This is a genomic window from Halomonas campaniensis (assembly GCF_002211105.1).
In the GTDB taxonomy this organism is placed as follows: Bacteria; Pseudomonadota; Gammaproteobacteria; order Pseudomonadales; family Halomonadaceae; genus Vreelandella; species Vreelandella campaniensis_A.
Window position 1 is genome coordinate 197,014 of the sequence record NZ_JPUA01000003.1, and the last position, 57,342, is coordinate 254,355.

Below are 57,342 nucleotides of genomic sequence, written 5' to 3' on the forward strand. Positions count from 1 at the left end.
GCGCTAATGATGCCCATGGTGACCGTCTGGCCGACGCCAAAAGGGTTGCCAATGGCGAGCGCTACATCGCCTACGGCAACGTCAGCGGAGTCTGTTAGTTCAATAACCGGTAAGTCGTCCAGGTTGATTTTCAGCACGGCCAAATCACTTTCAGGATCCGTGCCGATCACCTCTGCAATGGTTTCGCGTCCGTCACGCAGGGCGACCTGAATTTCGTCAGCGCCATTGATGACGTGGTGATTGGTCAGTACGTAGCCGTCTTCGCTGACGATAACGCCAGAGCCTAGACTGGAGAGCATGCGTTGATGGGTCGTGGCGTCATCGCCCTGATTATCGAAAAATTGCTGAAAAAAGGGGTCAGACATCAGCGGGTGCTGATCGCGCTCAACAATGCGCGAAGAGTAAATGTTAACCACCGCAGGGGCTGCTTGCTCCACCGCCCTGGCGTAACTTACCGGCCCCTCGTTTCGGGATAGCGGTGCTGCCTCATGGATTTCGGGGGCAGGGCGATCCGAGCGCGGCTCTACGACTGCGGGCACGTTTGAAACGACCGGGGCAGGAGCCTGCTGAGGGGGTTGTGGCGATGAGTCACGAAACGGGTTAGGCAACTGCTCGGGGAGTGCAAATAGGATCACTACAGCGAGCAGCACGCCAGTGATAATAGGCCATAAGTAAGGCAGCACGTAGCGTCGCATGCAATCAATTCCTTAACGGGTCGGTCTCACTGTTCGCGATAAAAAGCAGCGAGTTTTACAATGGTTTTATGGTAACACTTTCTTAGCAAGTACCTCACGGGTGCAGTTCAATCAATCAAGGGTGCAATATGATTCATCGTGACCAATTAGTGGCAGCCTGTGACCATCAGTTGCGTGCGGCAGAGTTTAAAGATTTTACCATTAATGGTTTACAGGTCGCGGGTGGCGAGCAGGTTAAGCGCGTCATGACAGGCGTTACTGCCTGTCAGGCGCTACTGGATGAAGCCGTTGCCTGGCAGGCTGATATGGTGCTGGTGCATCACGGCTACTTTTGGAAAAACGAACCCGTGGCGATTACCGGCATGAAGCAGAGGCGGATTAAAACCCTGCTGGATAATGGAATCAGCCTGCTAGCCTATCATCTGCCCCTGGATGCTCATGCAGAGATGGGCAATAACGCTGAACTGGCCAGGCGTCTTGGGTGGAAAGTAGAGGGGTGTCTTGATGGCGAGTTGGGGGAGGGGCTGCTGTGGTCCGGGCGTTTGCCTCAGCCGCATTCGATCAATGAGTTGGGGGCGCAAATAGCGCAAACCTTGCAGCGTGAACCTTTGGTGGTTGAAGCCCCGCAAGTGGGAGCTATTGAGCGTATCGCCTGGTGCACCGGTGGTGCGCAGGACATGATCACCGCCGCCTTTGACGCTGGTGCGCAGGTCTTCGTTTCAGGTGAAATATCCGAAAGGACGACCCACTTGGCGCGAGAAATGGGGATTCACTATATCGCCGCAGGGCATCATGCCACCGAGCGCTATGGGGTTCAGGCGCTGGGCGAGTGGCTAAGTGATGAGTACGGCGTTGAGCACCGCTTTGTGGATATTGATAACCCGGCATGACGCTGTCAGCACCCTAAAAGGCGGTTAGCGTATGCCGGGGACACTCGTGTGTCGTTTAGTAGCGTGGGGGCTGGGGTGTTGCCGCTTCCTTGCCCTTCAAGCCAAAGTCTTCTGACAGCGTGCCGCCCTTGCCATCCGCGTAGTCGCGGGGCATGGCAGGCGTGCTGGCCTCTTTTGGGGGCTGCTGCTCTCGCGTTGGATCGATACCCGACAGATCAAGGCTAGGCTGAATGGCCGCGTCGCGAATATCCCACTCCGCGGCGTCCTCTTTGAGCTGAAGCTCTAGTTGGTTGGCTTCATCGCGGATATTGCTTAGGCGTTGATAAATACCCGTTAAATGACTGCCAACGCTGTTCTTCATCTCGGCAATCTGGTGTTCGCGTTCGAGCAGCTTTTGGCGCATGGAAGCAGCCTCTCGCTGGCCTTTGCTTAAGAGGCGAAAAGCAACCGCCCCAACGATCAGGCCGACGATAAAACCGATGATGGCAAATGTTAATGGTGAGCTCGCGTCCACAGTGTTCTCCCTGGCGCCTTGAATATAACAGTTAGGCTGCTTTAGCTAGCAGCTTAAGAATCGAACAGGCTGCCATTATAGGCGTCACTCAGCCGGTTGGGTCAATCCACTCATGCGCTTAGATGTCTCTACAGGTATAATCACACCCTTCTTGAGGCTGCCAGTGGTTGAGCTGGCTGCTGCCTTACATGCTGTAGGAGGCGAGTGCATGTCATCATTATCTGCGGGTAGGGCAACGGCAAAAACGCGCCCTGCATCGCCTATAGAGCGCTATCGGGCTGACTTGGAGCGCGATGATTTTCAGTACGATGCAGCCCAGGAGTTGGCGGTCAAGCATCTTCAGCGGCTTTACGATGAACTTGTTGCGGCACCCACTACCGCCCCCAAAGCCCTGGTCGCTCATAAAGGTCTAAAAGCTAAAATGGCGGGGTTGATGGGCAAGAAGGTCTCGTCGTCTGACGAGCCTGTCTTGCCTAGTGTCAAGGGCCTCTACTTTTGGGGCGGGGTAGGGCGTGGTAAGACCTACTTAGTGGATACCTTCTATGAAGCCTTGCCCTTTCCAGACAAAATGCGCACCCATTTTCATCGTTTTATGCAGCGCGTTCATAATGAGCTGACCCACTACAAAGGTGAAAAGAATCCACTCAGCCTCATCGCGGGTAAATTTGCCACTGAGGCGCGGGTTATCTGCTTTGATGAGTTTTTTGTCAAAGATATTACCGATGCGATGATTCTTGCCAATTTGCTGGAGGCGCTGTTCGAGCGTGGGGTAGTGTTAGTGGCGACCTCCAATATTGTGCCTAATGATTTGTATAAAGACGGCCTTCAGCGGGCGCGCTTTTTACCAGCCATTGAGCTGGTGAAACGCCACTGTGAGGTGGTTAACGTTGACTCAGGGGTCGACTATCGGCTCCGGGCATTAGAGCGGGCGGCGATCTTTTATTCACCGCTGGATGAGACGGCTGAAGGTGAGCTGTCGCGTAGCTTTCGGGAAATCGCCGGGCACGATGGAGAGTTCGGCGCGTCGCTAGAGGTAAATCATCGCGTACTTAAAACGCGTCGGCTGCATGATGATGTCGCTTGGTTTGAGTTTCTTGAGCTTTGTGATGGGCCGCGTAGTCAAAATGACTATATTGAGCTGGCCCGTGAGTTCCATACGGTGCTGGTTTCCAATGTAAAGCGTATGGGGGCCAGGCAGGATGACCAGGCGCGCCGCTTTATTAATATGGTGGACGAGTTTTATGACCGCGGCGTCAAGCTACTAATGTCCGCAGAAGCGCCGATCGAAGAGCTGTATAGCGATGGCAAGCTAACGTTTGAGTTTCAACGGACTCTCTCTCGCCTCCAGGAGATGCAGTCCAAGGAGTACCTGGCGCTGGCGCACAAGCCTTAAGGGGTGTCGGCTCAGTAAAAAGTCACGAAACGGCTTAACTTGTCAGTAGTCTTGCTGTAGAATGCCGCCTCGCTGCATGTTGCTGGTGTAAGCCAGCAACCAAAAAGAATAGGGATGGTGCTTCGCCGTGCAACGGTGTAAGTCACCCAATACATTTAATCTGGTGATTTCATCCATGAAGACGTTCAGTGCTAAGCCGCAGTCCGTCCAGCGCGACTGGTATGTAGTCGACGCTACGGACAAAACGCTCGGTCGTCTGGCAACCGAGATTGCTCGCCGCTTACGTGGCAAGCATAAGCCCGAATTTACCCCTCACGTTGATACCGGCGACTACATCGTCGTAATCAACGCAGAGAAAGTCCACGTAACCGGTAATAAGGCGAAGGCTAAAACCTACTACCGCCACACTGGTTACCCGGGCGGTCTGCGCTCTATGACATTCGACAAAATGCTTGATCATGCGCCCGAGCGTATCATTGAGTCTGCCGTTAAAGGCATGTTGCCGAAAGGTCCCTTGGGCCGTGCCATGTACACCAAGTTGAAAGTGTACGCTGGCGACGAGCATCCGCATGCTGCCCAACAGCCGCTTGAACTGAACCTCTGAGGAAATCTTCGCCATGACACAGCAGTATTACGGTACCGGGCGCCGCAAGACTTCCACCGCTCGCGTGTTTATGAAGCCGGGCTCTGGCAAAATTACAGTCAACAACCAAGACCTCGACCTCTATTTTGGTCGTGTTACCGGTCGTATGGTTGTTCGTCAGCCGCTTGAGTTGACTGAAACGTTGAACCAGTTTGACATCTTTGTGACTGTCGCTGGCGGCGGCGGCTCTTCTCAAGCTGGCGCTATTCGTCACGGCATTACCCGTGCCCTGATGAACTACAACGAAGATCTGCGTCCTTCGCTACGTGCCGCTGGCTACGTAACGCGTGATGCGCGTCAAGTTGAACGTAAGAAAGTCGGCCTGCGCAAAGCACGTCGTCGTCCGCAGTTCTCCAAGCGTTAATTTCTACGCTATGCGGCAAAACGCCCAGGTCATTGACCTGGGCGTTTTTTATTGGAATATCAAAAAATTATATTGCTTGTACCACTATGGTCACGAGCGGTTGTTCTTGTGCACAGCGCTTTGTTTTTTTACCATAGAGCGTAATTAATATTCGTCGTCGCAAGACGCCTTTGCGGCGGAACGGGTAAGCTGATGGGAGAAACCTGAAATGGCAGATAACGGCGTAAACAAAGGCCGACGCCGTTTCCTCGTAGGCGCCACCTCCGTTGTGGGTGCGGTAGGTGCTGTCGGGGTAGCGGTACCCTTTGTGGCTTCTTGGCAGCCTAGTGCCAGGGCAAGAGCGGCGGGTGCTCCCGTTCAAGCAGATATATCCAAGCTTGAGCCTGGGCAACGTATGACCGTTGAGTGGCGTGGTCGACCAATATGGATTATAAATCGCACGCCGGAAATGATCGAACGTACTGAATCGCTGACCGGTGAGCAGTTAGCCGATCCGGATTCGGAAGTGCCACAGCAGCCAGCCTATATTGATGGAGGGCTACGCTCTATCAAGCCTGAAATTGGGGTGTTGATCGGTATTTGCACCCATTTGGGCTGTTCGCCGCTATTCCGGCCTGAGCCCGACGCAGAGGGCGTAGGTGTGGATAACTGGCCGGGTGGTTTCTTCTGCCCCTGCCACGGCTCTCGCTTTGATTTGGCAGGTCGGGTATTTAACAACGTTCCCGCGCCGACCAATCTTGAGGTTCCACCCTACCGCTTTGAGAGTGACGAGATCATTATCGTCGGCGAAGATGAGGAGGCTGCCTAATGGGTAATCCGAATAAAGCCAAGGCGGAAAAGGGCCTCATGCGTTGGGTAGATGATCGCTTCCCTGCTACTCAGATGTGGCAAGAGCACCTCTCCAAATATTACGCGCCGAAAAACTTTAACTTCTGGTACTTTTTTGGCTCATTAGCGCTGTTGGCGCTGGTTAACCAAATCTTGACCGGGGTTTGGCTGACTATGAGCTTTAACCCCTCCGCTGAAGGTGCGTTCGATTCCGTCGAATACATCATGCGTGATGTGGAGTGGGGGTGGTTGATTCGCTATATGCACACCACGGGCGCTTCTGCCTTCTTCCTCGTTGTCTATCTGCATATGTTCCGTGGCCTTTTGTACGGTTCTTACAAAGCCCCGCGCGAGCTAGTGTGGGTTTTTGGCATGACCATTTACCTGGTGCTCATGGCGGAGGCCTTTATGGGCTATCTGTTGCCGTGGGGGCAAATGTCCTACTGGGGCGCCCAGGTTATTATCTCGCTGTTCTCGGCTATTCCTGGTATCGGCCCTGATCTGGCGCAGTGGGTGCGGGGTGACTACCTGATTTCAGGTATTACCCTGAACCGCTTCTTCGCGCTGCACGTGGTCGCATTGCCGATCGTTATTCTGGCGCTCGTCGTGCTGCACATCATTGCCTTGCATGAAGTGGGTTCTAACAACCCTGACGGCATTGATATCAAACAGAAGAAAGATGAGGCCGGTGTACCGCTGGATGGGATTCCCTTCCACCCCTATTACACGGTGAAGGACCTGGTTGGTGTGGCAGTGTTCCTGTTCGTTTTCTGCGTGGTGGTGTTCTACTTCCCAGAAGGCGGTGGCTACTTTATTGAGCGGCCTAATTTTGATCAGGCGAACCCGCTGCAGACGCCTGACCACATTGCCCCCGTTTGGTATATGACACCGTTCTACGCCATTCTCCGCGCTATCACCTTCTCGATATTTGGTTTAGACGCCAAGTTCCTGGGGGTAATATTTATGGGCGCGGCGATTGCCATCCTGTTTGTTCTGCCCTGGCTGGATCGGAGCCCCGTGCGCTCTATGCGTTACAAAGGCTGGATGTCGAAAACCATGTTGACGCTGTTTGCGATCAGCTTTGTCATTCTGGGTGTTTTGGGTGTGTTGCCATCGACAGAGGGCAGGACGCTGCTGGCCCAGGCGTGCACCGTGATCTATTTCGCCTTCTTTGTCTTGATGCCGTTCTACACCAAGCTGGAGAAGACTAAACCCGTTCCGGAAAGGGTGACTGGCTAATGAAAAAGTATCTATTTGGACTCCTTTTCGCTTTAGTGCCAGTAACCGCGATGGCTGCAGGGGGCGCAAGTGTGCCTCATTCAATGGATCCTGATCTGCACGATCAGGCCTCGTTGCAAAATGGCATGAAGCTCTATGTTAACTACTGCATGGGCTGCCACTCGCTTCAATATCAGCGTTTTTCGCGTGCGGCAGAAGATTTGGGAATGCCTCAGGATCTGGTTGAAGAGAATCTGATTTTCTCCCCAGAGCTGGCCTATAACGATCAGATGCATAACGCCATGAATAGCGGTGATGCGGAGGGTTGGTTTGGTGCGCCGCCGCCCGACCTATCGCTCAAGACCCGTGTGCGGGGAACTGATTGGATTTATTCCTATTTGCTCGGGTTCTACAAAGACCCTAGCCGTCCCACGGGCGTTAACAACACGGTGTTTGACCTAGTGGCAATGCCGAACGTGTTGGAACCTCTGCAGGGCGTGCAGGAGCTGGTATGTGCCGAAACAGACCACCCGGTAGAAGGTCAGGAGCCGGATGCGTTATCGGGCAAGTACCAGTCTTGTGACGTGCTGCAAGTGACCGAGCCAGGCGAGCTCGAACCTGCTGAGTTTGAGGAAGCGATGTATGACCTTACTAACTTCCTGGCTTATGTAGGTGAGCCCTCCAAGCTTCAGGCCCAGGCGCTGGCGCCTAAAGTACTGATCTTTATTTTTATTTTTGGTGTGATTGCTTACCTGCTCAAGCGTGAGTACTGGCGAGACATCCACTAATTAGCAGTAGCTGATGGTCAGTAGGGCGCACGGCGTAAGCCGTGCGCCTTTTGCTTGTCAGCATGGCAATAAAGCAAAGCAAGCTAGCTTCCCCTAAGGTAGCGCTGGCGTGTTATTATCCAAGATTGTTTTGATGTGAGGATGCTTTCATGGGTGTTGTGGCCAAGCGGTCGTCGATGATCTTTTACTCTGGTAGTGATGATCATTTCAGTCATCGTGTGCGCATTGTGTTGGCGGAAAAGGGGGTTGCCGTCGATATCGTCGATGTGCTCGATGAAAAACCACCGGAAGAGCTAGCAGACCTCAACCCGTACAACAGTGTGCCGACGCTGTTAGATCGTGACCTGGTGCTGTATGAATCAAAGGTTATGATGGAGTACTTGGATGAGCGTTTCCCGCACCCTCCGTTGTTGCCTGTTTATCCTGTAGCGCGCGCGCAAAGCCGCCTATGGATGCACCGCATTGAGCGTGAGTGGTGCCCAATGGTCGATTTAATCCGCAGCGGTGGAAAGAAAGAGGCGGATAGAGCGCGTAAAGAGCTGCGTGAAAGCCTGATTGGCATATCGCCGATTTTTGAAGATATGCCTTATTTCATGAGCGAAGAGTTTACGCTGGTGGATTGCTGCTTGGCACCTGTCTTGTGGCGTTTGCCGGATCTCAACATCGAGTTGCCTGAAAAGCAGGTTAAGCCGCTGCTATCCTACATGTCGCGAGTATTCGAGCGTGAAGCGTTTAAGGCATCTTTGAGTGAGCGTGAAAAAGAGATGCGCGCTTGAATCCATTTGGCTCCTGTGTGCTTGGTAAGGGCAGGGAGCCTTTCTTGTAAGGAGGAGGGAGTCTAGATGAAATCGAGTCGCCCCTATCTCGCCCGAGCGCTCTATGAGTGGTTGTTGGATAATGAGCTAACGCCTTATCTGGTGGTTGATGCTACCTTGCCTGGCGTGGAGGTGCCCCGTCAGTTTGTTCAAAACGGTCAGATCGTTTTGAACGTGGCACCGACCGCCGTGCGTGATCTTTTTATGGAGAATCAGGCGATAGGCTTTAATGCGCGCTTTGGCGGGCAACCTATGCAGGTGATGATACCGACCGAGGCGTTAATCGCTATCTATGCTCGGGAGAATGGCGCTGGAATGGTCTTTGGCCATGAGCCTGAGCTGGGCGAAGGTGCCGAGTCCTTTGGCGATATTGAGGAGGAGAAGCCCTCTGCCAAGCCGGAGTTGTCGGTAACTGAGCCGGTTGCTGAAAAGCCTGGCAGCGATTCTAACGCTTCAAGCGAAGACGCTGATAAAGAGGCGCAAGCAAAGAGCAAGGCGAAGAAAAAGCCGACCCTGCGGGTTGTTAAATAGCCCAGGGTGCGCCCACAAAAAAGCCTCGCTTAATAAGCGAGGCTTTTTTGTGGCTACCAGACGTCGCTGGTGTGGTTAGTCGAGGTAATCAAATACCTTTACGATCCGCTGAACGCCGCCCACTGAGGAGGCTGCGTTGACAATGCGGTCAGCCTCTTCACGGCTAACACGGCCCATCAGATAAACGCTGGCATTTTCAGTGGTGACCTTTATTTTTGAAGAGTCGATGCGGTCATTGGTGGCCAGGTGACTGACAACGTTGGTGGTGAGCCACGTGTCGGCCAGACGTTGGCTTGCGGGTAGGTTGGCGGCAATGGTTAACTCGTTATGAACCCGCTCAACGCCGCGTAGGTTGCTGGTCACGTCTTCCGCCATATCGCGCAGTTCTTCGCTAGGCACTTGACCCACCAGTAGTACAACGCCGTTATAGCTATGGGCGCGTATGCGTGCGTCTGCCAGGCGTGCATCCGCGCGCTCCAGGGCACGTCCTACTTCACGCTCGATGGTTGTGTCGACGGCTTCCACATCGTCACTACGCTGGGCATAGTTAGACTGATTGGAGGCTGAGTTATTGGCGCAGCCAGTCATGAAGAGCGCTGCACATAGTACAGCTACCAGTAGGCCGCGGGAGGAAGGACGTTGGGTCATCGGTATGACTCCTTGATGCAAGCAGTTAAGGACATCGTGGTTGTTGTGACGCAGTAAAAGACGACTAAGCACTGCCAAATAGCTGTTCATCGATAAGGTCGCACAAACAGTGAATCACCAGCAGATGAACCTCCTGAATACGCGCCGTCGATGTTGCCGGGACGCGAATCTCGCAGTCATCCTGGCCTAAAAGCGATGCCATATCGCCACCGTCGCGGCCGGTGAGGGCGACCACTGTCATGTCGCGATCATGGGCAGCTTGAATGGCTTGGACGATATTGCCCGAATTACCGCTGGTGGAGATGGCTAACAGTACATCACCTGGCTGCCCTAAGGCGCGAATTTGCTTTGAAAATACCTCATTATAGCTATAGTCGTTAGCAATTGAGGTCAGCGTAGAGGTGTCGGTAGTGAGCGCCAGTGCGGGTAGGCTAGGTCGTTCACGTTCAAAGCGATTGAGTAATTCCGAAGAGAAGTGCTGGCTATCGCCGGCGCTGCCACCGTTACCGCAGCTGAGGATTTTCCCTTCGCTCACAAGGCACTGCACCATCATTTGGCTGGCTACTTCAATAAATGGCGGAAGTACTTCGCTGGCGTATGTTTTGGTGTCGATGCTGGCGTTGAAGTGGCCGAGTATCCGAGATTGAAAGTCCATCAGGGCTTCCTGGTTAAATTTGAGTGTTAAAGACCGTTTTAAAAAAGCTTCAAAAACAGTTAAAAGGCATCGAAGGCGGCTTTCACCCAATCAAATTCGAGGTTGGGCGGCTTGCCCGTTATCGCCAGGATATCAAAGCGGCAGGGCGATGAAAGCCCGACGCGGGCGATATAGAGCCGTGCCGCACGTACGAGGCGCTGCTGCTTCTGGTAAGTGACGGTTTCCAGCGGGTGTCCGTAGCGCGTTGTAGTGCGATGTTTAACTTCAACAAACACGAGAATATCGCCGTCTCGCATTACCAAGTCAAGCTCGCCCCCTTTCACGTAGTGGTTCTGTGTAACGAGGGTGAGTCCCTGTTGGCTCAGCCATTGAGCGGCGATTTGCTCAATGGCTGCGCCGCGGGCACGGGCGGTGTGGGCGTTAGTCGTCACTTTCGTCCAGGTTAGGAATTAAAATAGGTGATGGAACGCCATTCTGGAATTTCGCCCATGGCAGTTCACGGTAAATGCGTCCATCGTCACGCAGATAGAGCGTGCCGGTGCTTCCATTGAGACCGTTGAGCTCGTCAAGATTGGTAAAACGAAGGGCCAGTTCATAAGCATCCACGCCCATGGCCATTAGGCGAAACATGGAAGCGTCCGATTCGTCGCGCAAGCTCCGATAGGTCGCTGCAAAGGGGAGGGCTTCTTCGCCGCCGACGGCCGCATCAGGGATCTGCCAGGGAATATCCACAAACATGACATCGTTCAGATCTTGATCCAGGCGCGTCTGCAGACGCCCTTCGTGTAAGTGTGAGGTGGCATAGATCGGCAGGTTGGGAGCGTAGTAGTAATCCATGGTGGGTGGCACCTGACGTGCATACTCAGGTAGGGCGAGCAAAAAGAGTGCGTCAATGTTACTAAGACGAGCGCGATCACCGCTGACATTGAGGGCGGTTTGCACGGCGTTGGAGACCGAACTCTCTGGGTTGTAGCGCACGGCATTAGTGATTTCGCCGCCCTGGCTGTGCCACTCATTCCAGAAGGCTTCGCCTACCCGTCGGCCCCAGCCGTTATCCGGCACCATCATGGACACTTGGCGGTGACCATCCTGCCAGGCGCGGCGGGCAACCTGACGTGCTTCATCTTCGGCCGACAGGCCATACTGGAAGAGGCGCTGGGCCTGGTTGTTGTCGCCGCTGCCATAGTTGAGTGCCAGTGTCGGCAGCGGCACGCTGTCGCGTTGCTCTAGCTGGGTGACCTGATCTTTATCTAGTGGGCCGATGATTAACTGCGCGTTCATCTGCTGTGCGCGGTCATAAAGCTCATCCATTGAGTAGCGCGAGGCGTCCAGGAAGCTCAGCTCGACGTTGCCCCCTTTGACGTTATGGTGTTGACGCATGGCAGAGGCGATGGTGCTGGCGACGCTGCTGAGTGGGCCTGATTCCGGCAAAGCAACAACGATACGGCGTATTGCCTGCCCTTCAAGCTCAGGCAAGGCAACGCTAACGGCGCCGCTGGGTTGATCGAGCGCCTCGCGAGCCCAGCGCTGACGCTCTTCGAGCCTCTCCTGCTGACTGGCCTGCATCGGAAGTTCGTCGTCAAGCACTTGGGTGGCGCGAAGCACAGCGCGCGGCTCGTTCAAAGCACGGGCGAGCTCGGAAAACAGCAATGCCCAGCGTACCCGATCGGGCTCTGATAGCAGGCTTTCATCGATCCCGTCGGCGGTTTCAAAGGCCCTGTCGCGCTCACCTTGGCGGGCCAGAATATTCGCCGCTTCCAGGCGTGTCTTGGCGGCTTGTTCTGGTGCTTGCTGTTCCGCTTGGCTGAGTAGCTGCCCAGGATCTTCATCGGGCGCACGATCTACCACGCTAGGCGACTGCATCGCACAGCCAGCAACGAGAAGTGCCATGAGGGTAGCGGCGATTAAGCCACGTAATGACTGTTTCATGTATCCTTCCTTAGGTTTCCATTTGCGCTGTCGCTGCTTGTCAGCGATTGACCAAGCCACTGCACAAGCATAGCGCACCAGCAGGGCAAGCCATCAACGAATTGAGAGTCAACAATGACAGACGATAATCCGGGCACATTGTACGTGGTTGCCACGCCAATTGGGAATTTGGATGACTTAACCGCGCGTGCCGCTCGGGTGCTGGGCCAAGTGACACGTATTGCTGCTGAAGATACCCGCCATAGTGGCCGCCTGTTGGCGCACTTGGGGCTCAACAAGCCGATGCTCTCTTTGCATGAACACAACGAAGCGCGCCGGGTAGATACTTTGGATAGCTATCTCGCTGCAGGTGAAGATATTGCCCTGATCAGTGACGCCGGAACACCGTTGATTAGCGATCCCGGCTTTGTGCTGGTACGTGAGTTGCGGGCACGCAATCGCCATATTGTGCCAATTCCCGGCCCCTGTGCCCTGATTACTGCGCTGTCAGGGGCGGGCCTGCCGACAGACCGCTTTGTATTTGCCGGTTTTCTGCCTGCCAAGCCAGGCGCAAGGCGCCAAGCATTGGAGGATTGGAAAAAACGTGAAGAGACGCTGGTGTTTTATGAGTCTCCCCACCGTATCGTGCACACCCTTGAAGCGTTGCAGGAGCAAATGGCGGGGCGTGATGTGGTGCTGGCACGTGAGCTAACCAAGACCTTCGAGACGTTTTTGCACGGTACGCCTGCATCGTTACTGGAGCAATTGACAGCCGACCCTAATCAAGCCCGCGGCGAATTCGTGGTGATTGTTGCCGGCGCACCGCCGGTTGAGCAGAGTGAGCATCAGGATATATCGGCGGACGCCTTGCTGGAGGCGCTGCTGGCCGAGGGGGTTGGTGTAAAGCAGAGTGCTGCGATTGCGGCGAGAATGCTCGGTGGTCGTAAGCAAGTTTGGTACGCGCGTTTGCAAGCAATTAAAGGTGAGCATTGAGGCTAGCCGAGGGCGCTGGTATGCTTGCCGCCGGAGTTGGCCAGACAGTCGCCGCTAATACCCCTCAAAAGGTGTTGGGGGAGGAAAGTCCGGGCTCCGTAGGGCAGAGTGCCAGGTAACGCCTGGGCGGCGTGAGCCGACGGAAAGTGCAGCAGAGAGTAGACCGCCTAAGCCCCTGAAATAAACCTCTGGGGCCGGTAAGGGTGAAAGGGTGCGGTAAGAGCGCACCGCGCGCCTGGCAACAGTGCGTGGCATGGTAAACCCCACTCGGAGCAAGACCAAATAGGGATCCAATGGCGTGGCCCGCGCTGGATCCGGGTAGGTTGCTTGAGCGCTGTGGTAACGCAGCGCCTAGAGGAATGGCTGTCCACGACAGAACCCGGCTTATCGGCCGACTCCCCCATTCCACTTTAGGGCGTGCCTGCACGCTCTTTATTACGTTGTCTCTAACATCTTGTGTGAGAAAAAAATGTCTTCTCCTGACGCTGAACAGGTTGCTTCCCGCTTTCGCCATACCAGCGTACTACTGGAGGGGGCTGTCGATGCCCTTGTTCACGATACGCAGGGTGTCTATGTAGACGGGACTTTCGGGAGAGGCGGTCACTCACGGTTGATTCTTGATCGTCTGGATACTCATGGCCGGTTGCTTGCTATGGATCGTGATCCCCAGGCAATTGCTGCGGCCGCAGAAGTAGACGATCAGCGCTTCCAGATTACCCAGCGTGAATTTGCTCAGCTTGGTGAGTTTGCTCGTGAGCAAGGCCTGTACGGCAAACTGTCAGGGGTACTGCTTGATGTTGGCGTTTCATCGCCTCAGTTGGATGATCCGGAGCGCGGCTTTAGCTTTATGCGCGACGGCCCACTGGATATGCGCATGGATCCTAGCCAAGGCCAGAGCGCTGCGGAGTTCCTGGCCAGAGCCAGTGAAACAGACATTGCCTACGTATTTAAAACCTATGGCGAAGAGCGCTACGCGAAGCGATTGGCCCGTGCCGTAGTGACGCGCCGGGTTGAAAAGCCGTTTACCCATACGGTGGATTTGGCCGAGGTGCTAAAAGTGGCTCACCCCGCCTGGGAAAAGGGGCGTCACCCCGCTACCAAGGCATTTCAGGGGCTGCGTATTTTCATCAACGGCGAGCTGGAACAGTTAGATAGTGCTTTAGACGCGGCACTGGAGGCTCTGGCGCCCGGTGGTCACTTAGTGGTTATCAGCTTTCACTCGCTGGAGGATCGTCGTGTGAAACGCTTTATTCGTCACCATGTTCGGGGCGATACCGACCTGCCACGTGGGGTGCCGATTCGCGACGATCAATTGAACCGGCGTCTAGAGGCGCTAGGTAAAGGCGTGCGGCCAAGCGATGAGGAGGTGGATGCCAATCCTCGCGCTCGCAGTGCCGTCATGCGGGCTGCACGCAAACGGATGTAAATGTCATCATGAGCATGGATCGGATTGAGCAGTGGGCAACCACGCTACGCGCCGAATGGCCTTTCAGGCTGCGTCTACGCGCCTGGCCGGTGGCTATTTCGCTACTGTTTCTACTCTGCATGGCCTCTGGGTTGGGCGTGGTGGTCACTACCCATATGACGCGGGTTCAATTTGCGCAGCTGCAACAGCTGGAGCAGGAGGAGAACCAACTGCAAACGGAGTGGGGGCAATTGCTGCTTGAGGAGGGCGCCTGGTCGACACCTGCCCGTATTGAACAAATTGCCACCGAGCGCCTGGGGATGCGGATCCCCGACGTCCATGATGTTGAGGTGATTCGGCCATGAGAAGCGAACGCCGAGGCGGTACCTCGCGTCAGGCTCCCATTGCGCCCCCGCTTGGCGGCGGGCGCTTCTTGTTTATTCTCCTTGCGATAGGCTTGGCTTCAGTCATCCTGATTGGCCGTATTACGCTGTTGCAGGTAATCGACCGCCCCTTTCTGCAGAGCCAGGGCGACGCGCGTACTCTCCGTCACGAAACCATCCCTGCCCACCGCGGTATGATTACAGACCGCAATGGCGAACCGTTGGCGATTTCTACGCCGGTGGTGACCCTCTGGGCCAATCCGCAAGAACTTCCCAACGATGCGATACAGCGGGTGATGCTGGCCCAAGCGCTGGGCATGTCACTGAGTGATTTTGAGGCGCGGGTGGCGCGCTTTAGCGAGCATGAGTTCATGTATTTGCGTCGCCAGATGACCCCTGCGGCGGCCCAGCAGATTCTTAATCTGCGTACGCCTGGCGTGTATCCGCAGCGCGAATATAAGCGTTATTACCCCGCTGGTGAGGTGGCCGCCCAACTGCTGGGGGTGACGAACGTTGATGATGTCGGTCAGGAGGGCTTAGAGCTCTCCTATCAACCTTACCTGGCGGGCCGGCCTGGCCAGCGGCGAGTGATTAAAGACCGCCGCGGGCGTCTGGTTCGTGAGCTGGGCGTTATCAACGAAGCCCAGCCGGGGGGCGAGCTGACCTTGGCGATTGATCAGCGTATTCAATATATGGCCTACCGTGAACTGCGTGCAGCGGTGGCCGAGAATGAGGCTGATGGCGGCGTGCTGGTGATGATGGATGCCCGCACGGGAGAGGTATTGGCTATGGCCAACTTGCCCTCTTACAATCCTAATAATCGAGCGGGGCTTGATCCGCGTGGGCTGCGTAACCAGGCGTTGGTCGATGTATTTGAACCCGGCTCGGTGATGAAGCCGCTGGCCATGGCCGCCGTGTTAGAGAGTGGTGTGGTGGATCGCGACGCGGTGGTGGATACCTCGCCCGGCTGGATGCGGTTGGATCAGTTCACCATTCGCGATTTCCGTAATTATGGCGAGCTGGATTTGCCCGGCATTCTGGAGAAGTCATCGAATGTGGGTATGTCTCGCTTGGCGCTGCAATTAAGCGATACGGCGATTTGGGAAAAGTATAATCAGTTAGGGCTGGGGCAGGCGCCTGGAACCGGTTTTCCTGGTGAGTCCACTGGCAGCCTACCGGCGCCGGTTCGCTGGTCACGCAGCGAACGGGCGACACTCTCTTACGGTTACGGTCTCTCTGTGTCAGCGGTGCAGCTGGCGAGTGCTTACACGGCATTAGCCAATGACGGCGTGCGCCTGCCGCCATCGCTGCTGCGTCTTTCTGAGCCGCCCCAAGGCACACCGGTGATAGAACCGACGGTTGCTAATGACCTGCTGAATATTCTCGAAACCTCGGTAGCTGCCTATACCGGCGGCAGACGAGCGCGTGTAGAGGGTTATCGCGTGGGAGGTAAAACGGGCACGGTGCGCAAAATAGGCCAGCAAGGCTATACCACTGATGCTTACCGCAGCGTTTTTGCTGGAATTGCGCCCATCTCTGATCCGCGTATCGTCACTGTGGTAATGATCGATCACCCCAAAGCAGGCGAGTTCTACGGCGGCGCTGTCGCGGCGCCGGTTTTTTCCAGTGTGACAGGGAATGCTTTACGCTTGTTGGATGTTCCCCCGGATCACGAGGCGGAGTAGCTTTTTAAGGAGATGGCATGACGCTGAGCCCAGACGATGTTTTAGCGGCACTCAAACAAGTATGGCCTAAGTCGCCACTGCCCGCAGGTCTGCCGAAGCTGCCGGATCAGGTGCATATTGAGATGAACTCTCGCAAACTGGCGGAGGGGGATATTTTTGTGGCCGTGCCTGGCAGCCAGCGTGATGGCCGCGATTTTATCGAACAAGCGCTGGAAGCTGGCGCTGCGCTGGTTTTAGCCCAAGGGGTAGATGGTGATGTCGAGCTTGAGGGGCGGGTGCTGAAACTGCCGCATTTATCGTCGCGTTTAGGCGAGCTGGGGCGGGCGCTGTATAAGGTGCCCGGCGATATGGAAGTGATTGCGGTGACCGGCACTAATGGTAAAAGCTCCGTCACTCACTATATCGCGGCCCTCAGCGAAGCGTTGGGAATACCTGCGGGTCTTGTCGGCACATTAGGCGTGGGGCGCCCTGGCGCGTTGAGCGATAGTGGCTTAACTACGCCTGGCCCCCTGGCGCTGCAGGCGACATTGGGTACGCTGGCACAGCAGGGCGTCAGGCGCGTCGCCCTGGAAGCCTCTTCCCACGCCCTGGATCAGTACCGCTTGGACGCGGTCAGCGTCGGCGTGGGGGTATTTACCAATCTGACTCGCGATCATTTGGACTATCACGGCAGCATGGCCGCCTACGCCGCCTCGAAAGCCAAGCTGTTTCGGCGTTCTGAGCTTAGTTTGGCGGTGGTCAATGGTGATGACCCCCTGGCGCGCTTGATGCTGGCCGGTTGCAGTAGCCGCGTCCGTGTACTGGCCACCGGGCAAGATGAAGCCGTTACGCTGCGAGTGCTGGATTGGCAGGCATTTGAGCTGGGGCAGCAGGCAATGGTTGCGACCCCCGACGGCGAAAAAATGCTGCGCTTAAATTTAATGGGGCGCTTTAATTTAGATAACGTACTGCTGGCGATAGCCGTGCTATATGGGTTAGGCGAACCGCTCGATGCGCTGTTTGATGCAGCGACGGAGCTTACGCCTGTGCCGGGGCGTATGGAACTGTATGATGATATTGGCTCCCCCAGCGTGGTGGTGGACTACGCCCATACGCCGGGTGCCCTACAAAGCGCCCTGCAAGCGTTACGCGCTCACTTGGGTGATGCGGGTAAATTATGGTGCGTCTTTGGTTGCGGCGGTGAGCGCGATACCGGTAAGCGGGTTGAAATGGCCAGGGCCGCTGAGCAATTGGCGGATCACATTGTCGTCACCGACGATAACCCGCGGAATGAATCTCCCGCGCAAATTCGTGAGCAAATTTTGACCGGTTTCTCAGCGGCTGCAAAGCCAGTTGAAATCGGTGACCGTCGCGAGGCCGTGGCAGCGGCTATTCAGCAAGCTGCCGCCCAGGATGTAGTGCTGATCGCCGGGAAAGGGCATGAGGCGTATCAGGAGATACAGGGGGTACGCCATCCTTACGCCGATAGCGAAGAGATTCAGCGAGCCTTTGCCCTAAGGAAAACCCAATAATGCACTGGGCTCTTAGTCAAGTGGCCGCGGCGCTGGGTGTCGAAGTGCCGCCACAAAGTGCTCAGCTAACCGTTAATTCTATTATTACCGATAGTCGTAACATTAAGCCTGGGTGCCTGTTTATTGCCTTAAAAGGCGCTAACTTTGACGGTCATGATTTTGTTGAACGCGCTCATGCGCTTGGTGCAGCGGCGGCGTTGGTCGACGCTCCCGTTGCTAGCGACATACCCCAACTGGTGTGTCCCGATACGCGCTTAGCCCTGGGGTTACTCGCCGGTGCGCATCGGCGGGCATGGCACGGCCCCTTGGTAGCGGTCACCGGTAATAGTGGTAAAACCACGGTTAAGGAGATGTGTGCTGCGCTGCTGACGCCCTTGGGCGAGGTGTTAGCGACCGAAGGCAATCTGAACAATGATTTCGGCGCGCCGTTGACCCTGTTGCGATTGCGTCAGCAATATAAAGCCGCTGTGATAGAGCTAGGCGCCAATCACTTGGGCGAGATCGCCTGGACAGCGTCGTTGGCCCAGCCCGATATTGCGGTTATTACCAATGTCACTGGCGCCCATGTGGGCGAGTTTGGTGGTATGGGGCAGATCGCCCAGGCAAAAAGTGAACTGCTTGCCGGGCTGAACGAACAAGGAACGGCGATCTTGAACCGCGATGATCGCTACTACTCCTTTTGGGCATCGCGCGCGGCCCCAAGGCGAGTCGTCAGCTTTGGCTTTCACCCCCAGGCCGATGTTAGTGCCGCAGCGCTTTCCTGTGATCCTCAAGGGCGGTATGCTTTCACGCTACTGCAGCATGGCAAAGCGCTTGGACAGGTACGTTTGCCGCTACTTGGCAAGCATAATGTCAGTAATGCCCTTGCCTCCGCCGCTGCGGCATTAGCGCTGGGCGTGCTCCCCGAGCAGATCATTGCGCGCTTGGAAACGCTGCCAGCGTTAGCGGGTAGGCTAACCGTGGTACCCGGTTTGCGGGGTGCCAAACTGTTGGATGATACTTACAATGCCAACCCTGGGGCGGTTAAAGCGGCCCTGGATACGCTGGCGAGTTTCCCTGCTCCGCGCTGGTGTGCGCTAGGAGCGATGGGCGAGCTGGGAAGCGATTCGGCAGCGCTGCACGCCGATATTGGTCACTACGCTGCCGAGCTCGGCATTGATGGACTGTTGACACTGGGCGACGCCGCACGCGCTGCCAGCGAAGCCTTTGGTCGTGGGCTGCACTTTAACGATCACGAGGCGCTAACGCGCCATGTCATTAATACTTTGCCGCCGGACACCACGCTGCTGGTGAAAGGGTCGCGCAGTGCGGGCATGGAACATGTCATTAATGCACTGCGTTCGGATAAATAAGGTAAACGCCGTTCATGTTACTTCACTTGGCGAATTTTCTGTCGCAGTACCAATCTGATTTTCAAGTAGTCAACTATTTAACTCTGCGCGTGATTTTAGGCGCCCTGACATCATTAATGCTCTGCTTGTGGCTGGGGCCATGGATGATTCGGCGTCTGGTCGAAGGGCAAATCGGACAATCCGTGCGTGACGATGGCCCTCAGTCTCACCTTTCCAAGGCGGGTACCCCAACCATGGGGGGGGCGATGATCCTGCTGGCCATCGCTATGAGTACCTTGCTATGGGGGGATCTCACCAACCTTTATATTTGGGTGGTATTAGGCGTCACGCTAGGCTTTGGCGCCATCGGCTGGGTCGATGATTACCGCAAAGTGGTGGAGAAAAATCCCCGCGGCTTACCCGCTCGCTGGAAGTACTTCTGGCAATCGGTAGTGGGGCTGGGAGCGGCAGTCCTGCTCTATTTGACTGCTTCAACGCCGGTCGAGACCAGTCTATTAGTACCGCTGTTCAAAGAGGTGGCGCTGCCGCTGGGCGTTTTCTATATCGTGCTTACCTACTTTGTGATTGTGGGCAGTTCCAATGCGGTTAATTTGACCGATGGGCTTGATGGCTTGGCGATCATGCCCACAGTGCTGGTGGCCATGGGGCTGTCGGTGTTCGCTTATGCTAGCGGCAATACCGTGTTTGCCGAGTATTTGCATATTCCATTTATTGCCGGTACCGGTGAACTGGCGGTGTTTTGTGCCACCATTGCCGGCGCAGGGCTTGGTTTCTTATGGTTCAATACTTATCCCGCCCAGGTCTTTATGGGCGACGTAGGTGCCTTGGCGCTGGGGGCTGCGCTGGGCGTAGTGGCGGTTATCGTGCGTCAGGAAATTGTGCTGTTTATCATGGGCGGTATTTTTGTCATGGAGACGGTGTCGGTCATTCTTCAAGTGGGTTCCTATAAACTTACTGGGCGACGCATCTTCCGTATGGCACCTTTGCACCATCACTATGAATTAAAAGGCTGGCCAGAACCGCGGGTAATCGTGCGCTTCTGGATTATTACTGTGGTGCTGGTGCTGCTTGGCCTCGCAACGCTCAAAATTCGTTAATGCATGTGGGCATGAGGCGAGAGGGAGCCTGTGATGGTTCGAGTTGCTAAAGGTTTAACGCTGGTGGTGGGGCTAGGCGTATCGGGACGTGCGATATGCCGCCATTTAAGCCGCTTGAATGTGCCCTACATGGTCGCGGACACCCGTGCTGAACCACCGGGGCTGAAAGAGTTTCAAGCCGCTCATCCTGGCATTGAGGTTCACTGCGGCCCACTAACGTTGCTGGATCTGCGCGAGGTGGCAGAAGTGGTGGTTAGCCCAGGGCTTGATCCGCGCATGCCGGGCTTAAAGGAGCTGGCGGATCAGCTCAATCCACGTACAGGCGAACCGAGGGTAGTGGGCGAAATTGCCCTTTTTGTGCGTGCTGCTAAGGCCCCTATTGCAGCCATCACCGGATCCAATGCCAAATCAACGGTGACGACGCTGCTAGGTGAAATGGCCGCTGCCGCCGGTATTAAGGCGGCGGTGGGCGGGAATCTTGGCACCCCCGCGCTGGATCTGTTGGCCAGCCATCCCGCTGCCGAACTGTATATCCTTGAGCTTTCAAGCTTTCAGCTTGAGACGACTCCCTCCCTGGGGGCGAGGTGTGCAGCCTTCCTGAATTTATCCGAAGATCACCTGGATCGCCATGGGGGTATGCACGGTTATCGCGCCGCAAAACAGCGTATTTTTATCGGTGCAGAGAGTGCCGTGGTGAATGCTGATGAGCCCCTCACCTGGCCGACGTATCCTGTTGACCAGGTGGCTTACTTTTCTCAGCGTGCTCCGGAGGATAATGCGTGGGGGCTGGCGCTTTATCACAATAAGCTAACGTTAATGCAGGGCTCCGACCCTTGGACGGCGATAGATGAGTTAAAGATAGCCGGTCAGCACAACTACCTCAATGCATTGGCTGCGCTGGCCATGGGGCAGGCGTTAGGCTTTGCTGCGGAGCCCATGTGCAGCGCGCTGAGGGAATTTAAAGGCTTGGAGCACCGCAGTGAAGTCATTGCGCAAATTAACGGCGTCACCTGGGTCAACGACACCAAAGGTACCAATGTAGGCGCTACTTTAGCGGCCATTAATGGTATTGGTGCGACGTTGGAAGGGCGCTTGATCCTGCTGGCGGGGGGAGTGGGGAAGGGCGCCGATTTCTCACCATTGGCGAAGCCTCTCTCGATGTGCGCGCGCCATGTGTTGCTATTTGGATTAGATGCCCCACGGTTAGCCGACGCGTTGCTTGAATACGTTAGCATTCGGCAGGTAGAAGACTTAACCCAAGCGATGTCAGCGGCGTTCGAGCTCGCCCAGCCGGGGGACTGCGTGTTGCTCTCGCCCGCCTGCGCGAGCCTTGATCAGTTTACCAACTACCAGCAGCGCGGCGAGGTGTTTCGTCGCTGGGTGCTGGATAAAGCAGCTACGACAGCCGGGGATGCGCTATGAGTCGACTTCAGCGTCTTCGCACGACGCTTTCTACCCGCGACTTACCCTGCGATGTCTGGTTAATCGTGGCTGCGGTGGCCTTGGCGGGTTTGGGCTGGATCATGGTCAGTTCGGCCTCGATTGGCTTGCTGGAAGATACCTATCACTATTCACGCCAACACGGCGTTTTCCTGGTGCTCGCCGTCATGGCCTGCGTATTTATGCTCTGCGTGCCCCTTGAAGTGTGGCGCCAAAATGCTGCGTTAATACTGCTCGCCACTATATTTCTTTTGGTTCTGGTGTTGATTATCGGTCAAGAAATCAATGGCAGTAAGCGCTGGATAGCATTGCCGGGGCCGCTGCCAAGTTTGCAGGTGTCTGAATTTGCTAAAGTTGGGCTGATATTCTATATGGCGGCGTTTATGTCGCGTTTCACCTACGATTTGCGCCGCCATGCGTTCAGCATGTGGCGCCCGCTAGCCGTGCTGGCGGTGCCTGTTGGGCTGCTTTTTTTAGCCCCCGACTTCGGCGGCATGGTGGTGTTTACCGTTTGTGTGATCGGCATGCTGATGATGAGTGGTGCATCGCTAGTACTGCTGGGTGGCAGTGGGCTACTGCTCGGCTCCGGCGCCGTAGTGATGGTCGTGATTGAGCCCTACCGACTGGCACGCTGGACCAGTTTTCTTGATCCCTGGGCCGATCAGTTTGCGACTGGCTACCAGTTAACCCAAGCGTTAATAGCCTTCGGGCGTGGGCACGTCACTGGTACCGGGCTGGGCAATAGTGTGCAAAAACTACACTACCTGCCCGAAGCACACACCGACTTTATTTTTGCGGTGATCGCTGAGGAGTTGGGCATGATCGGTGCAATTATCGTCGTGCTGTTGTTCACACTATTTATTGCCCGCGCAATGTGGATCGGCCGTAAAGCAGAGCTGGCAGGTCACCTGTTTGGCGCTTATGTCAGCTACGGGATCGGTTTTGTGGTCGCCGCGCAGGCATTTATTAACATGGCGGTGAGTTCGGGGCTATTGCCAACCAAAGGGCTGACGCTGCCGCTGATGAGCTATGGCGGTTCCAGTTTGCTAGTCACGGGCATTATGGTCGGCTTGCTGCTGCGCACAGATGCCGAGACACGGCATCGGCCCAGGCGTGTGTCCACCCCGTATAAATCCCGCCATGAGCCGCGTTTATCGTAACGCTATGCGGCGTGTTATCAGGAGTTTGATGTGACAACGAACGTTAGCCGACGAGTACTGATTATGGCGGGTGGCACTGGCGGGCATGTGTTTCCAGCCTTGTCACTCGCCAACGCTTTGCAGGCGCAGCAGGTCGACGTTGAGTGGTTGGGTAGCCCTAGGGGCATTGAAAACCGCCTGGTGCCTGAAGCGGGTATTAAATTACATACAATTGCGGTTAGCGGACTGCGCGGCAATGGCTTGACGGGCTGGCTAAAAGCACCACTGAACCTTAGTCGTGCGGTACTGCAAGCGCGTGCGGTTATTCGCGACTTTAAACCTCAAGTGGTGGTCGGCTTGGGTGGCTTTGCCAGTGGCCCCGGCGGCTTGGCTGCATGGTTGACACGCGTCCCGCTGGTCATCCATGAGCAGAACGCCGTGGCAGGCCTGACCAATCGCGTCTTGTCGCGACTGGCTAAACGAACCTATGCCGCTTTCCCTGAAGCTTTTGGGGCGCGTGCCGATGTCATTGGCAATCCTGTGCGTGACGACATTGCCGCCCTGGGGAGTTCACCGCGAGACGAGGAAACGCTCGCTTCCCGCCCCCTGCGTTTGTTGGTGGTGGGGGGGTCCCTCGGGGCTGTAGCCCTTAACGAACGTTTGGCTCCTGCGCTGGCGACCCTGCCCATTGAGCAGCGCCCCCAGGTTCGCCACCAGGCAGGTAAGGGGCGTGAGCAGGCGACTGCAGATAATTATCAGCAGCACGGCGTGAGCGCTGAGGTGAGTCCTTTTATTGATGATATGGCCGCTGCCTACGAGTGGGCTGATTTAGTGGTGTGCCGCTCGGGGGCATTGACCGTCGCGGAGTTGGCAGCGGCGGCTAAGCCGGCACTGTTGGTACCATTCCCGTTTGCTGTCGATGACCATCAACGCATCAACGCCCAAGTGCTCGTCAAGGCGGGGGCCGCCAAGTGCGTGATTCAGTCTGAGCTAACCGTTGAGCGGTTAAGCGAATTTTTAAACCAATTGCTCGTCCCAAATACCCTGGCGGCAATGGCGGCAAATGCACGCCAGGCCGCCCATTTAGATGCCACAAAACGCTTGGCTGAAGGGTGTTTGGCGATGGTGCCGTTAGGAGACTCTGCGTGATCGATTCGGACAATAACATGACACCCGCACGTACCACCGCAGGCCCCGGCATGCGCCGGATTCGGCGGCTCCATTTTGTCGGTATTGGTGGCGCAGGTATGTGTGGTATTGCCGAGGTGCTAGCCAATCAGGGCTACACCGTTAGCGGCAGTGATGTGAAAACCTCTTCAGTCGTGGAGCGGTTGCGTCAATGTGGTGTCTGTGTGGCGATTGGCCATGCTGAGGCCAATGTGCAAGGCTCAGATGTGGTGGTGGTGTCCAGTGCCATTGATGAAACTAATCCAGAAATTCGCTGGGCCCATGAGCACCGAGTGCCGGTGGTGCGTCGTGCTGAGATGCTCGCTGAGCTAATGCGGTTTCGTCATGGCATCGCCGTGGCGGGTACCCATGGTAAAACCACTACGACCAGCTTAACGGCGACGCTGTTGGCCGAAGGTGGCTTGGATCCCACCTTTGTGATTGGCGGCAAGCTGACCAGTGCCGGAGCCAATGCCCGCCTAGGGGAAGGCGACTATTTGGTTGCCGAAGCCGACGAGTCCGATGCATCGTTTTTGCACTTACAGCCAATGGTGTCGATTGTTACCAATATTGATGCTGACCATATGGCGACCTATGGCGGCGACTTTGAGCGGCTAAAAAGTACCTTTATCGAATTCCTGCACAACTTGCCGTTTTATGGTTTAGCAGTGCTGTGTATCGATGACCCTCATGTACGTGTGCTGTGTGAGCAGGTGAAGCGGCAGTTCGTGACTTATGGGTTTGATAGCGATGCCGATTACCGCATCGTTGATTTTGCCCAGCGTGGTGGTGAAGTCTCCTTCACCGCGCTACGCCCTGGGGGCGCTGCGCCGTTAGACGTGCGTTTGGCTATGCCGGGGCGCCACAATGCCTTAAACGCCATGGCCGCGATTGTGGTCGCTACCGACGCTGGAGTGAGTGATAGTGCTATTCTGAGCGGTCTGGCAAGTTTTGCCGGTGTAGGGCGCCGTTTCCAGGTACATGGTCACTTCCCAGCGCCTAAAGGCGGCGGTGATATCATGTTGGTGGATGATTATGGCCACCATCCCCGTGAAGTTGATATGGTGATCCAGGCGATTCGCGCCGGCTGGCCAGATCGTCGGCTGGTCATGCTATATCAGCCCCATCGCTATAGCCGTACCCGCGATTTATACGAAGACTTTGTCAGGGTGCTTTCCCAGGTCGACACACTGGTGCTGCTGGATGTTTACAGTGCCGGTGAAACGGTTATTCCTGGCGCTGAGGGGCGTACCCTGGCGGGGTCTATCCGTCAACGCGGCGAAGTCGACCCGCTGTTTGTCGAGCACAAACATGAGTTACCTGCACTGTTAACCAACGTATTACGCCCCGGCGATATTTTAATTACGCAGGGCGCTGGTGATGTGGGCGGGATTTCCCTGCGCCTGGCAAAGGCACAGCTAGTGATGAACGAGGTGGATTTGTGAGCGTTGACGTAGCCTCCCCCAACTCTCTTGGCAAAGTCGTGGTCGTTTATGGCGGCACCTCGGCTGAGCGGGAAGTATCGCTTAAAAGCGGTGCGGCGGTGCTTGAAGCGTTGCAGCGTAAAGGTATTGATGCCTGTGGCTATGATCCCCAAGACGGTGGCCTGGCTGGTTTAGAGCAACTGGCGCCATCGGTGGTCTTTGTTGCCCTTCACGGCCGCGGCGGTGAGGATGGCACGCTGCAGGGGGCATTGGAACTGTTGAATATTCCTTATACCGGCAGTGGGGTGCTTGCCTCGGCGCTGGGAATGGATAAGCAACGCACTAAGCAGGTGTGGAGTGCGGTTGGGCTGCCCACCCCTGAAAGCATTATGCTGGCTGCCAGTTCTGACTGGTCAGCGGTGGTTGAGCAGTTAGGTTTACCGTTGATTGTTAAGCCGGTGCACGAAGGCTCTACGCTGGGCATTAGCATCGTAAAAAGCCAGGCAGCGCTAGAGGCGGCCTATCACGAAGCAGCTCAGTTCGACGCCCGGGTAATGGCGGAGCGCTTTGTCGTAGGCGATGAGTATACCGTGGCGCTGCTGGGTGATCAGGTGCTGCCTGCTATTCGCGTAGAGGTTCCCGGCGGCTTCTACGACTATGAAGCCAAATATATTGCTAATACCACCCAATACCATTTGCCTTGCGGCTTAACTGCTGAGGATGAGGCTGCACTCGCTATGCTGTGCCAGCAAGCGTTTATGGCCATAGGCGGGGCAGGTTGGGGTAGGGTTGATGTCATGCGTGATGATAGTGACGGGCGTTTTTGGCTACTGGAGGTCAATACGGTACCCGGCATGACCGATCATAGCCTGGTGCCTCAAGCGGCAGCTCATGCAGGCATTAGCTTTGATGACCTAGTGCTACAAATACTCAACACCGCAGATGAGTCGTTCACAGCATGAGTAATGACTTGTTTAAAAACGCCTTATTAAAAAGTGCCTTATGAAAAGGCGTAATGCTTGGTTGGGAATTATCTTGCTAGCGCTGCTGATGGGAGCCGGTGGGCGGGCGCTATGGCTGTGGCTGGATCGTCCAATTGAGCGGGTATCTATTCGCGGAGAATGGGAGTATGTCAGCGCCGACTACCTGCGCACTCAGCTGGCGCCGCTGGTGGTCGATGCCACTTGGCTGTCGGCTGATTTGGGCGAATTGCGTGACCGGGCACTGCAGGTGGGCTGGTTAAACGAAGTGCGGATATCCCGTGAGTGGCCGAACGCACTGGTGTTTGAGCTGGTTGAGCAGCAGCCCGTCGCGCGCTGGAACGATGATTTTTTACTCAACCCTGAAGGCGAGCCTTTCGCTTTTGCGCCCTTATCGCCACCAGCGGGTTTGCCGGATCTGGCCGGCCCTGCGGGCAGCAGTGAAGAAGTGTTGGACTATTACCACCGATTAAAACTTCACTTTGAGCAGTTATCGTTGAACCTTACTCAACTTCGTTTAGAACCGCGCGGTGCCTGGCGGCTGCAATTAAACGATGGCGCTTGGGTGATGTTGGGTCGACGTCAGCATGAAGTGCGCTTAGCAAGGTTGTCGGCCTCATGGCAGCGTGAGTTGTCGTCCCTGGCCGAGCAGATTCGCTATATTGATCTGCGCTACCCCAACGGCGTTGCTGTTGCATGGCATGGAGAAAGTGAATTTGCGGTGCAAGATGAGTAACTCTTCTATTACTTGGTGCAAATAAGGTGTAAAAGTGAGTGGTTGCCATCGTTGAAAAAGCCAATAAACGGCTTTAAATTGCTTCCCAAGCCTAATATTGTGGGTTTGCACTAGTCGTATTGCGACTATTGTTTCTATACTATGGGCCAGACGCGGGTTAAATAGTTTTTAATTTCGACTGTTGGTACTTAGCGAGTGTCTGAGACACATCACTGATTATTTCGGGTAGCACGCTTTCAATGTTAAGCGTTGGATTAAGCGCCACCCTATTTATATTTATTTTTAACAATGACGCAAGGAGATTTCCCGACTCATGGCAGGCTCACCCAACGCATCCAATATGGTGGTCGGGCTGGACATTGGAACGTCCAAGGTCGTCGCGATAGTCGGTCAACCTACCGATGATGGCGGAATTGAAATTGCAGGTATTGGTTCGCACCCTTCGCGTGGCATGAAGCGCGGCGTGGTGATCAATATCGAATCAACGGTACAGTCTATCCAGCGCGCCGTTGAAGAAGCAGAGTTAATGGCCGGTTGTGATATTCACTCGGTATACGTTGGCGTAGCAGGCAGCCATATTAGTTCCATGAACTCAGATGGCGTTGTGGCAATAAAAGAGCGCGAAGTGACACCCTCTGATATTGAGCGCGTGATTGACTCTGCAAGGGCTCGCGCCATTTCTGAAGGTCAGCGAGTCTTGCATGTGCTGCCTCAGGAGTTTTCGATTGATGCCCAAGGCGGCATTCGTGAGCCACTGGGCATGTCCGGTGTGCGCTTGGAAGCGCAGGTGCACTTGGTAACAGCCGCTTTAAACGCGGTGCAGAATATTGAGAAGTGTGTTCGCCGCTGCGGTTTAGAGGTTGATGCTATTATCCTAGAGCAGCTAGCCTCTAGTATGGCCGTGCTCACCGAGGATGAACGTGAGCTGGGCGTCTGTATGGTCGATATTGGTGGCGGAACCACCGATATGGCGATTTTCAGCGAAGGCGCCATTCGCCACACGGCAGTTATTCCTATCGCCGGTGACCAGGTCACTAACGATATTGCCATGGCGCTGCGAACACCCACGCAGCACGCTGAAGAGATCAAAGTTAAATACGCTTGCGCGCTAACGCATTTAGCCGCAAGTGATGAAATGATCAAGGTACCTAGCGTAGGTGATCGTCCTGCGCGTGATCTATCGCGTCAGGCGCTCGCCGAGGTGGTAGAACCGCGTTACGAAGAGCTGTTTACGCTAGTAAGAGACGAATTGCGTCGAAGTGGCTATGAAGACATGGTGGCCGCCGGCATAGTACTTACCGGTGGTACCTCGCGCATGGAGGGGGTTAGCGAATTGGCAGAAGAGATTTTCCATATGCCCGTTCGTATTGCATGTCCGCAAAACGTAAGAGGTTTGGCGGACGTCGTGTGTAATCCGATCTATGCGACGGGCGTTGGTCTGCTGCATTATGCCTTGCAGGAAACGCGTCATGGGCAAGGTCTAAGAAGCCACGGGGGAGTCGTTGCAGCCCATAAGGGCCGTAACGAGCTTTCCCGGCGTGATATCAAGGAAGACCATTCGGCGCTGGCAAGAATTAAAGGCTGGTTCAAAGGAAATTTCTGACAGGGCCGCAAGCGCGGTTCAGGAGACGGGGCTTATGTTCGAATTGGTAGATAACGCACCCTCGAGCAGTGCGGTCATCAAAGTGGTTGGCGTTGGCGGCGGTGGCGGCAATGCTGTTAACCACATGGTCGAAAGCAATATTGAAGGCGTTGAGTTTATCTGCGCCAACACGGATGCCCAGGCGCTTAAACGCGTATCGGCAAAAACAGTGCTGCAACTGGGCAGTGAAATCACTAAAGGGCTAGGCGCAGGTGCCAACCCTGAGGTGGGACGCCAGGCGGCAATGGAAGATCGTGAGCGCATCGCAGAATTGCTGGTGGGCGCTGATATGGTCTTCATCACTGCCGGTATGGGCGGCGGTACGGGAACCGGAGGCGCGCCGGTGGTGGCTCAGGTTGCCAAGGAGCTTGGGATTCTCACCGTTGCCGTCGTAACGCGTCCCTTCCCCTTTGAAGGGCCAAAGCGGATGCGCGCTGCTGAAGAGGGCATGAAAGAGCTCTCTGAACACGTAGATTCGTTGATCACTATTCCCAACGAAAAACTACTTTCCGTGCTGGGCAAGAACGCCACATTGCTGACGGCTTTCAGTGCGGCAAACGATGTACTGCTGGGCGCTGTTCAAGGTATTGCAGAGCTGATTACCAGCCCGGGTATCATCAACGTCGACTTTGCTGATGTGCGCACCGTTATGTCTGAAATGGGCATGGCGATGATGGGTACCGGTGGTGCCACGGGTGAAAATCGTGCTCGCGAAGCGGCTGAGAAGGCTATCCGTAGCCCGCTGCTGGAAGATATCGATCTGCACGGCGCTCGCGGTATTCTGGTCAACATCACCGCAGGGCCCGACTTGTCCATCGGCGAGTTCAATGATGTAGGCGCTACGGTTCAAGAGTTTGCTTCACCGGATGCCACCATCGTCGTCGGCACCTCCATTGATATGGAAATGTCCGATGAGCTGCGCGTTACCGTTGTCGCTGCTGGTTTAGATGGGCAAAAGCCCAAAGCAGCGGCGCGGGAGCCGGCCCGCCGTTCAGCCGCGGAGTCGTCTGATTACCGCAAGTTGCAACAGCCAACGGTCATGCGCCAGCAGGCAACAGCCCGCGCTGAAGCACCCGAAGCGGCAGCAAAGCCTCGTCCTGAAAAGCGTCGCGCTTCCGAAGCAGATGACTATCTGGACATTCCCGCGTTTCTACGCCGCCAGGCGGATTGATCTCGATATCAGGCTCACTGTAACCGCGAGCGAGCGTTTTATTGGCTAAAACGCTCGTTTGCTGTTAAAGTGAACACTGTTTGATAACTTTTCCCCTGCGGTTATTACCGTCATAAGAGCTCGGCTACTATCCATGATCAGACAACGCACCCTACAAAACGTCATTCGCGCCACCGGAGTGGGCCTGCATTCTGGCAAAAAAGTCCATCTGGCTTTGCGTCCGGCGCCGGCCAATACTGGGATTGTGTTTGTTAGAACCGATCTGGATCCCGTTGTACACGTTCCCGCCCGGGCAGAGTTGGTTGAAGATACCAAGCTCTGTACTGCTCTGGTGTCGAACGGGGTTAAGGTGGCGACCGTCGAGCACTTGATGTCAGCCTTTGCTGGGTTGGGCATCGACAACGCTTACGTAGATGTTAGCGAGCCTGAAGTGCCCATTATGGACGGTAGCGCTAGCCCGTTTGTGTTTTTGATTCAGTCAGCGGGTATTTTGGAGCAGGATGCTGCGAAGAAATTTATTCGCATCAAGCATCGGGTAGGGGTGACTGATGGCGATAAGGAGGCGGTTTTCTTACCCCATCAAGGGTTCAAGGTCTCCTTTGCTATCGACTTTGATCATCCTGTTTTTGAGCAGCAGAAACAGACCGCGCTGATCGACTTCTCGACCACCTCGTTCGTTAAAGAGGTCTCCCGCGCACGTACTTTTGGGTTTATGCGTGATTTAGAGTTTTTACGCTCTAATAATCTGGCGTTAGGTGGCAGTTTAGATAACGCCATTGTGGTTGACGATTACCGCATTGTTAATGAAGGCGGTCTACGCTACGAAGATGAGTTTGTTAAGCATAAGGTATTAGATGCGATCGGTGACTTGTACCAGCTGGGTTATAGCCTGATTGGCGAGTTTCGTGGAGTGAAGTCTGGTCATGCGCTGAACAATCAGTTATGCCGCGAGTTGCTGGCGCAACCCGATGCCTATGAAATTGTCACCTTTGAAGAAGAAAAGGCCGTGGCGCCTATCTCCTATGTCGCTCCCGCAATGGCCTGATGCGGCATTGCCTTGGGAGTGTGCGAGTGCCTTCTATCAGTAGGTTTCTAATAGTACGTTGTTTGATTATTAAAGCATCGCTTAGGCGGTGCTTTATGCTTTTGGGGCAGTGACCGGAGCGGTGACCCTGCTGGAATCAGAAAGCAGCGGGGCTGTCACTTGGGTGGTCGGGCATGAGATGCCAGCCTCTCCAAGGCGCGTTTAAGCGCAGGGTGGGTGGTGTCCTCTGCGCACTCAGCTAGCGTTTTCCCTGCATCGGACGACAGGCTGCGTGTGTTTCTTGGTGGCGCCACGATAGGGCGTACAGGGCGTACTTTAAAAGTAAAACCGCTTACCCCTTCAAAGCCGGGCAATTGATGCAGTAATTCAAGTAAGCGTGGTTGTTCAAAGCGCAACCACGTCAACCAACCCGCCTGGCCACTAATCAGCGTTAAGCGACCTTCGCTAAAGCCCCCCACAAAAATATGTTCACGCATCTCTTCGGGTAGGTGGGCGCGCAGGTGGCGTTGAGCCTGATCAATTAGCCGAGAGAGACGCATTAATTGATTAATATCGCCCGACTTTGAGAGCAAACGGGCGATGGGCTGGGCGCGCGAACGCTTAACCTTTATACTCATACGCTTAATTCCTAGGTGCTGCTATTTGAGGCACCACTACTAATGACGTCGGCCGCCTTCGCCGATGGCTGATTAGTTCACTTTATCACGCTCAGGAGTCGGTCTACAGCATGTCACCTACGCTTGATGTTCAATCTGCTTTGCCGCGGCGTCATCGTCGTTACGGTTTAGCGCGTTGGTGGCTGGCTGGCCTGTTAGTAAGCTGCCTTTTACCCGCCAGTTTAAGCCCTGCGGATGCATTTCGTGGTAGCGAACGTAGCGTTACTATCTGTTTTTGGGTGCCCGCCATTTTGCGCGCCCAGTCCCACTGGGTAGCCAAGCGCCGCCGCGCCCAGCAACGCTGGGCTAAAAGCCCCCAATATTTTGCGCCTGTACGGCGTCTATGCCACTGGCTAGCCCCGATGAGTGTGCTGGTTGCGGCTCGGGATGTCTTGACCCAGCGCGGCCCGCCTTCCCGCCAAGCCTATCGTTAAGACATCTACTTTGTGCATGCTGCGCAGATAAGCAGCATGCATTGAAAGGGCAACGTCCGCTGAGACGCACGTGAATATTTGGATATTTCATGCTTAATAATTTATTACGTAAAGTCGTGGGTTCTAAAAATGACCGCGATGTTAAACGCATGCACAAGAATGTGCCGCATATCAATGCCTTGGAAGCGGAGCTCGAGGCCATTAGCGATGCTGAACTACAAGGGAAAACCGCTGAGCTGCGTCAGCGTTTAGAAGCCGGTGAATCCCTTGATGCATTGCTGGCCCCCGCGTTTGCCATCGTACGAGAAGCCAGTAAACGCGTTATGGGCATGCGCCATTTCGATGTGCAGATGGTGGGCGGCATGACCCTGCACCGTGGCCGTATTGCTGAAATGAAAACTGGTGAGGGTAAAACCCTGGTGGCGACCCTGGCGGTGTATCTCAATGCGCTACCAGGAAAAGGCGTTCACGTGGTGACAGTGAACGACTATCTGGCCCGTCGTGATGCTGAGTGGATGCGCCCGCTGTATGAGTTTTTGGGCCTTACCATTGGCGTTATCTTCTCTGGTCAGACGAGTGAAGAGAAGCGTCATGCCTATCAGTGCGATATTACCTATGGTACCAACAACGAGTTCGGCTTCGATTATCTGCGCGATAACATGGCGTTTTCGTTAGAGGATAAAGTTCAGCGGGGTCTGCATTATGCGATTGTCGATGAAGTCGACTCCATTCTGATCGATGAAGCACGTACGCCGCTGATTATTTCTGGAGCGGTGGATGAAAATACCGATCTCTATAAAGTCGTTAATCAACTCGCTCAGCAGCTTGAAAAGGGCGAAGAGATTGAAGATGAAGAGGCAACGGTTGTTGGTGACTTTTTAATCGATGAGAAGCAGAAGCAGGTAGAACTAACCGAGCAGGGGCATAATAAAGTTGAAGAGCTGATGCGCGCTGAAGGGCTGTTGGGCGATGGCGAGTCGCTGTATGCCGCGCAGAACCTTAACTTACTCCAGCATATGCACTCGGCCCTGCGTGCCCGCCATCTCTATCACCGTGATGTCGACTATATCGTCTCTGAAGGTCAGGTGGTGATCGTAGATGAGCATACCGGCCGTTCCATGCCGGGGCGCCGCTGGTCGGAAGGTTTGCATCAGGCCGTCGAAGCCAAAGAGGGCGTCACGGTTCAGCGGGAAAGCCAAACGCTAGCCTCGACAACCTTTCAGAACTATTTCCGTCTGTATGAAAAGCTCGCCGGTATGACCGGTACGGCAGATACCGAAGCCTTTGAGTTTCGTCAGATTTATGGTCTCGACGTAGTGGTGATTCCTACCAACCGGCCATTGGCCCGTAAAGACCTCAACGACCTGGTCTATTTGAGCGCTGAAGAGAAGTACGAAGCGATTATCAAGGATGTCAAAACCGAGACTGAGGCCGGGCGCCCGGTACTGGTGGGTACGGCGTCTATTGAAACATCCGAATACCTCGCCAAACTGATGCGCGACGCAGGCCTGACGTTCAGCGTACTGAATGCCAAGCAGCACCAGAGTGAAGCCGAGATTATTGCCCAGGCCGGCCGCCCAGGGGCGATTACTATTGCCACCAACATGGCCGGTCGTGGTACCGATATTGTTCTGGGTGGTAACTGGGAGGCCGAAGTCGCCAAGCTGCAAAATCCCAGCCAAGAGCAAGTTGAGGCGTTAAAAGCCGAGTGGCAGGCGCGTCACGATGGTGTACTCGCCGCTGGCGGCCTGCATGTAGTGGGCTCTGAGCGCCATGAGTCCCGGCGTATCGACAACCAGCTGCGTGGCCGTGCCGGGCGCCAGGGCGATCCTGGCTCGACGCGCTTCTTCCTGTCACTGGAAGATAGCCTGATGCGCCTGTTTGGCTCCGACCGCGTCAAGCGCCTGATGCAGGCATTGGGGCTTGAGCATGGCGAAGCCATTGAGCATAAGATGGTCTCTAACGCCGTTGAACGTGCCCAGAAGAAGGTCGAAGGGCGTAACTTCGATATTCGTAAGCAATTGCTTGAGTATGATGACGTTGCCAACGACCAGCGCCGGGTGATCTACGACCAGCGCAATGAGATTCTCGCTGCGGATAACGTGGCCGATGCCGTTCTCGGTATTCGTGAAGAGGTGATGGAAACGGCCATCAGTGACTATGTGCCACCCCAGAGTCTGCCTGAACAGTGGGATCTGCCCGGCCTGGAAGCGCACCTGAAAACCGAGTTCAACCTTGAAGCACCTGTGGTTAAATGGGCCGCCGAGGATGAGCGCTTCAGCGAAGAGCAACTGCGTGAGCGGCTGCAGACCATGCACCGTGAAGCCTATGCGGCCAAAATCGAGGCGGCGGGCGAGAAACTGATTCGACGCTTTGAGAAACAGGTCATGCTGCAAGTGCTGGACACGCGCTGGAAAGAGCACCTTCAGTCAATGGATCATCTGCGTCGCGGTATCCACCTGCGTGGCTATGCACAGAAGAACCCCAAGCAGGAGTACAAACGTGAATCCTTTGAGCTCTTCCAGCATCTGCTAGAGCACATTAAAGCCGATGTCACGCGTATTCTTAGCCACGTGCAGGTTCGTCAGCCTGAGGAAGTGGACGCCCTTGAGCAACAGCGCCGCGAAGCGCTGGCGCGGGAAACCGCCACAGCGGCTAGCCGCCATGACGCTCCCGCCGCAGAGCAACCCGAAAACGAGCAGGATGCACCGGGTATAGATGGCCGCCCTGTGCGTCGCGAGGGCCCGAAAGTGGGTCGTAACGATCCCTGTTTTTGTGGCTCGGGTAAAAAGTATAAGCAGTGCTGTGGAAAACTAAGCTAGCGGCGCCCGTTTTGAGACCGTTTTTGAACAGCCTGTAAAAAGGTCTTTGTCTAAAGGAGAGAATCATGGCGGTTGGAAACACTCCCTTTCCAGAGCTGCCACCCCTGCAAGGGGTGCGTCTGGGGGTTGCAATGGCGGGTATCAAAAAGCCGAATCGTCGTGATGTGGTGGTGATTGAGCTCCCAGAGACTGCGACGGTGTCTGGGGTCTTTACTCTTAATGCGTTCTGCGCCGCCCCCGTGGTCGTGGCGAAAAAGCATCTAGAGCAGTGTCGCGCAGAAAACCGTTCGCCACGCTTTTGGCTGATCAATACCGGCAATGCCAACGCGGGAACCGGCGAAGCAGGCTTGCGCGATGCACAAGCTAGCTGCGCCGAGCTGGCCAAGCAGGTAGGCGTGGCTGAACAGGATGTACTGCCATTCTCAACCGGCGTGATTGGTGAACCGCTGCCGATGGATCGCCTATTAGCGGGCTTTGCGCCAGCGCTTGAAAGCCTGTCCAGCGACAGTGCTGCCTGGGAGCAGGCGGGGCAAGGTATATTAACCACCGACACCCGTGCCAAAGGCGCCACCGTCACGCTGGAAATAGGCGACCAGCAGGTGACAATTAACGGCATCGCTAAAGGGTCGGGCATGATCAAACCCAATATGGCGACCATGTTGGGGTTTGTGGTGACGGATGCCGCTATCGAAGCACCGCTACTGGATAGTCTGCTGCGTGAAACCGTCGATCGCTCGTTTAACTGCATTACCGTGGACAGCGATACCTCCACCAATGACGCCTGCATGTTAGCGGCGACCGGCACAGGCCCACGCATCGCCGATGAAGAGCAGCTTGCTGTTTTCAGTAATGCCCTACAGCGAGTGATGACCGAGCTGGCGCAGGCGATTATTCGCGATGCAGAAGGGGCAACGAAATTCGTTACCCTTCAGGTGGGTGAAGCTAAAAGTCGTCAAGAGGCCCTTGATGTGGCTTTTACCGTGGCTCACTCGCCGCTGGTGAAAACCGCGCTTTATGCCTCAGATGCTAACTGGGGGCGTATTTTAGCAGCCGTTGGGCGAGCGCCTGTGAGTGACTTTGACGTCAATCGTGTGGTGATTGATTTAGGTGATGTACGCCTGGTGGAAAAGGGCGGACGTGCGGCAGGCTACACCGAAGCGGCGGGAAGTGCCGTAATGGCGCAGTCAGAAATTACCATTCGCATTAACTTGGGGCGCGGGGAAGAGAGTGCCACGGTGTGGACTTCTGACCTCTCCCATGACTATGTGTCTATCAACGCGGATTACCGCAGCTAGTCATTCGTTCCTCGCAGCGGATTAACTGGCAGCGATAAAGGTCATGCGCAGCGAGATAGCACTGGTGCCATCGGCATTGGTGCGCGCAGTGGATACAGACGTAACGAGTATATGAGTCTATGAGCATAAAGGTAAAACGACGGGTTCACGTCGCGGCAGCTGCCATTATCAGCGCCGATCAGCAGCAAGTACTGATCGCCCGTCGGCCGTCGAACGTTGACCATGGCGGATTGTGGGAGTTTCCAGGCGGTAAGCTGGCGCCCTATGAAACCGGCCTTGAAGGGTTAAAGCGCGAGCTGCACGAAGAGCTCGGCGTTGAGATTGTCTGTGCCCAGCCCTTGATTCGCGTCCACCATGAGTATCCCGACAAGCATATCCTGCTCGATGTATGGCAGGTGCATGAGTTTGCGGGTGAACCCTTTGGTCGTGAGGGACAGGCGGTGCGCTGGGTGCCCATGAGCGAGCTCTCCAACTACCCCTTCCCAGCAGCCAATTTGCCGATTCTGCGCGCGGTAAGGTTGCCTACCGAGTATTTAATTACCGGGGAAGAGTTGGATGAAGCGCGTTTTGATGCGTTTTTGGAACGCGCACTGCGTGAAGACAACATTCGCCTGGTACAGCTGCGCGCCAAGCAGCTGGATGAGGCGGCTTATCTGGCCCGCGCCCAGCGTGCATTGAGTCTATGTCGTGAGCACGGTGCTCGTCTGCTGCTTAACGGTGAACCGGCGCTGCTCGATCAGATTGACGCCGACGGTATTCATTTGACCAGTGAGCGCTTAATGCAGTTGGAGCGCCGTCCGATTGCTGAAAGCAAGTGGCTGTCGGCATCAACGCATAACCAAACGCAGCTTACCCAGGCAGCCGTGTTGGGATGCGACTTTGTTAGCCTGTCGCCGCTACGCACCACGCCATCGCATCCCGAAGTTGCGCCCCTCGGTTGGCATGATTTCCAGCAACTGGTCGAACGCGCAGGTATGCCGGTGTTTGCACTGGGTGGAATGACGCGCTTCGATGCCAACCACGCCCGCGCAGTGGGCGCTCAAGGGATCGCCTCGATCCGTGACTTCTGGAAGTAACGCGCCCGGCCAGAACGCATAAAAGCGCTATAGTAGTGAAAAACGCCTGCCTGGAAGTTATCCAGAGCAGGCGTTTTTTTATTGATGCCCAGCTCGGCTTACACGTTAGCGAGGAGCGACATTTAGTCTACGCCTAGTCCCGGTAGCGGCGGGTTAGATCTTCATAAGCGTCCACACGGCGGTCACGCAGATAAGGCCAGATGCGGCGGGTATTTTCACTGCGCGCCATATCAAGGGTAACGACCAACTGCTCTGTCTCTTCCCCCGCATGGGCGAGTAGTTCTCCCTGCGGCCCGCAGACAAAACTGCCGCCCCAGAACTGAATGCCATCGCCAACCCCGGAGTGATCCGCCTCAAAGCCAACCCGGTTGGCCACCAGTACGGGCAAGCCATTGGCCACGCCGTGGGCGCGCTGAATCACTGTCCAGGCATCTTTTTGGCGGCGCTTCTCTTCCCCGTCGTCATTGGGATCCCAGCCGATCGCCGTGGGGTAGAGCAGCAGGTCGGCGCCGGCCAGCGCCATCAGTCGGGCGGCTTCAGGGTACCACTGATCCCAGCAGACCAATACGCCGAGACGGCCTAGCGATGTTTCAATAGGGGTAAAGCCTTCTCCACGGGCGCTGTCATGATCCCCTGGGGTGAAGTAAAACTTCTCATAAAACCCGGGGTCATCGGGAATATGCATCTTGCGATACTGGCCAACGCGGCCTTTGGCGCGGTCATAGACCACGGCGGTATTGTGGTAGAGCCCCGGTGCGCGGCGCTCAAATAGCGAACCGACCAGGACAATATCCAGCTCCTTAGCGAGCGCCGCCAAGTGCTGGCCAGTCGGCCCGTCAAGGGGCTCTGCCAGGTCAAACAGCGAAGGGTCTTCAAACTGGCAAAAATAGTGGGTGGCATGCAGTTCTTGAAGCAGCACCAGCTGCGCGCCTTGCTCAACGGCACTGCGAATGCCTGCTTCACTGGCAGACAGGCTTTGGGCTTTGTCCGGCCACGCGGGTTGCTGCACAACAGCGACGGTTAGCGTTGTCGACATGGTGACTCCTTTAGCAAGTAGCGGTCGTGGTAGGCGTGCCCCGGGCAAGCGTCCCTTTTGGAAGCTGCATGGTTAAGCAGTGCAAGCTGCCATGTTGGCGAATAACGCTGACGCACTCAATAGGGATGAGCGTATGCTCGGGAAAAGCAACCGCCAGCGCTCGCAGGGCGTTGGCATCCGCCGGGTCGCCGTAGGTAGGCACCAGTACGGCCTGATTGATGATCAGGAAGTTGGCGTAGGTGGCGGGCAGGCGGTGGCCATCCTCCGGGTCAAAGCAAGCCTGTGGCCAGGGCAGTGGGATAAGCCGGTAGGGCTCGCCACTGCGTTGCCGGAAAGCCTGCAGCTCTTGCTCCATGGCCGCCAGGGCCGGGTAGTGCGGGTCGTTGGGGTCATCGCAACGCACATAGGCGATGGTGGTTGGGTTGCAGAAACGTGCCAGCGTATCGATGTGGCTGTCGGTATCGTCGCCCTCTAAGTGGCCGTTGGCCAGCCACAGTACCCGGTCTACCCCGAAGTCTACACCCAACTGCGCTTCCACCTCTGCACGGGAAAGAGTGGGGTTGCGGTTGGGGTTAAGTAAGCATGCCTCGGTGGTGAGCAGGGTGCCTTCGCCATCGGTTTCTATACCGCCACCTTCCAGCACAAGATCACGCGAGGCCACCGGGCAGGCCCAGGCACCCGCATCGGCAAGCCACTGGGTGAGACGGTTATCGTGCTCGGCAGGAAATTTACCGCCCCAGCCGGTGAAGATGTAATCGAGCATCACACACTGGCCATCTTCATCGACCACGCTGATCGGGCCGTGATCCCGTGCCCAGGTGTCGTCGCTGGGTGCGACAATAAGCAGCAGGCGTTCAGCGGGCACCCCGCAGGCACTAAAAACGTTGGCCAAGCGCTGTTTAGTGGGCTCGTCGGGCACGCAAATAAGCACCCGCTGATAGCGCGCCGTGGCAATGACAATACGTTCGAGGGTGGCTTCGATGCGCGCAAGCAGAGGCGCCCAATCGCCATCTGGGCGAGGCCAGGTCAGTTGTATCCCATCCTGGGGATACCATTCGGGTAGCAAACGATACGTCATAAAAGTGCAGCCCCAAGGTCAGCAGTAAATCGGCGCAATGTAGGGTGTGGCGGGGCAAGTTGCAAGCGTCACGTTTTAATCTGAACGCTAACGGCGCAGACCGCTCTAATGGCCGTTTGAACATGCAGAGAGACTAAAAAAACCGTACCATGAGCGCTTATTGATAAGGAATGACGCCATGCTTGATCGTTTGCCTTTCCTGGTGGGGCTGCGCTACGTGCGCGCTAAACGCCGGAACCACTTTATTTCGTTTATTTCACTTACCTCAATGTTGGGGTTAATGCTGGGGGTAGCGGTACTTATTTTGGTGTTGTCGGTGATGAACGGCTTCGACCATGAGCTGCGTACGCGTATTTTAGGCATGGTGCCCCACGCTAAAATCGAGTCCCGGGTGGGCATGGTCGAGTGGGAAACGTTAGCCGAAGAGCTGATGCAACGCGAACGTGTCATCGGCGCAGCGCCCTATGTCGAACAGCAGGGTATGTTCTCCGTGGGTGGGCGTAATCAGGGGGCCATGGTCAACGGTATCAACCCGGAGTGGGAAGACCGAGTGTCGATCATTGGTGAGCACATGCGCCAAGGCGAGCTCACTGATCTGGTTCCCGGTGAGTGGCATGTGGTGCTGGGCTCAATGCTGGCGCGCAACCTGGGCGTTGGCGTGGGCGATCGAGTGACGCTGCTGGTGCCTGAAGCATCAATCACGCCTGCCGGTGTCTTTCCGCGCTTAAAACGCTTTACTGTTAGCGGAATTTTTAGCGTCGGTGCCGAACTGGACGCTAATTTGGCCTATGCCAATATCGAAGATATGCAGACCCTTGCCCGTCTTGGCGATGCGGTGGGCGGGCTTCGCCTACAGCTGGATGATCTGTTTGTCGCTAGTAGCGAGACCCAAGCGATTCTCAATGAGCTTGGCCCGGAGTATCGCGGCAGTGATTGGACTCTCTCACAAGGCAATCTTTTCCAAGCGATACAGATGGAAAAGCGCATGATCGCGCTGCTGTTAACTGTGATTGTCGCGGTAGCGGCGTTTAATATCGTCTCGACGCTGGTCATGGTCGTCACCGACAAAAGCGCGGATATTGCCATTCTGCGTACGATCGGTGCTAAACCGAGCTCGATTATGGGGATTTTTATTGTTCAGGGCATGGCCATTGGGCTGATTGGTATCGCCATGGGGGTGGCCGTGGGTGTACTGCTGGCGCTAACCATTGCTGATCTGATTGGCTGGGTGGAAGGAACACTGGGCATTCAGTTCTTGGATGCTGGGGTCTACTTCATTAGCGACCTGCCTTCTCGTCTGCAGTGGGGCGATGTGATCAATATCGTATTGGCCGCCTTTGGACTGACGTTCCTGTCGACGCTTTATCCTGCTTGGCGAGCGGCAAAAGTTCAGCCGGCGGATGTGCTGCGCTATGAATAACCGCTTCAGGAACAAGGATGACACGATGTCTATGAATTCGACGGCTATAAGTTCTACGTCTAGCAATACTGGACAACAGGCGGCGGTAATGCTCGATTGCCAAGCACTGACACGAACCTACAGTGAGGGGCCCCAGGATCTGACGGTACTGGATAATCTCAATTTGCAGGTGCGTGCCGGGGAGCGTGTGGCCATTGTGGGTAGCTCGGGTTCGGGTAAGACAACGCTGTTAAACCTGCTGGGCGGCCTTGATCGTCCTAGTGAAGGCAGCGTTGTTATCGCCGGTGAGCCGCTCTCAGGATTGAATGAGGCGTCGCTTGGCAGCTTTCGTAACCGCTACATCGGCTTTGTCTACCAGTTCCACCATCTGCTAGCGGAATTTACTGCCGTCGAAAATGCGGCGTTACCGCTAATTATTCGCGGCCAGTCGAAAAAGGTAGCTGAGAAACGGGCCATGCAGATACTCGAGCGGGTAGGTATGCAGCCGCGGGCGGATCATAAGCCGGGGGAACTTTCCGGCGGGGAGCGCCAGCGCGTGGCAATTGCCCGAGCGCTGGTCACCGATCCTAGCTTGGTGCTGATGGATGAGCCAACGGGCAATCTGGATCAAACTACCGCAGCGACCATTTTGGCACTCATGGACGAACTGGCCAAAGAGAGCGCCTGCGCCTTTGTGATTGTGACCCATGACGTTAGTCTGGCGGCCCATCAAGACCGGGTGCTTAAGCTGGATGCAGGCAGGTTGGTAGAGCAGGCACCAGCGCTCTAAGCGTCGAGCTCACTCATTACTCATCAAATTCTGCTTCAATCTGTGCGCGCCGCTGCCGACGTTTATGGCGGCGGCGTTTCCAGTTATGGGAGACGTGCCAGCGCCAGATCAAGCGAATGCCAATATTGACCACGATGGCTAAGACTACCGCGGTTACCAACGAGCCGACGACCAGTGCCGGCATAATGTCGTGCATCTGTTCGGCGATCCAGCGCGTCGAAATGCGTGACGGGGCTTCCCGCACGGGCGCGCCCAGAATAAAAGTACCTATCCGGTAGTTACCGTAAAAAAAAAGCGGCATCGTTAATGGATTAGTAATCCACACCAGGCCCACCGAGAGAGCTAAGTTGCAACGTGTAATACGAGCGCCCAGGGCTGCGACCACCATCTGAAAAGGGATGGGTAGCATCGCGCAAAACACGCCCACGCTAAAGGCATTGGCAACGCTTCGGCGAGTTAAAAGCCACAAACCCGGATCTGCAATCAGCGGTGCCATAAAGCGTAGCGAGCGCTGCTTCCTGATAGTGTCGGGTTTGGGCATGTAGCGCTGCAGGAACCTGCGCGGCATGACGGATACTCTTACCTATCGATGTGGCCCATTATCCATATCGAGCTGCCTTTCGGCTATGCTAGGCCATCAATGAAGCGTCGCCAGGGAGAGTTCTATGCGGTTAGGGGTTGCCATGCCAGCAGCGCTTTCGGCACTCGCCGGGGGCACTGTTGCCTGGTACAGCCACACTGCAGGGGTGACTCCCAACGCCTTTGGGTGGGTGTTGGTCGCTGCTTTGCTAGGCGTGGGGTGGCGCCCGCGCATAGGTATCTGGCTGCTAGTCGGCGCCTGGCTCTTCATGGGGGTACAAAAAGAGTGGGGGAGTCGCTTGCCTGCGGGGCTAAGCGGAGAAGATATTGCCGTGGAGGCCACCGTGCTGACTGCTCAGCGAGTGGGCAGTGCAACGCGCCTGTTGTTAAGCGTCGATAAGTGTCAAAGCGCTTTAACGACCGCGGGACAACGGCCCAGCTGTTCGGCGCTCGGCAAGGTGCGCATAACCGCTTATAGCGATACGCTATTTGAGCCCGGTGAGCATTGGCAAATGACGCTTCGTTTGCGACCCCCCAGCGGCTTTGCCAATCCTGATACCTTTAATTATGAGCAGTGGCTGTGGCGCGAAGGAATCCACGCTACCGGCTACCTGCGCCAGGAACCAGCGCCCGTTAGGCTCTCTCCCGCAGACCCCACGCTGCGCCAGCTGGCGCTGGATTTTTTAGCCCGCCAACCCCTTGGCGAGCGAACCAAGCGCTGGTTGGCCGCGCTGACACTAGGCGATAGTGAACAGTTAACCCAAGATGACTGGTCACTGCTGAACGCCACCGGTACCACGCATCTGGTGGTGATTTCAGGCTTGCATGTCGGGCTGGTGGCGTCATTTGTGCTAATGCTGGCCAAATTAGGCGCGCGTTTTACCACGCCCACCCACTGGCGCATGCGCACCTGGCCGTGGTGGTTGGCAGCGCTAGCCTGTGTGGGTTACGCCACCCTTGCCGGGATGGCGCCGCCGGCCATGCGGGCGATGGTGATGACGCTGGTCGGGCTGTGGGTGCTGAGTGGTCGGCATGCGCCGGGGCCTTGGCAAGGCTGGTGGCTGGCACTTGCGCTGGTACTGCTATTCGATCCGTTGGCGCTGTGGCGTCCTGGAATGTGGCTATCGTTTATCGCCGTAGCGTGGTTGATTATTATTTGGCAGGGGCGGAGCCGCCCCCAGGGTATCAAGGGCTGGTGCTGGGCGCTGGTGAGATCGCAGCTGCTGCTAGCCCCGTTAATGGCCGCTGCGGTATTGGTGGCCTTTGGGCGGGTGGCGCCCGCCGCACCATTGATCAATTTAGTCGCCGTGCCTTGGGTGAGTTCGGTGCTGGTACCCACGGCGCTGTTGGGGTGGTTGCTTTCACCCATCCCCTTGGCGGGAGAGGCGGTATGGTGGCTGTTTGAGCAGGCGCTGAGCGTGTTCCATCTGTTACTGACGCTGGCTGTGCAGCACTGGCCATTGTGGGAGCCTGACCGGCCATTAGCCTACCCGCTCGCCTTGGCGTTGCTGCTGCTGTCATTATGCTGGGGGCTACCTGCCGTGCCGCCTGGTTTACGGTTGACGGCTACTGCGCTGGTGGTGACGCTGCCGTGGTGGCCGCTTTCGTCATCGCTGCCTCCCAATGCGCTCAGTGTCAGCGTGCATGACGTGGGGCAGGGGCAATTGATCGAGCTGCGTAGCGCGCACTATCGCCTTCTCTATGACACCGGGCCGCGCTTTCGCAGTGGCTTTATGCCCCTGGAGGCGCTTTGGTCGCCGGGGCAGCAGTTTGACCAAGTCATTGTTAGCCACGCTGATAATGATCACGCTGGCGGCATCGGCGCATTGCTTGCCGGTCATCAGGTCAAGCAGTGGCTGGCGCCTGCGGGCGAAGCACTCCCAGTTCCAAGCAGTGACTGCCAACGTGGCCAGCACTGGGAGCGTGACGGAGTCAGCTACCGTATTCTCTGGCCCCCCGCGGGGAATAACGACTTGTCTGCTAACGATCGCTCCTGCGTTCTTGAGGTGAGCGTTGGTGAGCAGCGGCTGCTCATTACGGGGGATGTGGGCACCGAGGTGGAGCGGCGCTTCCTGCGCGAGGTAGACCTGCCCGTCAGTGTCTTGGTGGCAGGGCACCATGGCAGTGGTACCAGCTCGGGCGTCCAGTTTGTGCGCCATACCTCACCTGAGCATGTGGTGTTCAGCGCGGGACGCGGCAACCCTTTTCACCATCCGGTCGACTCGGTGGTGCGCCGCTTTCGTCAGCAGGGAAGCTGTCTATGGAGCACGGCCCATGACGGAGCGCTGCGTTTTCGGCTAAACGCGGCCCAACCTATTCATATTGAAACGATGCGACCCGTGCCAGGACGACGCAACCAGTGTTGAAGCGCGTCGCCATCAGGTAGAATTCCCCGCACTGCATACTTATAGGCCCTTGGGTCTTCGGCCAGGAGCGCGTGTGACTGATTCAGGTTGGGTTATCTATAAACGGTTGTTGGGCTATGTAAAGCCGCATTGGCGTGCTTTTGCGCTGGCAGTGGTGGGGTTTGTGGTTTACGCCGCGTCGAGTACCGCGCTGGCAGAAATGATGAAGCGTCTGATTGATGGCATTCAGAACCCGGATGCCGCTTTTCGGTTCTTTCTACCGCTGTTTGTGATTATTATGTTTTCCGCCCGGGGGGTAGGTACTTTTTTAAGCACCTACTTCATGGCCTATGTTGGCCGTTATGTGATCCATACACTGCGCTGTGATGTGTTTGCTCATCTACTCCATCTGCCCGGCTGGTTTTTTGACCACCACTCCAGCGGTCAACTGGTATCGCGGGTCACCTACCACGTTGAGCAAGTGGCGGGGGCGGCCACCAAGGCGGTGACGATTATTCTCCGTGAAGGCCTGTTCGTGGTCGGTCTGGTGCTCTATCTGCTGTGGACTAACTGGATGCTAACGCTGCTGTTTTTGGGCGTGACGCCGATCATTGCCGTGGTGGTTAGCTATGTCAGTAAGCGCTTTAGGCGCATCTCGAAACGCATTCAGCACTCCATGGGCGATGTTACCCATATTGCCTCGGAAGCGCTGTCAGGCTACCGGGTAGTACGCACCCACGGCGCGGAGGCGTATGAAAAGCAGCGCTTTGCGCGGGTCAGCGAAGAGAATCGTCGCCAAAGCATGAAAGAGGCCATGACCCGTGCGGTCAGCTCTCCGGTTATTTTGATGCTGGTGGCTATCTCCATGGCCATACTGGTATGGCTGGCCATGGCGCCCTCGTTGATGGCCAACATGACCCCGGGAGAGTTCGTTGCCTTTATTACCGCCGCGGCGCTAATGATTAAGCCAGTGCGGCAATTAACCGAGATTAACGGTGAAATTCAGAAAGGCTTGGCGGCGGCATCAGAACTTTTCGGCTTGCTGGATATGACTCCCGAACAGGATAGTGGTAAGCAAATTGCCAGCCGTTTAAGGGGCGATGTCGTGATTGATCATGTCAGCTTTCGTTACGCTGATGATCAGCCCGAAGTCCTGCACGATATCAATCTGCGCGTCGCACCGGGCGAGCTGGTGGCCATAGTCGGGCGTTCGGGAAGTGGCAAGTCCACCCTGGTTAGCCTGCTGCCACGTTTCTATCGGCCCAGCCAAGGCAGTATCCGTATTGATGGCATTAATCTCGATGAGTACGCACTGGGCCCGCTGCGCCAACAGATTGCGCTGGTATCCCAGCAGGTGACGCTATTTAACGCTTCCATTGCCGATAATATTGCCTACGGCGTGGCCAACCCTGATCCCCAGGCGATTCAAGCGGCTGCTGAAGCCGCCTACGCCCATGAGTTCATCGATAAGCTTCCCAATGGTTACGCCACCACCGTGGGTGAAAATGGTGTGATGCTCTCCGGGGGCCAGCGTCAGCGGCTGGCAATTGCCCGGGCGATCTTCAAGGATGCGCCGCTGCTGGTGCTGGATGAGGCGACTTCAGCGTTGGATACTGAGTCTGAGCGCTATATTCAAAAAGCCCTGGAGCGGGTCTGTGAAGGGCGTACCACCCTAGTCATTGCCCACCGTCTTTCTACCATTGAGCGGGCCGACCGAATCGTGGTGATGGATCAAGGGCGGATTATCGAAGAGGGGACGCATCAGGCATTGCTGGAAGCCGATGGTGCCTACGCGGCGCTGCATCAACTACAGTTTCAAGAAGTGCTATGAGAACGCTGCCAGAGCGTTGGCTACAAGGCGCGTACCAGGGCAGTCGCTGGCTATCGCTGCTGAGGCCTTTAGGGGCGTTGTATCAGTGGGCCATGGCGCGGCGGGAGCAAGCCTACCGGAGTGGCAGCAAAGCTACCTGGAAGGCGCCGGTGCCGGTGATTGTCGTGGGTAATATCACCTTAGGGGGAACGGGCAAATCGCCGCTGGTGGCGTGGCTGGCTAGCTGGCTGGTGGCTCAGGGCTGGTCGCCAGGTATCGTAAGCCGCGGCTATGGAGGAAAAGCGCCGCGTTACCCGCTGCTGGTCACCGCCGCCTCTAACGTGGCTGAAAGCGGCGATGAGCCGTTGATGTTGGCACAGCAGACGGGGCTGCCGGTGGTAGCGGATCCCCAGCGTGTGCGGGGGGCTCAGGCACTGGTAGAGCAGGGCTGCGATATTATCCTTAGCGACGACGGTTTGCAGCATCTGGCCCTGGCTCGGGATATTGAGCTGGTGGTTGTTGATGGCGCCCGTGGGTTAGGTAACGGGCGCTGCTTGCCCGCCGGGCCGCTGCGCGAGTCACCCACTCGATTACAGCGGGTTGATACGGTGATCACGAATGGTGACTTTCAGCCGCCGCTGCCGGTTGACTCGATGCTTATGCCGCCAGTCACCACTATGCAGTTAGCACCGCTGGGCTGGCGCCGCCTGGCAGACGGTGAACGCTTTCCTCTCTCGCCACTGCCGTTTACGCTGCCGGTACACGCAGTGGCAGGGATCGGGCATCCCCAGCGCTTTTTTCAGACACTTTCCGCCTTGGGGGTCGAGGGTGAGTGGCATCCGTTAGCCGATCACCAGCAATTTAGTGCAGACGCGCTAAGCTTTGCAGAGGCGCGCCCAGTGATTATGACCGCCAAAGATGCCGTTAAGTGTTGCACCCTGGCGCCGCCCAACAGTTGGGTATTAGACGTGGAAGCCACTCTTCCGCCCGAATTTGAACACTGGCTGGCAGCACGGCTGTCGGCACTTTCCTAAAGGAGATACGCGCATGGATAAGGAACTGCTGGCGATGCTGGTCTGCCCGTTATGTAACGGCAAGCTGAAGTATGATCGCGAAGCTCAAGAGCTGCGCTGCCACTACGATGGTTTGGCCTATCCGATCCAGGAGGGTATCCCGGTGATGCTGCCTGAAGAGGCTCGCGCTATGGATGCGGATGAAAAGCTGCCGAATTCTCCTGGCCGCACGCCAGGAAGCTCTCCAGGACATTCAGGAGGCGCTTAATGGCTTTCCCCGACTTTACGGTTGTGGTGCCCGCACGCTACGGATCCACCCGGTTGCCTGGCAAGCCGCTGCTTGAAATTGCTGGGGAGCCGATGGTTGCTCACGTATGGCGGCGGGCTTGCCAAAGCCACGCCAGTCGAGTCGTCGTAGCGACGGACGATAGCCGCATTCGTGATGCCATGCTGTCTTACGGCGCCGAGGTGATTATGACCCGCGACGATCACCCCTCGGGCACCGACCGTTTAGCCGAGGTGGCTGATAAGTTGGCGTTGGCGGAGGAGGCGCTGCTGGTGAATGTGCAGGGCGACGAGCCTTTGATTCCCCCTGCGCTGATCGACCAGGTGGCGCTGCGCTTGGCCGACGACCCAGAAGCGTCCATCGCCACGCTCGCGGAGCCTATCAACGACGTGGACACGCTGTTTAATCCCAACGTGGTCAAGGTAGTGCGCACACTGCAAGGCCGCGCGCTCTACTTCTCACGGGCACCGATCCCCTGGGATCGTGAGCAGTTCACAACACCGCCCACCCTGTTGGCAACCGATGCCTGGCTGCGCCATATCGGTCTGTATGCCTACCGCGCCGGTTTTCTAGCCGCCTACCGCGATTGGCCCGCCTCAAGCCTTGAGCAGCTCGAACAGCTCGAGCAGTTGCGTGCGCTGCAGAATGGCCACGCTATCCAAGTGGCATTGGCCTGCGAAGTAAACCCTGCCGGTGTCGACACCGCTGAGGATCTAGCGCGGATTCGGGCGCTGTTAACATAGCGCGGATTCGGGCGCTGTTGACACAGAGCGGGTTCGGGCGCTGCTTGAGCAGCTCAGCTTTTAAGGAGCTATCGTGAAAGTACTATTTGTATGTTTAGGCAATATTTGCCGCTCACCCACCGCAGAAGGTGTTTTTCGGCGTGCTCTTGAGCGAGCAGGGTTGGCCGATGTGGTCGAAATAGACTCCTGCGGCGTTGGCAGTTGGCATATCGGCAAAGCGCCAGACGCCCGCGCGCAGCAGGCAGCACTACTGCGCGGTATCGATATAAGCGACCTGCGTGCCCGCCAGCTAAGCGAGCACGATTTTACCCAATTCGACTACGTGCTCGGCATGGATCAGGACAATTTACGCGCCATGCGCGAGCTGAAGCCTCCCAATAGCCGGGCGCATGTTGGGCTGTTTTTAGATTTTGCTGGTACCCCCGGTGCTGAAGTCCCAGACCCCTATTTTGGCGGTGATGAGGGATTTGAGCAGGTTCTCGATATGATTGAAGCTGCCTCAGAAGGGCTGATTCGACACCTTAAGCGAGAGCTGTAATGGGGCTAAGGGTGTGGCTGCACAGATGAAGATTCTCAGCAATGTGGATTTGTCCGCCGCTAATACGCTTAGGCTCCCCTGCCAGGCAGAGCGCTTCGCGGCGCCAACGACATTAACAGCACTACGCCAAACGCTAGCCGAGGCACGCCGAGAGGAGTGGCCCATCACGCTGCTAGGGGGGGGCAGCAATGTTCTGCTTCCTGAAGCACTACCAGGTGTGGTGGTGCGGCCTGATTTGCAACAGTACTGGCTCAATCAGCGTCAAGGGCAAGTGCTTACTTATGTCGGGGCGGGGGTTAATTGGCATACGCTGGTGATGGAGACTGCCGCACGCGGCCTGTGGGGCATTGAAAATCTAGCGCTCATCCCCGGCAGTTGTGGTGCTGCACCGGTGCAGAACATTGGTGCCTACGGCGTTGAACTGGCCGATACGCTGCAGGCGGTGCAGGTCATGGAGCTAGCCACCGGACAGGTTAAGTGGTTAGACACCCAGCAGTGCGCTTTTGGTTACCGTGAGAGCATTTTTAAAGGTGCATTGGCAGGTCGTGTTGTGATCACCCAACTGGTGTTGCGCTTGTCACGCACGCCAGCACCCCGGCTTGGCTATGGTGACCTTGCCATACGATTAGCCGGTTCTGCCACATCCACACCTTCGCCCACGCCGCTCGCGGTCGCCGAAGCGGTATGTGCCATTAGGCGCGAGAAGTTGCCTGATCCCCATGAGCTTGCCAATGCGGGGAGCTTCTTTAAAAACCCCTTGGTGCCTGATGCGCAGGCAGCGCAGTTATTGCAGCAGTATCCCGCTATGCCCCATTTCCCCCAGGAGGGAGGGCAAACAAAGCTGGCGGCGGGCTGGTTAATCGACCAGTGTGGTTTGAAAGGGATGCGCGATGGCGCCTTTGGCGTGCACCAGCATCAAGCGTTGGTTTTGGTGCACTTTGGCGGTGGCAACCGTCAGGGCTTAATGAAAACAGCCGACTATATCGCTGATCAGGTCGAGACCCGTTTTGGAATGCGGTTAGAGCCCGAGCCACGGCTGGTTAACCCTCATTAGTTAACCTTCAGTCGACGATGCCTATAATGTAAAAATCCCCGCCGGAGCGGGGATTTTTGTTACTACAACACGCGGCCGATCTATTCCGAGCGGGTGTCTTGTTGTGCCTGTTTACGCTTCTCGCGCGGATCGTTGTGAGCCCGTGAGCGACGACGACGCGGTTTAGGCGTTTCTTCGCCTGCGGCATCTTCACTTGGCGCTTCACTGGCGACCGGTGGAACGGGCTGAGCGTCTGCTTGAGTTACAGGGGCTTCAGCCGCAGGGGCTTCTGCCACAGTGTGGTCAGTCGCTGCTGGCTCGCCGCTACTTTTTTCAGTGTTAGTTTCAGCGCTATCCAGTTCAACGCCGCTCTCTTTAACGCTCTTTGGCTCATCGCCTTTTTCTGCTGCGTCTTGCGTCGGTTCGCTGCTAGAGGGCTCTTCAACCCCAGGGTCAGCAGGTTCAACAGCGCTGGGCGTTGCTGCTTCCTGGCTGGTGTCCTGAGCCTTCGTTGATGCTTCGGGCTGATGCTCGTCGCTGCTTTGCTCTGCATCCGTGCTATTGAAAGGCGCAGGGGAGGCGGCCTCTTCGATAGTTGCCGCTGGATCAACGGCGTTGGCCGCAGGTGGCTCGACGGCTTCAGGCGCTGCCTGCTCTCCAGCACTGAGCTGCTGACTATCGTTGGTTTCCTCGCTTTCAACTGGCTCTGCGTTCGCCTTGGCTGTTGCTACGGACACCTCAGAGGGGGCTGATTGCTCTTCGCTGGCGGTGGCCTCCGGTTCGCTCGGTTTGGCAATGGAGTCATCCTGCTCAACGGTGCTGGCTGTTGACGTTTGCTCAGCCGGTGAAGCCGCTTTTGGCTGACGGCGCTGGTGTGTCGATTTACGCGCTTTGGGGTTCACTGCCGCAGGCTGGTCGGCGGTCGTTGCGTCTTCCGCTTGCTCGGCTTTGGGCTCAGGCGCTTCGGCTGCTGCCGCTTCTGGCTCAGCGGTATTCCCCGCGTCCGATCCTAATGCAATCGGTGCGTCATTTGTTGCTGCTTTACCCACCTGCTCTTCTGCCGCGGGGGCGTCGGCCGGCTCTGGCATTGCTGCTGGCGCTTCATTTTGTGCCTCGGCCTGCAGCTTTAACTGCTCCGCTTCAGCCTGGGGGTTGATCGCCTTGGTGCGCGTGCGGTTACGCGGGTTGTTGCGGGTACGCTTTGGCTTGCCGTCGTCCTGCTTCGCTTCTGGGTTTTTAGCCTCTGCGCTTTTGGCCGCGTCATCGCGCTGAGTGTCGCGATTTTTGTCACCACTGTTATCCCGACGTGACTCTTTCTGGGCTGCGCTTTTGCCACTGCCGCTCTCTTTAGAGCTCTCTTTGGACGAGCTGTCGGCTTTAGTCTCCTTACGAGGCGCTTTGTTAGCGGCCTCTTGACCGTTCGCATCCTCCTGCTGGGGGTGACGACGGCGGTTGCGGGTGCGGCTAGGGCCGCTGCGCTTATCGCCATTATCGTCACTGGCAGGGCGTGGCGCGCTACTGCGCTGCTCGGTTTTTTGCTCAGCGCTTTGGTCTGCTTTTGGTTCAGCTTTTGGCTCAGGGCGGGCGTTGCTATCGCCGCGTGAAGGCCTCTGCCTCGACTCGTTGCTGCGCTGAGAGGGTCTACGCTCGCTCTGCTTGCGTGGCGTAGGGGTCTCAACCTTGGGTTCAGGGGTGGTCTCAGCACTGCTTTCGTCGCTACCCAGCAGTTTTGCGAAACCACGGATAAAGCGACCGATAACGCTAGGCTGCTCGCTCGCTACCGGTGCTGCCTTGGCCACCGGGGCAGCAACAGGTGCCTTCTCTTCCGTTTGCAGTGATGCAGGTGCAGGGGCGTTATGGGTGACACTCTTGACGGCAGCTTCGGCCCGTTGAGCGGGTGGCATGAAGCTGGGTGCCGGCTCTTTGCCTATTTCGGTATCGGTGGAGAGCTCAAAGCTCGATAGGCTCTGAGTGTCGTCCTCGTCCAGGTGATCATCACGCAGGCGCTGTACGTCGTAGTGAGGCGTATCCATATCCGGATTGGGCAGCAGTACGACACGCACATTCTGGCGAGACTCAAGATCAGCCAGCACGCTGCGTTTTTCATTGAGCAGGTAAGTCGCCACGGGTACCGGCAGAATGGCGCGAATTTGCGCGCTATTCTCTTTCATGGCCTCTTCTTCAATCAGGCGCATGATAGACAGGGAGAGCGAACGCACATCGCGAATGGTACCCTGGCCATTACAGCGCGGGCAGACCACGCCGCTGGTTTCACCCAGTGAAGGGCGCAGGCGCTGGCGGGACATTTCCATCAGACCAAAGCGCGAAATGCGGCCGATCTGAACCCGGGCGCGATCCAGCTTGAGGGCATCGCGCATGCGGTTTTCAACTTCCCGCTGGTTGCGCGCAGGCCCCATATCGATAAAGTCGATAACAACTAAGCCGCCGATATCGCGCAGGCGCAGCTGGCGGGCGATTTCGTCCGCGGCTTCAGAGTTGGTTTGTAGTGCCGTCTCTTCAATATCGCTGCCGCGGGTGGCGCGGGCGGAGTTGATATCGATGGAGACCAGTGCTTCGGTGTGATCGATCACGATCGAGCCACCGGAGGGAAGCTTCACTTCACGCTGGTAGGCGGTTTCGATTTGCGATTCGATCTGGAAGCGTGAGAATAGCGGTACTTCATCCGCGTAGAGCTTGATCTTCTGCTGATACGACGGCATTACCTGACGAATAAAGCCTAGCGCCTCGGCGTGAATCTCGGGGCTGTCGATCAAGACTTCGCCGATGTCCTGGCGCAGGTAGTCGCGCATGGCGCGAATGATGACGTTGGATTCCCGGTAGATCAAAAACGGGGCAGGGCGCTTGGCTGCTTCGGTGGTGATCGATTCCCACACCTGAACCAGGTAATCCAAGTCCCACTGCAGCTCTTCCGGGTTACGGCCGATGCCCGCAGTGCGTACGATCAGGCCCATTTTATCCGGTACGGTCAGTTGCCCCATGGCGTCTTTGAGCTGGCTGCGCTCGTCGCCTTCGATACGCCGTGAAATGCCCCCTGCACGCGGATTATTGGGCATCAGTACCAGGAAACGTCCAGCCAGGCTAACAAAAGTGGTCAGTGCGGCGCCTTTATTGCCCCGCTCCTCTTTATCGACCTGGACGATGACCTCTTGGCCCTCTTTAAGCACTTCTTTAATGCTCGGACGTCCGGAAACGTCTTTGACAAAGTACTCGCGAGAGATCTCTTTAAGGGGCAGAAAACCGTGGCGATCGGCGCCGTAGTCGACAAAGGCGGCTTCCAGGGAGGGCTCTACTCGGGTGATTTTACCGCGATAGATGTTGGCTTTTTTCTGTTCTCTTGCGCCGGATTCGATATCTAAATCGTAAAGGCGCTGTCCATCAACTAAAGCGACGCGCAGCTCTTCGGGCTGGGTCGCATTAATAAGCATCCGTTTCATAGTGTCTCGCATAGCGTTGCGTACCGGCGAACTGCCTATTGGGTGACGTAGGCGAATCGCTGGGTGCTGCGTGCTTGTGCTCGGCGCATTGCAATGCTGACGCGTCAAGCCGGGAAGGCGTCATCGCCAACCCGGCCTATAGGGCGTTGAGTACGTGGCGGAGGCAGGACGTGTTCCGGTGGCTGTCACGTCCATCCGGCCCTGCTGACACCGCCAACACCTGGCATTCATCGATTCACCAACGCCGGCCACCGGCACAGCGTTGAACTTTTCGCCCGGAGTCAGTCAGCGCTTTGTGACGAATAAAGCGAGGCTGCTCAGGGCGTGGCGTTGTTTCGTTACTGCCTGCCGTTGAGGGCTAGGCTTAATTTCATCTGCCGGCATAAAAAACGGGCGGCAGCGTTACTGCATTTTTAAGATCAGTTTTAATACTGGAAAAACGGGCAATGCGTACACTGGTGCCGTTTTTGCGTTCAGGCCTGCGTGTTAGTCGGGCAGGCGCTTAACCAAGCTCAGCGGTGATGCTCTCTGCTAACAAAATTATTCAATTAGCTATCGAACAGCTAGTCGCTAGCGCTAGACAAGACAGCTTTCTGCGCTTAGCTGGTGAACGATTTCGAATATAACAGTAAAGACTACGACCAGCAATTGACGCAATGCCCTTGGGTCTACGCTAGAATGCCGTTTTTAAGCCGATGTCACAGAATCACAGCAGGAGTAAGCGGTAATGTCCGAAGGGCGTGAAGTGCAGTGGGTGGATATCGCCCCGGAGCAAGCAGGGCAGCGGATTGATAATTTTCTTATGACGCGGCTTAAAGGAGCTCCACGCGCACTTATCTATCGCATCGTGCGTAAGGGCGAAGTGCGTGTTAACAAAAAACGCGTGAAGGTCGATTACCGTTTGCAGGCGGGGGACTTGGTACGCGTTCCGCCGCTTCGGTTGGCACCACGCGAAGCGGTGAAAGAAGTCAGTGATAATTTGCGCGACCTGCTGGTGGGCAGCGTTATTATGGAAGGCCCCGATTGGATGGTGCTTAACAAACCCTCTGGTTTGGCGGTGCATGGCGGCAGCGGGGTTAAAATTGGTTTAATAGAAGCGCTGCGTCAGGTACGCGATGATTTAAGCTTTCTGGAGCTGGTTCACCGCTTGGATCGCGATACGTCCGGCTGTTTGCTGCTGGCCAAGTCCCGCGATGCGCTGGTGACGCTTAACGAGTCGCTTAAAAAGCACGGTATGGATAAGCGCTACTTGGCCTTGGTGAGCGGGCGTTGGCCTGCGCGGAAAACCTATGAGAGTGCTCGGCTAGATCGCTTTGATGCGGGCAATGGTGAGCGGCGGGTAAGGGTGGATCCCAACGGTAAGGTGTCGCGTACCCATTTTTCGGTGGTCGAAACCTTCGAAAAAGTAACCCTGATCGAGGCTGAGCCGGTGACCGGGCGTACCCACCAGATACGCGTACACGCCGCCCATGCGGGCCACGCGCTGCTAGGCGACGACAAGTATGCTACCCGGGAAAGCGGGCTGCTCACCAAGCAGTTGGGGTTGGGGCGCCTGTTTCTGCACGCGCGGGCATTGACCTTTCCTGAGCCCACTAACGGTCGCCCGGTAACCGTTAAAGCGCCGTTGCCAGAAGCCCTGGAAGAAGCGCTTAAACGCGCCCGCCAATAATCCGCCTTGCGCTAATTTGCTTTTCACTAACTTGCCTTTCACCAAGGAGCTGTCATGCAGTACGAGTTAATTATATTTGATTGGGATGGCACCTTGATGGATTCGGTGCCGCGCATTGTGTCCTGCATGCAGGCGGCTGCTCTGGAGGCCGAGTGGGGCGCACTTTCAGCGCCCGAGGTGGAGGATATTATTGGCCTGGGGCTGCCCGAGGCGATTGCACAGCTTTGCCCAGGGATTCTGCCTGCCCAGGCTGAGCGACTTCGCGAACGTTACGCGCATCACTTTGTGCAGGCAGATGCTACTCCGATGGCTTTTTTTAGCGGCGTAGAGGCGCATATCGCCCATTTGCGCGGACGTGATCAGCAGCGTTTAGCGGTGGCGACGGGTAAGAGCCGTCGCGGGCTTGACCGTGTTTTTGCAGCGACCGGCAGCGGCGCCTGGTTTCATGCCAGCCGCACGGCAGATGAGACCCGTTCCAAACCGCATCCGCAGATGCTTTCAGAGCTGCTGGCAGAGCTCTCTGTGCCGGTCGAACGGGCGGTAATGGTCGGCGATACTGAGTATGACTTGGAAATGGCTAGGGCGATGGGAATGGATCGGGTGGGTGTAAGCTACGGCGTGCATACGCCGGAGCGCCTGGCATTAAGCCGCCCCAAGTGGATCGCCCACAGCGTCGATGAGCTTTTTGATCGGTTATAAGGACATTTTATGAGTGACGACCCAACCCGCCACGATGGTATAGGCGACGGACATGACAACCCGGCCAATGGCGATCGCCGCACCGGCTCTGTTAATAGTGGCCCGTCCAGCGAGTTTAAAGAGGATCCTTGGACTGAGGGGCCGGAGGTTCCGCCCGGTGCAGGGTCGAAGCAGGCGTCAGGCGCGCCGGGCGACGATGCTGACACCTTGCGCGAACGCCAGCGACTCGCACAGTTGGAAATGATGGATCACTGGATAGGCGGTGTCTTGGCCGAGCAGCGACGTACCCGCCGCTGGAAACTGTTTTTCCGCCTGATGTTTCTCGCTGTTGTGCTAGCTGGACTGTCTGCCGTCCTTTATAGCCTTTACTGGGATTCGCCCAGTGTCACCGCGCCCACCCAACGCCACTTGGGTATTGTTGAGGTGAATGGGGTGATTGCGAGCGATTCGCCCGCCAATGCAGAGCGCATCATCCAGGGGTTAAATCGTGCCTGGGAGGCGGAAAGTGCCGCTGCCGTGGTGCTGCACATTAATAGCCCGGGCGGTAGCCCAGTGCAGTCTCAGCGTATCTATGCGGAAATCATGCGCCTGCGTGAGCAGGGTGACAAACCGATTATCGCGGTGATTGAGGATATCGGTGCCAGCGGCGCTTATTACATTGCCGCCGCGGCAGATGAAATTGTGGCATCACCAGTGAGTCTGGTGGGCTCTATTGGGGTGATTTATGCAGGCTTTGGCTTTGAAGAGGCGATAGAGCGTATAGGTGTTGAACGTCGCGTGCTCACAGCAGGGGAGAATAAAGCCTTTTTAGATCCCTTCCAGCCCATGGATGGTGAGGCAGAGGCGTTTTGGCAAGAAGTGCTGAGCCAAACCCATCGCCAGTTTATCGATGATGTCCGCGCGGGGCGCGGTAACAGGCTCAGTGATAGCTCGGACATTTTTTCCGGTTTGATTTGGGGGGGTGAGCAGAGCATCGAGCTAGGGCTGGTCGATCAGTTGGGTAACCTCGAACAGCTGTCGCGCGAGCAGGTGGGGAACACCGATTGGATCGACTACACACCCAGCCTCGACCCTTTCGAGCGCTTTACGCGGCGTTTTACTCAGGTTGCTGCTGAGGTGCTAGGCATTAAGGCGCCTAACACCCCGCTGCGCTTCTAAGCGCCAATCTTAGTCGTGGAGGTGCTGGTTAGCGCTTCGCTGGCTAGGGCTGGCCAAGCGGATCCAGTCCCGCTTGGCGCAGCATGTCGCAGAGCGCGATCAGCGGTAGCCCAATCAATGCATTGGGGTCGCGGCCTTCCAGTTTCTCAAACAGGGCAATGCCGAGGCCTTCCATGCGAAAACTGCCAGCGCTATCCAGTGGCTGCTCTTTGGTGACATAGGTTTCGATCTCTTGGGTGCTAAGAGTCCGAAACACGACCTCGAAAGGCTCAATATGAACCTGATGGCGCTGGTGGCGAGTGTCCAGTAGCGCTAAGCCGGTTAAAAAGGTGACACGCTGGCCAGAGAAGCGAGCAAGATTAGCGCAA

53 protein-coding genes and 1 other RNA gene (2 of these 54 cut by a window edge) are annotated in these 57,342 nt (G+C 56.5%); 42 read left to right on the forward strand and 12 right to left on the reverse strand.

What is annotated here, in order from left to right; all coding sequences use genetic code 11:
- On the reverse strand, positions 1-695 hold the 5' portion of the coding sequence (locus JI62_RS02120) for a Do family serine endopeptidase (protein WP_088698580.1). 574 nt of this gene lie to the left of the window's left edge; the window shows 695 of its 1,269 coding nt (coding positions 1-695); its start codon is at positions 693-695; its stop codon lies beyond the left edge, outside the window.
- 128 nt (positions 696-823) lie between these two features.
- Here JI62_RS02120 and JI62_RS02125 point away from each other — a divergent pair, with 128 nt between their 5' ends.
- The gene (locus JI62_RS02125) at positions 824-1,585 is read left to right on the forward strand and encodes a Nif3-like dinuclear metal center hexameric protein (RefSeq protein WP_088698581.1); all 762 of its coding nucleotides are present in this window, start codon (positions 824-826) and stop codon (positions 1,583-1,585) included.
- Positions 1,586-1,640: 55 nt separating this feature from the next.
- Here the strand turns inward: JI62_RS02125 and JI62_RS02130 are convergent, their stop codons facing one another.
- A complete protein-coding gene (locus JI62_RS02130) occupies positions 1,641-2,099 on the reverse strand; it encodes a YhcB family protein (protein ID WP_088698582.1) in 459 nt (152 codons plus the stop codon).
- A gap of 208 nt (positions 2,100-2,307) precedes the next feature.
- On the opposite strand from JI62_RS02130, the gene zapE reads away from it, so the two are divergent.
- The 8 genes from zapE to JI62_RS02170 all read left to right on the forward strand — a co-directional run bounded on the left by zapE (position 2,308) and on the right by JI62_RS02170 (position 8,679).
- Positions 2,308-3,492, forward strand: a complete 1,185-nt coding sequence (gene zapE / locus JI62_RS02135; protein WP_088698583.1) for a cell division protein ZapE — start codon at positions 2,308-2,310, stop codon at positions 3,490-3,492.
- A 175-nt stretch (positions 3,493-3,667) separates the two neighbouring features.
- Positions 3,668-4,096, forward strand: coding sequence for a 50S ribosomal protein L13 (rplM, locus tag JI62_RS02140; RefSeq protein ID WP_022523919.1), 429 nt, complete (start codon positions 3,668-3,670; stop codon positions 4,094-4,096).
- Positions 4,097-4,109: 13 nt separating this feature from the next.
- Positions 4,110-4,499, forward strand: a complete 390-nt coding sequence (gene rpsI / locus JI62_RS02145; protein ID WP_022523918.1) for a 30S ribosomal protein S9 — start codon at positions 4,110-4,112, stop codon at positions 4,497-4,499.
- Positions 4,500-4,707: 208 nt separating this feature from the next.
- Positions 4,708-5,307, forward strand: coding sequence for a ubiquinol-cytochrome c reductase iron-sulfur subunit (petA, locus tag JI62_RS02150; RefSeq protein ID WP_088698584.1), 600 nt, complete (start codon positions 4,708-4,710; stop codon positions 5,305-5,307).
- The gene (locus JI62_RS02155; protein WP_088698585.1) at positions 5,307-6,566 is read left to right on the forward strand and encodes a cytochrome b; all 1,260 of its coding nucleotides are present in this window, start codon (positions 5,307-5,309) and stop codon (positions 6,564-6,566) included. Before petA ends, JI62_RS02155 begins: the two co-directional genes overlap by 1 nt.
- The gene (locus JI62_RS02160) at positions 6,566-7,333 is read left to right on the forward strand and encodes a cytochrome c1 (RefSeq protein ID WP_088698586.1); all 768 of its coding nucleotides are present in this window, start codon (positions 6,566-6,568) and stop codon (positions 7,331-7,333) included. Before JI62_RS02155 ends, JI62_RS02160 begins: the two co-directional genes overlap by 1 nt.
- Positions 7,334-7,482: 149 nt before the next feature.
- Complete coding sequence (gene sspA, locus JI62_RS02165; RefSeq protein WP_088698587.1) at positions 7,483-8,109, forward strand: stringent starvation protein SspA; 627 nt, start codon at positions 7,483-7,485, stop codon at positions 8,107-8,109.
- 66 nt (positions 8,110-8,175) lie between these two features.
- Positions 8,176-8,679, forward strand: a complete 504-nt coding sequence (locus JI62_RS02170; protein WP_088698588.1) for a ClpXP protease specificity-enhancing factor — start codon at positions 8,176-8,178, stop codon at positions 8,677-8,679.
- Positions 8,680-8,754: 75 nt separating this feature from the next.
- Here the strand turns inward: JI62_RS02170 and JI62_RS02175 are convergent, their stop codons facing one another.
- The 4 genes from JI62_RS02175 to JI62_RS02190 form a co-directional block, all read right to left on the reverse strand.
- Complete coding sequence (locus tag JI62_RS02175) at positions 8,755-9,327, reverse strand: BON domain-containing protein (protein WP_088698589.1); 573 nt, start codon at positions 9,325-9,327, stop codon at positions 8,755-8,757.
- 64 nt (positions 9,328-9,391) lie between these two features.
- Positions 9,392-9,982, reverse strand: coding sequence for a phosphoheptose isomerase (locus JI62_RS02180; protein ID WP_008958676.1), 591 nt, complete (start codon positions 9,980-9,982; stop codon positions 9,392-9,394).
- 59 nt (positions 9,983-10,041) lie between these two features.
- Complete coding sequence (locus JI62_RS02185; protein ID WP_088698590.1) at positions 10,042-10,413, reverse strand: YraN family protein; 372 nt, start codon at positions 10,411-10,413, stop codon at positions 10,042-10,044.
- Positions 10,403-11,911, reverse strand: coding sequence for a penicillin-binding protein activator (locus JI62_RS02190; protein WP_088698591.1), 1,509 nt, complete (start codon positions 11,909-11,911; stop codon positions 10,403-10,405). Before JI62_RS02190 ends, JI62_RS02185 begins: the two co-directional genes overlap by 11 nt.
- A 114-nt stretch (positions 11,912-12,025) precedes the next feature.
- On the opposite strand from JI62_RS02190, the gene rsmI reads away from it, so the two are divergent.
- The 17 genes from rsmI (at position 12,026) to lpxC (ending at position 31,060) form a co-directional block, all read left to right on the forward strand.
- Entirely contained in the window at positions 12,026-12,883 is an 858-nt protein-coding gene (rsmI, locus tag JI62_RS02195; protein ID WP_088698592.1) for a 16S rRNA (cytidine(1402)-2'-O)-methyltransferase, read from the forward strand.
- Positions 12,884-12,915: 32 nt separating this feature from the next.
- Positions 12,916-13,286: RNase P RNA component class A (gene rnpB, locus JI62_RS02200), an RNA gene on the forward strand.
- Between the two features lie 66 nt (positions 13,287-13,352).
- Complete coding sequence (rsmH, locus tag JI62_RS02205; RefSeq protein ID WP_088698593.1) at positions 13,353-14,309, forward strand: 16S rRNA (cytosine(1402)-N(4))-methyltransferase RsmH; 957 nt, start codon at positions 13,353-13,355, stop codon at positions 14,307-14,309.
- Between the two features lie 8 nt (positions 14,310-14,317).
- On the forward strand, positions 14,318-14,653 hold the full coding sequence (gene ftsL, locus JI62_RS02210) for a cell division protein FtsL (protein ID WP_088698594.1): 336 nt from the start codon (positions 14,318-14,320) through the stop codon (positions 14,651-14,653).
- Positions 14,650-16,356 carry a peptidoglycan D,D-transpeptidase FtsI family protein gene (locus JI62_RS02215; RefSeq protein ID WP_088698595.1) on the forward strand — a complete coding sequence of 569 codons (1,707 nt, stop codon included), beginning with the start codon at positions 14,650-14,652 and terminating at the stop codon, positions 16,354-16,356. The genes ftsL and JI62_RS02215 overlap by 4 nt, the downstream gene beginning before the upstream one ends.
- A gap of 17 nt (positions 16,357-16,373) precedes the next feature.
- Positions 16,374-17,867 carry a UDP-N-acetylmuramoyl-L-alanyl-D-glutamate--2,6-diaminopimelate ligase gene (locus JI62_RS02220; RefSeq protein WP_088698596.1) on the forward strand — a complete coding sequence of 498 codons (1,494 nt, stop codon included), beginning with the start codon at positions 16,374-16,376 and terminating at the stop codon, positions 17,865-17,867.
- The gene (locus JI62_RS02225) at positions 17,867-19,219 is read left to right on the forward strand and encodes a UDP-N-acetylmuramoyl-tripeptide--D-alanyl-D-alanine ligase (RefSeq protein ID WP_088698597.1); all 1,353 of its coding nucleotides are present in this window, start codon (positions 17,867-17,869) and stop codon (positions 19,217-19,219) included. The genes JI62_RS02220 and JI62_RS02225 overlap by 1 nt, the downstream gene beginning before the upstream one ends.
- A 14-nt stretch (positions 19,220-19,233) precedes the next feature.
- Entirely contained in the window at positions 19,234-20,316 is a 1,083-nt protein-coding gene (mraY, locus tag JI62_RS02230) for a phospho-N-acetylmuramoyl-pentapeptide-transferase (protein ID WP_088698598.1), read from the forward strand.
- A gap of 33 nt (positions 20,317-20,349) precedes the next feature.
- Complete coding sequence (gene murD, locus JI62_RS02235; RefSeq protein WP_088698599.1) at positions 20,350-21,738, forward strand: UDP-N-acetylmuramoyl-L-alanine--D-glutamate ligase; 1,389 nt, start codon at positions 20,350-20,352, stop codon at positions 21,736-21,738.
- The gene (ftsW, locus tag JI62_RS02240; protein ID WP_088698600.1) at positions 21,735-22,916 is read left to right on the forward strand and encodes a putative lipid II flippase FtsW; all 1,182 of its coding nucleotides are present in this window, start codon (positions 21,735-21,737) and stop codon (positions 22,914-22,916) included. Before murD ends, ftsW begins: the two co-directional genes overlap by 4 nt.
- 30 nt (positions 22,917-22,946) lie before the next feature.
- Positions 22,947-24,044: an undecaprenyldiphospho-muramoylpentapeptide beta-N-acetylglucosaminyltransferase gene (gene murG / locus JI62_RS02245; RefSeq protein ID WP_088698601.1), complete on the forward strand. Its 1,098-nt coding sequence runs from the start codon at positions 22,947-22,949 to the stop codon at positions 24,042-24,044.
- A gap of 17 nt (positions 24,045-24,061) precedes the next feature.
- Complete coding sequence (gene murC / locus JI62_RS02250; protein WP_088698656.1) at positions 24,062-25,507, forward strand: UDP-N-acetylmuramate--L-alanine ligase; 1,446 nt, start codon at positions 24,062-24,064, stop codon at positions 25,505-25,507.
- On the forward strand, positions 25,504-26,448 hold the full coding sequence (locus JI62_RS02255) for a D-alanine--D-alanine ligase (RefSeq protein ID WP_088698602.1): 945 nt from the start codon (positions 25,504-25,506) through the stop codon (positions 26,446-26,448). The genes murC and JI62_RS02255 overlap by 4 nt, the downstream gene beginning before the upstream one ends.
- Before the next feature lie 40 nt (positions 26,449-26,488).
- Positions 26,489-27,202: a cell division protein FtsQ/DivIB gene (locus tag JI62_RS02260; protein ID WP_088698603.1), complete on the forward strand. Its 714-nt coding sequence runs from the start codon at positions 26,489-26,491 to the stop codon at positions 27,200-27,202.
- A gap of 313 nt (positions 27,203-27,515) precedes the next feature.
- Complete coding sequence (ftsA, locus tag JI62_RS02265) at positions 27,516-28,805, forward strand: cell division protein FtsA (protein WP_088698604.1); 1,290 nt, start codon at positions 27,516-27,518, stop codon at positions 28,803-28,805.
- Between the two features lie 34 nt (positions 28,806-28,839).
- A complete protein-coding gene (ftsZ, locus tag JI62_RS02270) occupies positions 28,840-30,015 on the forward strand; it encodes a cell division protein FtsZ (RefSeq protein ID WP_088698605.1) in 1,176 nt (391 codons plus the stop codon).
- 133 nt (positions 30,016-30,148) lie between these two features.
- Positions 30,149-31,060: a UDP-3-O-acyl-N-acetylglucosamine deacetylase gene (gene lpxC / locus JI62_RS02275; protein ID WP_088698606.1), complete on the forward strand. Its 912-nt coding sequence runs from the start codon at positions 30,149-30,151 to the stop codon at positions 31,058-31,060.
- Between the two features lie 155 nt (positions 31,061-31,215).
- Here lpxC and JI62_RS02280 read toward each other — a convergent pair whose 3' ends face one another.
- The gene (locus tag JI62_RS02280) at positions 31,216-31,677 is read right to left on the reverse strand and encodes a DUF721 domain-containing protein (protein WP_088698607.1); all 462 of its coding nucleotides are present in this window, start codon (positions 31,675-31,677) and stop codon (positions 31,216-31,218) included.
- 110 nt (positions 31,678-31,787) lie between these two features.
- Between JI62_RS02280 and JI62_RS02285 the strand changes: the two genes are divergently transcribed.
- From JI62_RS02285 to JI62_RS02300, 4 genes are all read left to right on the forward strand, one after another.
- Positions 31,788-32,150, forward strand: a complete 363-nt coding sequence (locus JI62_RS02285) for a hypothetical protein (RefSeq protein WP_088698608.1) — start codon at positions 31,788-31,790, stop codon at positions 32,148-32,150.
- 89 nt (positions 32,151-32,239) lie between these two features.
- A complete protein-coding gene (gene secA, locus JI62_RS02290; RefSeq protein WP_088698609.1) occupies positions 32,240-34,972 on the forward strand; it encodes a preprotein translocase subunit SecA in 2,733 nt (910 codons plus the stop codon).
- Between the two features lie 65 nt (positions 34,973-35,037).
- Entirely contained in the window at positions 35,038-36,267 is a 1,230-nt protein-coding gene (argJ, locus tag JI62_RS02295; protein WP_088698610.1) for a bifunctional glutamate N-acetyltransferase/amino-acid acetyltransferase ArgJ, read from the forward strand.
- Between the two features lie 119 nt (positions 36,268-36,386).
- Complete coding sequence (locus JI62_RS02300) at positions 36,387-37,343, forward strand: Nudix family hydrolase (RefSeq protein WP_088698611.1); 957 nt, start codon at positions 36,387-36,389, stop codon at positions 37,341-37,343.
- A gap of 133 nt (positions 37,344-37,476) precedes the next feature.
- Here the strand turns inward: JI62_RS02300 and JI62_RS02305 are convergent, their stop codons facing one another.
- On the reverse strand, positions 37,477-38,379 hold the full coding sequence (locus JI62_RS02305) for a carbon-nitrogen hydrolase (protein ID WP_088698612.1): 903 nt from the start codon (positions 38,377-38,379) through the stop codon (positions 37,477-37,479).
- A 10-nt stretch (positions 38,380-38,389) separates the two neighbouring features.
- Positions 38,390-39,457 (reverse strand): agmatine deiminase family protein, encoded by a 1,068-nt coding sequence (locus tag JI62_RS02310; RefSeq protein WP_088698613.1) that lies wholly within the window; start codon positions 39,455-39,457, stop codon positions 38,390-38,392.
- A gap of 178 nt (positions 39,458-39,635) precedes the next feature.
- On the opposite strand from JI62_RS02310, the gene JI62_RS02315 reads away from it, so the two are divergent.
- The gene (locus tag JI62_RS02315) at positions 39,636-40,877 is read left to right on the forward strand and encodes a lipoprotein-releasing ABC transporter permease subunit (protein ID WP_088698614.1); all 1,242 of its coding nucleotides are present in this window, start codon (positions 39,636-39,638) and stop codon (positions 40,875-40,877) included.
- A 25-nt stretch (positions 40,878-40,902) separates the two neighbouring features.
- On the forward strand, positions 40,903-41,646 hold the full coding sequence (locus JI62_RS02320; RefSeq protein ID WP_088698615.1) for an ABC transporter ATP-binding protein: 744 nt from the start codon (positions 40,903-40,905) through the stop codon (positions 41,644-41,646).
- A 16-nt stretch (positions 41,647-41,662) separates the two neighbouring features.
- Here JI62_RS02320 and JI62_RS02325 read toward each other — a convergent pair whose 3' ends face one another.
- The gene (locus tag JI62_RS02325) at positions 41,663-42,214 is read right to left on the reverse strand and encodes a DUF2062 domain-containing protein (RefSeq protein ID WP_088698616.1); all 552 of its coding nucleotides are present in this window, start codon (positions 42,212-42,214) and stop codon (positions 41,663-41,665) included.
- Positions 42,215-42,311: 97 nt separating this feature from the next.
- On the opposite strand from JI62_RS02325, the gene JI62_RS02330 reads away from it, so the two are divergent.
- From JI62_RS02330 to murB, 7 genes are all read left to right on the forward strand, one after another.
- The gene (locus JI62_RS02330; RefSeq protein ID WP_088698617.1) at positions 42,312-44,591 is read left to right on the forward strand and encodes a DNA internalization-related competence protein ComEC/Rec2; all 2,280 of its coding nucleotides are present in this window, start codon (positions 42,312-42,314) and stop codon (positions 44,589-44,591) included.
- A gap of 73 nt (positions 44,592-44,664) precedes the next feature.
- Positions 44,665-46,401 carry a lipid A export permease/ATP-binding protein MsbA gene (gene msbA / locus JI62_RS02335; RefSeq protein ID WP_088698618.1) on the forward strand — a complete coding sequence of 579 codons (1,737 nt, stop codon included), beginning with the start codon at positions 44,665-44,667 and terminating at the stop codon, positions 46,399-46,401.
- Positions 46,398-47,414 carry a tetraacyldisaccharide 4'-kinase gene (gene lpxK / locus JI62_RS02340; RefSeq protein WP_088698619.1) on the forward strand — a complete coding sequence of 339 codons (1,017 nt, stop codon included), beginning with the start codon at positions 46,398-46,400 and terminating at the stop codon, positions 47,412-47,414. The genes msbA and lpxK overlap by 4 nt, the downstream gene beginning before the upstream one ends.
- 13 nt (positions 47,415-47,427) lie before the next feature.
- The gene (locus JI62_RS02345; RefSeq protein WP_088698620.1) at positions 47,428-47,661 is read left to right on the forward strand and encodes a Trm112 family protein; all 234 of its coding nucleotides are present in this window, start codon (positions 47,428-47,430) and stop codon (positions 47,659-47,661) included.
- Positions 47,661-48,422 carry a 3-deoxy-manno-octulosonate cytidylyltransferase gene (gene kdsB / locus JI62_RS02350; RefSeq protein WP_088698621.1) on the forward strand — a complete coding sequence of 254 codons (762 nt, stop codon included), beginning with the start codon at positions 47,661-47,663 and terminating at the stop codon, positions 48,420-48,422. Before JI62_RS02345 ends, kdsB begins: the two co-directional genes overlap by 1 nt.
- A gap of 73 nt (positions 48,423-48,495) precedes the next feature.
- Entirely contained in the window at positions 48,496-48,960 is a 465-nt protein-coding gene (locus JI62_RS02355) for a low molecular weight protein-tyrosine-phosphatase (protein WP_088698622.1), read from the forward strand.
- 25 nt (positions 48,961-48,985) lie between these two features.
- On the forward strand, positions 48,986-50,014 hold the full coding sequence (murB, locus tag JI62_RS02360) for a UDP-N-acetylmuramate dehydrogenase (protein WP_088698623.1): 1,029 nt from the start codon (positions 48,986-48,988) through the stop codon (positions 50,012-50,014).
- An 80-nt stretch (positions 50,015-50,094) separates the two neighbouring features.
- Here the strand turns inward: murB and rne are convergent, their stop codons facing one another.
- Complete coding sequence (gene rne / locus JI62_RS02365; protein WP_170938461.1) at positions 50,095-53,448, reverse strand: ribonuclease E; 3,354 nt, start codon at positions 53,446-53,448, stop codon at positions 50,095-50,097.
- Positions 53,449-54,175: 727 nt separating this feature from the next.
- On the opposite strand from rne, the gene JI62_RS02370 reads away from it, so the two are divergent.
- The 3 genes from JI62_RS02370 to sppA are packed head-to-tail and all read left to right on the forward strand — an operon-like array spanning position 54,176 to position 56,974.
- Positions 54,176-55,117 carry an RluA family pseudouridine synthase gene (locus JI62_RS02370; protein ID WP_009286408.1) on the forward strand — a complete coding sequence of 314 codons (942 nt, stop codon included), beginning with the start codon at positions 54,176-54,178 and terminating at the stop codon, positions 55,115-55,117.
- Between the two features lie 54 nt (positions 55,118-55,171).
- Positions 55,172-55,816 (forward strand): HAD family hydrolase, encoded by a 645-nt coding sequence (locus tag JI62_RS02375; RefSeq protein ID WP_088698624.1) that lies wholly within the window; start codon positions 55,172-55,174, stop codon positions 55,814-55,816.
- 9 nt (positions 55,817-55,825) lie between these two features.
- On the forward strand, positions 55,826-56,974 hold the full coding sequence (sppA, locus tag JI62_RS02380; protein WP_088698625.1) for a signal peptide peptidase SppA: 1,149 nt from the start codon (positions 55,826-55,828) through the stop codon (positions 56,972-56,974).
- Positions 56,975-57,017: 43 nt separating this feature from the next.
- On the opposite strand, the gene JI62_RS02385 is transcribed toward sppA, so the two are convergent.
- Positions 57,018-57,342, reverse strand: the 3' portion of a protein-coding gene (locus JI62_RS02385) for a Maf family protein (RefSeq protein WP_088698658.1). It continues 290 nt past the right edge of the window; only the last 325 of its 615 coding nucleotides appear in the window; the start codon falls outside the window, past its right edge; the stop codon is at positions 57,018-57,020.

Bases quoted from the DNA above. Each gene is read 5' to 3' on its own strand.
- JI62_RS02370 (WP_009286408.1), top strand. From the start codon at position 54,176: ATGTCCGAAGGGCGTGAAGTGCAGTGGGTGGATATCGCCCCGGAGCAA.
- murC (WP_088698656.1), top strand. From the start codon at position 24,062: ATGACACCCGCACGTACCACCGCAGGCCCCGGCATGCGCCGGATTCGG.
- JI62_RS02260 (WP_088698603.1), top strand. From the start codon at position 26,489: ATGAAAAGGCGTAATGCTTGGTTGGGAATTATCTTGCTAGCGCTGCTG.
- JI62_RS02345 (WP_088698620.1), top strand. From the start codon at position 47,428: ATGGATAAGGAACTGCTGGCGATGCTGGTCTGCCCGTTATGTAACGGC.
- secA (WP_088698609.1), top strand. From the start codon at position 32,240: ATGCTTAATAATTTATTACGTAAAGTCGTGGGTTCTAAAAATGACCGC.
- zapE (WP_088698583.1), top strand. From the start codon at position 2,308: ATGTCATCATTATCTGCGGGTAGGGCAACGGCAAAAACGCGCCCTGCA.
- JI62_RS02310 (WP_088698613.1), bottom strand. From the start codon at position 39,457: ATGACGTATCGTTTGCTACCCGAATGGTATCCCCAGGATGGGATACAA.
- JI62_RS02285 (WP_088698608.1), top strand. From the start codon at position 31,788: ATGTCACCTACGCTTGATGTTCAATCTGCTTTGCCGCGGCGTCATCGT.
- JI62_RS02180 (WP_008958676.1), bottom strand. From the start codon at position 9,982: ATGGACTTTCAATCTCGGATACTCGGCCACTTCAACGCCAGCATCGAC.
- rpsI (WP_022523918.1), top strand. From the start codon at position 4,110: ATGACACAGCAGTATTACGGTACCGGGCGCCGCAAGACTTCCACCGCT.
- JI62_RS02330 (WP_088698617.1), top strand. From the start codon at position 42,312: ATGCGGTTAGGGGTTGCCATGCCAGCAGCGCTTTCGGCACTCGCCGGG.
- ftsZ (WP_088698605.1), top strand. From the start codon at position 28,840: ATGTTCGAATTGGTAGATAACGCACCCTCGAGCAGTGCGGTCATCAAA.
- JI62_RS02175 (WP_088698589.1), bottom strand. From the start codon at position 9,327: ATGACCCAACGTCCTTCCTCCCGCGGCCTACTGGTAGCTGTACTATGT.
- murB (WP_088698623.1), top strand. From the start codon at position 48,986: ATGAAGATTCTCAGCAATGTGGATTTGTCCGCCGCTAATACGCTTAGG.
- JI62_RS02170 (WP_088698588.1), top strand. From the start codon at position 8,176: ATGAAATCGAGTCGCCCCTATCTCGCCCGAGCGCTCTATGAGTGGTTG.
- JI62_RS02220 (WP_088698596.1), top strand. From the start codon at position 16,374: ATGACGCTGAGCCCAGACGATGTTTTAGCGGCACTCAAACAAGTATGG.
- lpxK (WP_088698619.1), top strand. From the start codon at position 46,398: ATGAGAACGCTGCCAGAGCGTTGGCTACAAGGCGCGTACCAGGGCAGT.
- JI62_RS02225 (WP_088698597.1), top strand. From the start codon at position 17,867: ATGCACTGGGCTCTTAGTCAAGTGGCCGCGGCGCTGGGTGTCGAAGTG.
- rne (WP_170938461.1), bottom strand. From the start codon at position 53,448: ATGAAACGGATGCTTATTAATGCGACCCAGCCCGAAGAGCTGCGCGTC.
- kdsB (WP_088698621.1), top strand. From the start codon at position 47,661: ATGGCTTTCCCCGACTTTACGGTTGTGGTGCCCGCACGCTACGGATCC.
- mraY (WP_088698598.1), top strand. From the start codon at position 19,234: ATGTTACTTCACTTGGCGAATTTTCTGTCGCAGTACCAATCTGATTTT.
- JI62_RS02160 (WP_088698586.1), top strand. From the start codon at position 6,566: ATGAAAAAGTATCTATTTGGACTCCTTTTCGCTTTAGTGCCAGTAACC.
- JI62_RS02315 (WP_088698614.1), top strand. From the start codon at position 39,636: ATGCTTGATCGTTTGCCTTTCCTGGTGGGGCTGCGCTACGTGCGCGCT.
- JI62_RS02190 (WP_088698591.1), bottom strand. From the start codon at position 11,911: ATGAAACAGTCATTACGTGGCTTAATCGCCGCTACCCTCATGGCACTT.
- JI62_RS02375 (WP_088698624.1), top strand. From the start codon at position 55,172: ATGCAGTACGAGTTAATTATATTTGATTGGGATGGCACCTTGATGGAT.
- sspA (WP_088698587.1), top strand. From the start codon at position 7,483: ATGGGTGTTGTGGCCAAGCGGTCGTCGATGATCTTTTACTCTGGTAGT.
- JI62_RS02305 (WP_088698612.1), bottom strand. From the start codon at position 38,379: ATGTCGACAACGCTAACCGTCGCTGTTGTGCAGCAACCCGCGTGGCCG.
- JI62_RS02320 (WP_088698615.1), top strand. From the start codon at position 40,903: ATGTCTATGAATTCGACGGCTATAAGTTCTACGTCTAGCAATACTGGA.
- ftsW (WP_088698600.1), top strand. From the start codon at position 21,735: ATGAGTCGACTTCAGCGTCTTCGCACGACGCTTTCTACCCGCGACTTA.
- petA (WP_088698584.1), top strand. From the start codon at position 4,708: ATGGCAGATAACGGCGTAAACAAAGGCCGACGCCGTTTCCTCGTAGGC.
- rsmI (WP_088698592.1), top strand. From the start codon at position 12,026: ATGACAGACGATAATCCGGGCACATTGTACGTGGTTGCCACGCCAATT.
- JI62_RS02155 (WP_088698585.1), top strand. From the start codon at position 5,307: ATGGGTAATCCGAATAAAGCCAAGGCGGAAAAGGGCCTCATGCGTTGG.
- JI62_RS02300 (WP_088698611.1), top strand. From the start codon at position 36,387: ATGAGCATAAAGGTAAAACGACGGGTTCACGTCGCGGCAGCTGCCATT.
- ftsA (WP_088698604.1), top strand. From the start codon at position 27,516: ATGGCAGGCTCACCCAACGCATCCAATATGGTGGTCGGGCTGGACATT.
- JI62_RS02325 (WP_088698616.1), bottom strand. From the start codon at position 42,214: ATGCCGCGCAGGTTCCTGCAGCGCTACATGCCCAAACCCGACACTATC.
- JI62_RS02215 (WP_088698595.1), top strand. From the start codon at position 14,650: ATGAGAAGCGAACGCCGAGGCGGTACCTCGCGTCAGGCTCCCATTGCG.
- rplM (WP_022523919.1), top strand. From the start codon at position 3,668: ATGAAGACGTTCAGTGCTAAGCCGCAGTCCGTCCAGCGCGACTGGTAT.
- rsmH (WP_088698593.1), top strand. From the start codon at position 13,353: ATGTCTTCTCCTGACGCTGAACAGGTTGCTTCCCGCTTTCGCCATACC.
- JI62_RS02125 (WP_088698581.1), top strand. From the start codon at position 824: ATGATTCATCGTGACCAATTAGTGGCAGCCTGTGACCATCAGTTGCGT.
- ftsL (WP_088698594.1), top strand. From the start codon at position 14,318: ATGAGCATGGATCGGATTGAGCAGTGGGCAACCACGCTACGCGCCGAA.
- murD (WP_088698599.1), top strand. From the start codon at position 20,350: ATGGTTCGAGTTGCTAAAGGTTTAACGCTGGTGGTGGGGCTAGGCGTA.
- sppA (WP_088698625.1), top strand. From the start codon at position 55,826: ATGAGTGACGACCCAACCCGCCACGATGGTATAGGCGACGGACATGAC.
- lpxC (WP_088698606.1), top strand. From the start codon at position 30,149: ATGATCAGACAACGCACCCTACAAAACGTCATTCGCGCCACCGGAGTG.
- argJ (WP_088698610.1), top strand. From the start codon at position 35,038: ATGGCGGTTGGAAACACTCCCTTTCCAGAGCTGCCACCCCTGCAAGGG.
- JI62_RS02280 (WP_088698607.1), bottom strand. From the start codon at position 31,677: ATGAGTATAAAGGTTAAGCGTTCGCGCGCCCAGCCCATCGCCCGTTTG.